Source organism: Bacillus sp. SH5-2, assembly GCF_008368905.1.
Taxonomy (GTDB): domain Bacteria; phylum Bacillota; class Bacilli; order Bacillales; family Bacillaceae_G; genus Bacillus_A; species Bacillus_A luti.
The window spans coordinates 57,672-115,342 of the sequence record NZ_QOSD01000037.1 but is presented as its reverse complement, the minus strand read 5'-3'; the positions used below and the strand labels follow the sequence as shown (position 1 = coordinate 115,342).

Annotated in this window: 55 protein-coding genes and 3 pseudogenes (2 of these 58 cut by a window edge); 15 read left to right on the top strand and 43 right to left on the bottom strand. The window is 35.2% G+C overall.

What is annotated here, in order from left to right:
• A protein-coding gene (locus tag DN410_RS26230; RefSeq protein WP_149178646.1) for an MFS transporter crosses the window boundary here: on the top strand, nucleotides 1-352 show its 3' portion. 674 nt of this gene lie to the left of the window's left edge; 352 of the gene's 1,026 nt are visible here — the last part of the coding sequence; its start codon lies beyond the left edge, outside the window; the stop codon is at nucleotides 350-352.
• A gap of 616 nt (nucleotides 353-968) precedes the next feature.
• Here DN410_RS26230 and DN410_RS26225 read toward each other — a convergent pair.
• A complete protein-coding gene (locus DN410_RS26225) occupies nucleotides 969-1,706 on the bottom strand; it encodes a glycoside hydrolase family 25 protein (protein WP_149178645.1) in 738 nt (245 codons plus the stop codon).
• A 34-nt stretch (nucleotides 1,707-1,740) separates the two neighbouring features.
• The gene (locus DN410_RS26220) at nucleotides 1,741-2,022 is read right to left on the bottom strand and encodes a MazG nucleotide pyrophosphohydrolase domain-containing protein (protein ID WP_149178644.1); all 282 of its coding nucleotides are present in this window, start codon (nucleotides 2,020-2,022) and stop codon (nucleotides 1,741-1,743) included.
• Between the two features lie 124 nt (nucleotides 2,023-2,146).
• Between DN410_RS26220 and DN410_RS26215 the strand changes: the two genes are divergently transcribed.
• Nucleotides 2,147-2,437, top strand: coding sequence for a DUF3784 domain-containing protein (locus DN410_RS26215; RefSeq protein WP_149178643.1), 291 nt, complete (start codon nucleotides 2,147-2,149; stop codon nucleotides 2,435-2,437).
• A 28-nt stretch (nucleotides 2,438-2,465) separates the two neighbouring features.
• Here the strand turns inward: DN410_RS26215 and DN410_RS26210 are convergent, their stop codons facing one another.
• Nucleotides 2,466-2,747, bottom strand: a complete 282-nt coding sequence (locus tag DN410_RS26210; RefSeq protein WP_149178642.1) for a hypothetical protein — start codon at nucleotides 2,745-2,747, stop codon at nucleotides 2,466-2,468.
• A gap of 133 nt (nucleotides 2,748-2,880) precedes the next feature.
• Between DN410_RS26210 and DN410_RS26205 the strand changes: the two genes are divergently transcribed.
• Nucleotides 2,881-3,075 (top strand): hypothetical protein, encoded by a 195-nt coding sequence (locus DN410_RS26205; protein ID WP_149178641.1) that lies wholly within the window; start codon nucleotides 2,881-2,883, stop codon nucleotides 3,073-3,075.
• Between the two features lie 110 nt (nucleotides 3,076-3,185).
• Nucleotides 3,186-3,296, top strand: a pseudogene (locus DN410_RS26200) (serine hydrolase domain-containing protein); the annotation flags it as partial.
• Between the two features lie 308 nt (nucleotides 3,297-3,604).
• On the opposite strand, the gene DN410_RS26190 reads toward DN410_RS26200, so the two are convergent.
• The 5 genes from DN410_RS26190 to DN410_RS26170 form a co-directional block, all read right to left on the bottom strand.
• Nucleotides 3,605-3,853, bottom strand: coding sequence for a hypothetical protein (locus DN410_RS26190; RefSeq protein ID WP_149178640.1), 249 nt, complete (start codon nucleotides 3,851-3,853; stop codon nucleotides 3,605-3,607).
• A gap of 278 nt (nucleotides 3,854-4,131) precedes the next feature.
• On the bottom strand, nucleotides 4,132-5,175 hold the full coding sequence (locus DN410_RS26185; protein WP_149178639.1) for a flavin-containing monooxygenase: 1,044 nt from the start codon (nucleotides 5,173-5,175) through the stop codon (nucleotides 4,132-4,134).
• Between the two features lie 137 nt (nucleotides 5,176-5,312).
• Nucleotides 5,313-5,558 (bottom strand): metallophosphoesterase family protein, encoded by a 246-nt coding sequence (locus DN410_RS26180; RefSeq protein ID WP_149178638.1) that lies wholly within the window; start codon nucleotides 5,556-5,558, stop codon nucleotides 5,313-5,315.
• A 42-nt stretch (nucleotides 5,559-5,600) separates the two neighbouring features.
• Complete coding sequence (locus DN410_RS26175; RefSeq protein ID WP_149178637.1) at nucleotides 5,601-5,954, bottom strand: glyoxalase superfamily protein; 354 nt, start codon at nucleotides 5,952-5,954, stop codon at nucleotides 5,601-5,603.
• 15 nt (nucleotides 5,955-5,969) lie between these two features.
• Nucleotides 5,970-6,662, bottom strand: a complete 693-nt coding sequence (locus DN410_RS26170) for a cyclic nucleotide-binding domain-containing protein (protein WP_149178636.1) — start codon at nucleotides 6,660-6,662, stop codon at nucleotides 5,970-5,972.
• Between the two features lie 132 nt (nucleotides 6,663-6,794).
• On the opposite strand from DN410_RS26170, the gene DN410_RS26165 reads away from it, so the two are divergent.
• The 3 genes from DN410_RS26165 (at nucleotide 6,795) to DN410_RS26155 (ending at nucleotide 8,279) form a co-directional block, all read left to right on the top strand.
• A complete protein-coding gene (locus DN410_RS26165) occupies nucleotides 6,795-7,217 on the top strand; it encodes a DMT family transporter (RefSeq protein WP_149178635.1) in 423 nt (140 codons plus the stop codon).
• Between the two features lie 13 nt (nucleotides 7,218-7,230).
• Complete coding sequence (locus DN410_RS26160; protein ID WP_140971150.1) at nucleotides 7,231-7,695, top strand: DMT family transporter; 465 nt, start codon at nucleotides 7,231-7,233, stop codon at nucleotides 7,693-7,695.
• An 89-nt stretch (nucleotides 7,696-7,784) separates the two neighbouring features.
• Nucleotides 7,785-8,279 (top strand): YhfM domain-containing protein, encoded by a 495-nt coding sequence (locus DN410_RS26155; protein WP_149178634.1) that lies wholly within the window; start codon nucleotides 7,785-7,787, stop codon nucleotides 8,277-8,279.
• A 40-nt stretch (nucleotides 8,280-8,319) separates the two neighbouring features.
• On the opposite strand, the gene aiiA is transcribed toward DN410_RS26155, so the two are convergent.
• Complete coding sequence (gene aiiA, locus DN410_RS26150; RefSeq protein ID WP_149178633.1) at nucleotides 8,320-9,072, bottom strand: quorum-quenching N-acyl homoserine lactonase AiiA; 753 nt, start codon at nucleotides 9,070-9,072, stop codon at nucleotides 8,320-8,322.
• Between the two features lie 187 nt (nucleotides 9,073-9,259).
• Here aiiA and DN410_RS26145 point away from each other — a divergent pair, with 187 nt between their 5' ends.
• Nucleotides 9,260-10,279 (top strand): zinc-binding alcohol dehydrogenase family protein, encoded by a 1,020-nt coding sequence (locus DN410_RS26145; RefSeq protein ID WP_149178632.1) that lies wholly within the window; start codon nucleotides 9,260-9,262, stop codon nucleotides 10,277-10,279.
• A gap of 43 nt (nucleotides 10,280-10,322) precedes the next feature.
• Here DN410_RS26145 and DN410_RS26140 read toward each other — a convergent pair whose 3' ends face one another.
• The 17 genes and pseudogenes from DN410_RS26140 to DN410_RS26065 form a co-directional block, all read right to left on the bottom strand.
• On the bottom strand, nucleotides 10,323-11,714 hold the full coding sequence (locus tag DN410_RS26140; protein ID WP_149178631.1) for an amino acid permease: 1,392 nt from the start codon (nucleotides 11,712-11,714) through the stop codon (nucleotides 10,323-10,325).
• Between the two features lie 612 nt (nucleotides 11,715-12,326).
• Complete coding sequence (locus DN410_RS26135; RefSeq protein WP_149178630.1) at nucleotides 12,327-13,274, bottom strand: GNAT family N-acetyltransferase; 948 nt, start codon at nucleotides 13,272-13,274, stop codon at nucleotides 12,327-12,329.
• A gap of 84 nt (nucleotides 13,275-13,358) precedes the next feature.
• Nucleotides 13,359-13,907: pseudogene (locus tag DN410_RS26130) on the bottom strand (hypothetical protein).
• 350 nt (nucleotides 13,908-14,257) lie between these two features.
• On the bottom strand, nucleotides 14,258-16,567 hold the full coding sequence (locus DN410_RS26125; protein ID WP_149178629.1) for a binary toxin-like calcium binding domain-containing protein: 2,310 nt from the start codon (nucleotides 16,565-16,567) through the stop codon (nucleotides 14,258-14,260).
• Nucleotides 16,568-16,847: 280 nt separating this feature from the next.
• Nucleotides 16,848-17,050: pseudogene (locus DN410_RS26120) on the bottom strand (hypothetical protein); the annotation flags it as partial.
• A 147-nt stretch (nucleotides 17,051-17,197) separates the two neighbouring features.
• A complete protein-coding gene (locus DN410_RS28095) occupies nucleotides 17,198-17,338 on the bottom strand; it encodes a hypothetical protein (protein ID WP_179958648.1) in 141 nt (46 codons plus the stop codon).
• A 164-nt stretch (nucleotides 17,339-17,502) separates the two neighbouring features.
• Nucleotides 17,503-18,561, bottom strand: coding sequence for a sensor histidine kinase (locus DN410_RS26115; protein WP_149178628.1), 1,059 nt, complete (start codon nucleotides 18,559-18,561; stop codon nucleotides 17,503-17,505).
• The gene (locus DN410_RS26110) at nucleotides 18,558-19,271 is read right to left on the bottom strand and encodes a response regulator transcription factor (protein ID WP_149178627.1); all 714 of its coding nucleotides are present in this window, start codon (nucleotides 19,269-19,271) and stop codon (nucleotides 18,558-18,560) included. The genes DN410_RS26115 and DN410_RS26110 overlap by 4 nt, the downstream gene beginning before the upstream one ends.
• 520 nt (nucleotides 19,272-19,791) lie before the next feature.
• The gene (locus DN410_RS26105; protein ID WP_149178626.1) at nucleotides 19,792-21,561 is read right to left on the bottom strand and encodes a PAS domain-containing sensor histidine kinase; all 1,770 of its coding nucleotides are present in this window, start codon (nucleotides 21,559-21,561) and stop codon (nucleotides 19,792-19,794) included.
• A gap of 1,312 nt (nucleotides 21,562-22,873) precedes the next feature.
• Entirely contained in the window at nucleotides 22,874-24,073 is a 1,200-nt protein-coding gene (locus tag DN410_RS26100; RefSeq protein ID WP_149178625.1) for a multidrug effflux MFS transporter, read from the bottom strand.
• 472 nt (nucleotides 24,074-24,545) lie between these two features.
• Nucleotides 24,546-26,165, bottom strand: coding sequence for an amidohydrolase (locus DN410_RS26095; RefSeq protein WP_149178624.1), 1,620 nt, complete (start codon nucleotides 26,163-26,165; stop codon nucleotides 24,546-24,548).
• A 107-nt stretch (nucleotides 26,166-26,272) separates the two neighbouring features.
• Nucleotides 26,273-27,628 carry an aspartate aminotransferase family protein gene (locus tag DN410_RS26090; protein WP_179958647.1) on the bottom strand — a complete coding sequence of 452 codons (1,356 nt, stop codon included), beginning with the start codon at nucleotides 27,626-27,628 and terminating at the stop codon, nucleotides 26,273-26,275.
• A 30-nt stretch (nucleotides 27,629-27,658) separates the two neighbouring features.
• Entirely contained in the window at nucleotides 27,659-29,119 is a 1,461-nt protein-coding gene (locus tag DN410_RS26085; protein ID WP_149178622.1) for a CoA-acylating methylmalonate-semialdehyde dehydrogenase, read from the bottom strand.
• A 172-nt stretch (nucleotides 29,120-29,291) separates the two neighbouring features.
• Nucleotides 29,292-29,573 carry a cupin domain-containing protein gene (locus DN410_RS26080; protein WP_149178621.1) on the bottom strand — a complete coding sequence of 94 codons (282 nt, stop codon included), beginning with the start codon at nucleotides 29,571-29,573 and terminating at the stop codon, nucleotides 29,292-29,294.
• A gap of 45 nt (nucleotides 29,574-29,618) precedes the next feature.
• Nucleotides 29,619-31,055 (bottom strand): MATE family efflux transporter, encoded by a 1,437-nt coding sequence (locus tag DN410_RS26075; protein ID WP_149178620.1) that lies wholly within the window; start codon nucleotides 31,053-31,055, stop codon nucleotides 29,619-29,621.
• Nucleotides 31,056-31,100: 45 nt separating this feature from the next.
• The gene (locus tag DN410_RS26070) at nucleotides 31,101-32,573 is read right to left on the bottom strand and encodes an aldehyde dehydrogenase family protein (RefSeq protein ID WP_149178619.1); all 1,473 of its coding nucleotides are present in this window, start codon (nucleotides 32,571-32,573) and stop codon (nucleotides 31,101-31,103) included.
• A gap of 13 nt (nucleotides 32,574-32,586) precedes the next feature.
• The gene (locus DN410_RS26065; RefSeq protein ID WP_149178618.1) at nucleotides 32,587-33,873 is read right to left on the bottom strand and encodes an NAD(P)/FAD-dependent oxidoreductase; all 1,287 of its coding nucleotides are present in this window, start codon (nucleotides 33,871-33,873) and stop codon (nucleotides 32,587-32,589) included.
• A 187-nt stretch (nucleotides 33,874-34,060) separates the two neighbouring features.
• Here DN410_RS26065 and DN410_RS26060 point away from each other — a divergent pair, with 187 nt between their 5' ends.
• Nucleotides 34,061-35,293: a MerR family transcriptional regulator gene (locus DN410_RS26060; protein WP_149178617.1), complete on the top strand. Its 1,233-nt coding sequence runs from the start codon at nucleotides 34,061-34,063 to the stop codon at nucleotides 35,291-35,293.
• Nucleotides 35,294-35,363: 70 nt separating this feature from the next.
• Here DN410_RS26060 and bshB2 read toward each other — a convergent pair whose 3' ends face one another.
• Both bshB2 and DN410_RS26050 read right to left on the bottom strand, forming a co-directional pair.
• The gene (gene bshB2, locus DN410_RS26055; protein WP_000439473.1) at nucleotides 35,364-36,026 is read right to left on the bottom strand and encodes a bacillithiol biosynthesis deacetylase BshB2; all 663 of its coding nucleotides are present in this window, start codon (nucleotides 36,024-36,026) and stop codon (nucleotides 35,364-35,366) included.
• 15 nt (nucleotides 36,027-36,041) lie between these two features.
• A complete protein-coding gene (locus tag DN410_RS26050; RefSeq protein WP_000407040.1) occupies nucleotides 36,042-36,392 on the bottom strand; it encodes a YojF family protein in 351 nt (116 codons plus the stop codon).
• Between the two features lie 251 nt (nucleotides 36,393-36,643).
• Between DN410_RS26050 and DN410_RS26045 the strand changes: the two genes are divergently transcribed.
• Nucleotides 36,644-37,969, top strand: coding sequence for an ArsB/NhaD family transporter (locus DN410_RS26045; RefSeq protein ID WP_149178616.1), 1,326 nt, complete (start codon nucleotides 36,644-36,646; stop codon nucleotides 37,967-37,969).
• 70 nt (nucleotides 37,970-38,039) lie between these two features.
• On the opposite strand, the gene DN410_RS26040 is transcribed toward DN410_RS26045, so the two are convergent.
• The 5 genes from DN410_RS26040 to DN410_RS26020 all read right to left on the bottom strand — a co-directional run bounded on the left by DN410_RS26040 (nucleotide 38,040) and on the right by DN410_RS26020 (nucleotide 42,270).
• Nucleotides 38,040-38,267 (bottom strand): coiled-coil domain-containing protein, encoded by a 228-nt coding sequence (locus DN410_RS26040; RefSeq protein ID WP_001047304.1) that lies wholly within the window; start codon nucleotides 38,265-38,267, stop codon nucleotides 38,040-38,042.
• 251 nt (nucleotides 38,268-38,518) lie between these two features.
• Nucleotides 38,519-39,070, bottom strand: a complete 552-nt coding sequence (locus DN410_RS26035; RefSeq protein WP_149178615.1) for a GNAT family N-acetyltransferase — start codon at nucleotides 39,068-39,070, stop codon at nucleotides 38,519-38,521.
• A 218-nt stretch (nucleotides 39,071-39,288) separates the two neighbouring features.
• Complete coding sequence (locus DN410_RS26030) at nucleotides 39,289-40,197, bottom strand: iron-hydroxamate ABC transporter substrate-binding protein (protein WP_149178614.1); 909 nt, start codon at nucleotides 40,195-40,197, stop codon at nucleotides 39,289-39,291.
• 21 nt (nucleotides 40,198-40,218) lie between these two features.
• Nucleotides 40,219-41,235, bottom strand: coding sequence for a FecCD family ABC transporter permease (locus tag DN410_RS26025; RefSeq protein WP_149178613.1), 1,017 nt, complete (start codon nucleotides 41,233-41,235; stop codon nucleotides 40,219-40,221).
• Complete coding sequence (locus DN410_RS26020; protein ID WP_149178612.1) at nucleotides 41,236-42,270, bottom strand: FecCD family ABC transporter permease; 1,035 nt, start codon at nucleotides 42,268-42,270, stop codon at nucleotides 41,236-41,238.
• 275 nt (nucleotides 42,271-42,545) lie between these two features.
• On the opposite strand from DN410_RS26020, the gene DN410_RS26015 reads away from it, so the two are divergent.
• Nucleotides 42,546-43,310, top strand: a complete 765-nt coding sequence (locus DN410_RS26015; RefSeq protein ID WP_149178611.1) for a DUF817 domain-containing protein — start codon at nucleotides 42,546-42,548, stop codon at nucleotides 43,308-43,310.
• A gap of 124 nt (nucleotides 43,311-43,434) precedes the next feature.
• Here DN410_RS26015 and DN410_RS26010 read toward each other — a convergent pair whose 3' ends face one another.
• Both DN410_RS26010 and DN410_RS26005 read right to left on the bottom strand, forming a co-directional pair.
• On the bottom strand, nucleotides 43,435-44,472 hold the full coding sequence (locus DN410_RS26010) for a DUF4003 domain-containing protein (protein ID WP_149178676.1): 1,038 nt from the start codon (nucleotides 44,470-44,472) through the stop codon (nucleotides 43,435-43,437).
• Nucleotides 44,473-44,662: 190 nt separating this feature from the next.
• Nucleotides 44,663-45,118: a DinB family protein gene (locus tag DN410_RS26005; protein ID WP_149178610.1), complete on the bottom strand. Its 456-nt coding sequence runs from the start codon at nucleotides 45,116-45,118 to the stop codon at nucleotides 44,663-44,665.
• A 204-nt stretch (nucleotides 45,119-45,322) separates the two neighbouring features.
• Here DN410_RS26005 and DN410_RS26000 point away from each other — a divergent pair, with 204 nt between their 5' ends.
• Nucleotides 45,323-45,811: a DinB family protein gene (locus tag DN410_RS26000; protein WP_149178609.1), complete on the top strand. Its 489-nt coding sequence runs from the start codon at nucleotides 45,323-45,325 to the stop codon at nucleotides 45,809-45,811.
• A 113-nt stretch (nucleotides 45,812-45,924) separates the two neighbouring features.
• On the opposite strand, the gene DN410_RS25995 is transcribed toward DN410_RS26000, so the two are convergent.
• The 3 genes from DN410_RS25995 to DN410_RS25985 form a co-directional block, all read right to left on the bottom strand.
• A complete protein-coding gene (locus tag DN410_RS25995) occupies nucleotides 45,925-46,401 on the bottom strand; it encodes a DUF2690 domain-containing protein (protein WP_149178608.1) in 477 nt (158 codons plus the stop codon).
• Between the two features lie 17 nt (nucleotides 46,402-46,418).
• Nucleotides 46,419-46,931: a YjfA family protein gene (locus DN410_RS25990; protein WP_149178607.1), complete on the bottom strand. Its 513-nt coding sequence runs from the start codon at nucleotides 46,929-46,931 to the stop codon at nucleotides 46,419-46,421.
• Nucleotides 46,932-47,233: 302 nt separating this feature from the next.
• Entirely contained in the window at nucleotides 47,234-48,127 is an 894-nt protein-coding gene (locus DN410_RS25985; protein WP_149178606.1) for a LysR family transcriptional regulator, read from the bottom strand.
• Between the two features lie 124 nt (nucleotides 48,128-48,251).
• Here DN410_RS25985 and DN410_RS25980 point away from each other — a divergent pair, with 124 nt between their 5' ends.
• The gene (locus DN410_RS25980) at nucleotides 48,252-49,217 is read left to right on the top strand and encodes a quinone oxidoreductase family protein (RefSeq protein WP_149178605.1); all 966 of its coding nucleotides are present in this window, start codon (nucleotides 48,252-48,254) and stop codon (nucleotides 49,215-49,217) included.
• A gap of 234 nt (nucleotides 49,218-49,451) precedes the next feature.
• Here DN410_RS25980 and DN410_RS25975 read toward each other — a convergent pair whose 3' ends face one another.
• From DN410_RS25975 to DN410_RS25960, 4 genes are all read right to left on the bottom strand, one after another.
• The gene (locus DN410_RS25975) at nucleotides 49,452-50,234 is read right to left on the bottom strand and encodes a putative protein N(5)-glutamine methyltransferase (protein ID WP_149178675.1); all 783 of its coding nucleotides are present in this window, start codon (nucleotides 50,232-50,234) and stop codon (nucleotides 49,452-49,454) included.
• A 241-nt stretch (nucleotides 50,235-50,475) separates the two neighbouring features.
• Complete coding sequence (locus DN410_RS25970) at nucleotides 50,476-51,186, bottom strand: histidine phosphatase family protein (RefSeq protein ID WP_149178604.1); 711 nt, start codon at nucleotides 51,184-51,186, stop codon at nucleotides 50,476-50,478.
• A gap of 160 nt (nucleotides 51,187-51,346) precedes the next feature.
• Entirely contained in the window at nucleotides 51,347-51,871 is a 525-nt protein-coding gene (locus DN410_RS25965) for a GNAT family N-acetyltransferase (RefSeq protein ID WP_149178603.1), read from the bottom strand.
• A gap of 6 nt (nucleotides 51,872-51,877) precedes the next feature.
• Nucleotides 51,878-53,779 (bottom strand): endonuclease MutS2, encoded by a 1,902-nt coding sequence (locus DN410_RS25960; RefSeq protein ID WP_149178602.1) that lies wholly within the window; start codon nucleotides 53,777-53,779, stop codon nucleotides 51,878-51,880.
• Nucleotides 53,780-54,319: 540 nt separating this feature from the next.
• Between DN410_RS25960 and DN410_RS25955 the strand changes: the two genes are divergently transcribed.
• Together DN410_RS25955 and pepF are read left to right on the top strand one after the other, a co-directional pair.
• On the top strand, nucleotides 54,320-55,111 hold the full coding sequence (locus DN410_RS25955) for an arylamine N-acetyltransferase family protein (protein WP_149178601.1): 792 nt from the start codon (nucleotides 54,320-54,322) through the stop codon (nucleotides 55,109-55,111).
• Nucleotides 55,112-55,228: 117 nt separating this feature from the next.
• Entirely contained in the window at nucleotides 55,229-57,016 is a 1,788-nt protein-coding gene (gene pepF, locus DN410_RS25950) for an oligoendopeptidase F (protein ID WP_149178600.1), read from the top strand.
• A gap of 50 nt (nucleotides 57,017-57,066) precedes the next feature.
• On the opposite strand, the gene DN410_RS25945 is transcribed toward pepF, so the two are convergent.
• Nucleotides 57,067-57,671, bottom strand: the 3' portion of a protein-coding gene (locus DN410_RS25945) for an agmatine deiminase family protein (protein WP_149178599.1). Its footprint extends 442 nt past the window's final position; only the last 605 of its 1,047 coding nucleotides appear in the window; its start codon lies beyond the right edge, outside the window — the gene reads right to left on this strand; its stop codon occupies nucleotides 57,067-57,069.

Here is a 57,671-nt window from a genome sequence, read left to right as displayed (position 1 = left end):
AACAGTACCTGAAGTTGTGGAATTTAACATATCAAATAAATCCAGTGGTTCTGTTTTTAAGAAAGTACAAAAAGTGGTCAGTTCCTTTACCTTTCAAAAAAGTGAATCTCCAAATCTAATAAATATTATCGAGTTTAGAGAAACAATAAAATCAAAAGGACCAAGTCCCAGTTCAACTGTAAGAATCTATTATGGGGAAAGAGGGAGCATTTTAGAAAAATATAAAGAGGTCACTCTTAAGGAAATGTATACGACAGAGAACTTTAATATCAATTGGAGAAACGATGAACAAGTACAGGTAGATGTATTAGAAGAAAATGTAGTAACAGCTACTATCGTGATTGATTTATAAAAAAGAAGAAAATCACTCACGATAACCAGTTCATTCATGCTTAATAAATTATCATACATAAGTTTTCGCAATACTAGTAGAGGAAGAGTAACAAATCCGCTCGATCCCCCTGTTAAAAAGGCATTATGAGAAACCTCTTTATTTACAATATATTTACACTATCTTAACATTATTTACATTATTCATATGATATATTTATACTTAAGAAATTCCATATACATTTTATCTTTATGATCTCTTATCTAATCAATAAAAAGATCATGTTATATTTTTATAACAGGGGTGAATTAGAATGACTGAAACTTTAAAAACACTTATAATGCTTGATGTTACTTACGTTATTATAGGAATTATGACGGTACTATTATTTGTATACTTAGAATTAAAATCTCAGTAACGTATGCTGGCGTAATCGAGAGCTTCAGCATTTAAATATAGTTAGAAGAAAGAGATGGAGAAATTATTTTCTCCATCTCTTTTGTATGCCGAAAATTTCTTAAAGCTACAATAAGCTTCTTCATTATTTTATTTTTTGTTTCTTACTTCAACACATAGTTATTATCTATTATAGACAATTCATTTCAAAAGCTTCTTCCATCTTTTCTTACATATTTTATTAATCTTTCATTCCATAATTCTCAAACTCTTTCGCATTCCCATAAAATACATTCAAATCAATATACTTTTCTTTTCCATTATAGCCTCTTAATCTTCCACGGTTTGTGTATTGCCAAAACGTCCAATTTCTTTTATCGGATATACTCGGTTTCGTAAGTACACTACGAATCCAAATATCACATTGAGGGTATGCATCCTTTATATACAAATCGTACGCCTCTTGAGTTGCATACAATATTACTTTCTTGTCATAATGTTTTTCTAGCATTTTCACCATTATTGACAACTCTTTCGTAACATCTTCACGCTTTGGAGGAGCGTCTTTTTTATTAGCGTAAAACTCAACATCTATTACAGGAGGCAATGCTCGTTCATTCTTTGGAACAGTTCGTATATATTGCCCTGCTTGCGTTTCACCCTTACTATCAAAACTAAAAAAATGATATGCTCCAATGCGCATACCTGTCTTATTCGCATTCGTCCAATTTGTAGTAAAGTACTCGTCCACAAACGCGCTCCCTTCAGTAGCCTTTATAAACGCAAACTTCATATTTTGCTTTTCCAACTCTCTCCAATCTATCTCCCCTTGATAAGATGCGACATCTACCCCTTTTATTTCATACTTATCCGCACTTAATTGATTCGGAATAAATATTTCTTGAAAAACTAAGTAAGCTATAACACCCATAACACTAATTAAGATAAGAGCTCCTCTAATAATAAGCTTCTTTTTCATTCGTATCCCTCTTCTTTACAAATTAAAACTCAACTTACCATTCACGCTCTTTATTAATCATCTTTTTTTCTTTAAACGCCTTCTCTAAATCAATTTCTAACTTATTGGCTAAATCACATATATTCCAAATTACATCAAACATTTCTAAACCAATTTCTCGTTTTGAATCTTGTATTTTATCACGCTTTAATATTACCTCTGCCAACTCACCTAATTCTGCCATTGTATACATCGTACGTTCTTCAATTGTTGTATCTTGAAACCCTTTTTCTTTACTGAAATGTAATACGTACCTCTGGAATTCCGCAATCTTCATATGTAATCTCCCTTCATCACAAATACTCTGTTTTTCTATTACACTTAAAATCAAAATTGCATTTTGTTAAATTATAACATTCATACTATAATTTATTTATAGTCCATTAATGGAGGTGTTTGCAATGGCTCCCTTCGCTTCTCCATCATTATTCATAGTAGCAATCATTTCATTTACACTCGCTTATTTCATCGGAGTAAAACAATACACTTGGCTCTTATCTGGATTCAACGAACACCGCGTGCCTGATAAAGTGAAGTTATCAAGAATCGTTGGCCTTTATAATTTAATCGCCGGTGTTATCGCCACAATTGGTAGTGTCTTCACTACGCCTAATGTCACAATCGTTATTCCTATCATTGTAATTGGCCACGTTATAACCGCTGCTTATGTGAATACACGCATGGTGCAGTAAAAAAAGATCACCCAACGGATGATCTTTTTTATAATTTATCGACATATTGCTTCGCTTCTAGTAAGGAAAATCCAAATGCTTCTCTCACTCTCTTAACTGCTGTAACTGTTTTTCCCTCTTCCATAAGTTGGCGTAATTCTTTATTAATTTCAGGTTCTGTATCTATAATTCCCATTTCTTTCGTAATTAGCTGTAATCTATCTTCCATCCGCTTTAAACGTGCATCATTTTTCTTTTCAATTCTATTTAATTTTTCAACGATATAAATAAACCCAAAGATTGCTATCGGTATGATCATCCAAAATTCCATGACTATTTCTCCTCACTAACTTTCACTTATTTCACTTCACTAACTTATGTAAATTTTACCACTAAAAACATTTAATGTATAATAGTAATATACAACATTGTTAATAAGACCTTTTATAAAAGGAGGATACTTCATGAAAAGATTTTTTAAGACGCTACTACTATTTGTAGTTCTTTCAATTGCACTACATTTATTATTTGATATCGTTGGCTGGCTTGTTTTCAGTGCACCAATTAAAAACAAAGACATCATCATTTCTTTTATAACAGCTACATGGCTTATGTACATGTACCGTGATAAATTTTTAAAAGCACTTATTTCGAATTAACTAAAACACTTCATCAATAAAAGATGAAGTGTTTTCTTTTTCTCTCATTCTCTCTATTAACTACTGTATAATAGAACTAATATTCTGCCTTTTAAAAGAAAGGAGTCACTATGAACTTAAAAAGTAACACTATATATGAGAAAATGAACCAATATTCTGTTGCAGGTTTAAGCCTTGCCGTTGTACGTGATGGCAAACTAGACGAAGCGACTGCCTTCGGGATGTTCCACCCCTAGATGTCCAACGCTTGGACGCTCTTTTGGTACGGTTGATATTTTACGCAGGAACCGAATGGCTTGGTTTTCGCACTCTATTTTCTTCCTGCAACCTTCTATATCAAGTTATCAAAGAACTTCATATAGCTAGTTTATCAAAAGTTTTTGGCTATGCCAAACCGTAATTCATCTCCCACCTATTGTTGAGATATCGCCCTTCACACGGTTGAGGAAGGGGAATTCTTTCGGTAAATTCGTTAAAAACGTTATCCTTATAACGAAAAGAAAGAAGCTGTTCCTTCCAGCTTCTTTCTCTATATAACATTTTTCGCAACAATTTTTATATGTTCCGGCGCAATAATTTCCGTTATACTTTCTTGGAAATCTTCCTGCAACATTTCTTCAATATGTTCTAACTGCACTTCAACATGAGCGCATTCCAAATTATGTATATTTAATAATGCATAATGATCTTTTTTCTTAATTACTAAATATTGATTTTCATCTGTTACAAGTACAGAACCTAATCGGACTCCTAGTAAGCGTTGATCATCAAACTTCACAATCGCTACCCCTTTCTGCTTTAAAAATGTAATGACTATAAAAAACCAATTTAAGGAAATAAATTCTATATAGACTATATCACACTTTAGTAAAATATAAATATCATATTTCTTTTTACTAAAATTCCCTATTCTTTTATATATTTCGATACAAAAAAACTTTCTCAATAAAAAATGAGAATTTTCAGTTTTTATTCCAGTGAAAATCTATTATAATAAAGTTAATAAATGTTTGACCTCTCCTAATTCATGTACATATGGATGATCAGTAGTTGCTGCTACTGATCTATTTTTTTGATTTCAGAAAGTAAATACACTGCATCTTTTCCTACACCACAAATAAGTGCAGAACCTCTTTGAGATTGCCACGGCAAACCGATATAATATAATCCACTTACTGGACTCATTCCCTTTATATGATTAGGAAATCCATTCTCATTTACTGCCTTTTCTATTTCAATCCAGTTATACTCTGAAGCAAAACCAGTTGACCATATAATACTATCTGCACTATATGTATCACCATTCTGAAACATAACTTTATTTTCTGATGCATTTACTACTTTTTCCTGCAGCTGTATTGCTCCATTCCGAATAAGTTCCTTACCTTCAAATCCAAAAATGGGGTCCTTTCTCTTTTGAAACCACTTTCCCCTCTTTGTATTTATTTCAGCGTACAATAAACCTATATTTTCTAATCTATTAAAAATACTTTTTCCAAATAAATATAACGGTAAAAATGTTAACGGATGACTGGTAGCCATTGTAACTTCATGAGTTTTTGCAAGTTCTACTGCAATTTGCATTCCTGAATTCCCGCCACCTACTACTAGTACTTTTCCCTTAGGAATTTGCGATGGTGATCTATATTGTGATGAATGTATTTGATAAACATGCGATGAAAGATGTTGTGAAAATGAGGGGATGTACGGTTGCTGAAAACCACCTGATGCGATAATAACTTTTTTCGATTGTAAAACTTCTGTAGGAGTGTGTAATTCAAATATTTCTTCCACCTTCCTTATTTTTAAAACTTTCGTTTGCAATTGTACCGGTAGTTGAAAATACTGTGCATATTCTTCTAAATACGTTGCAATTTCATCTTTATGTGGAAATTCATTCTTTTCTCCTTTTAATATCATCCCTGGTAAACTACTATATTCCCTTGGTGTAAAGAGCTGTAAAGAATCATATCTGTTTCTCCATGAATCACCAATTCGGTTTCCTGCCTCGAGTAGTGAAAAATTATACCCTTCTTGCTTCAAGTAGTATCCCATTGTTAATCCAGCTTGACCAGCTCCAATAATAATTAGGTCTTTCATTCTAATCCCTCCTTCTTTTACATATGAATATTTGTTCATATATTCATACGTTTCCATAATCATAACATTTTATTTTTATATAATTCAATATCTACTTAAAATAAAAAAGAGCAGCTTACCATAAAGTAAACTCCCCTTCATTCTATCTTCCCAGTCTTTAGCGCCTGTGCCCAGTCATACCTTTCCTGTTGAACAGCCAATTCAGCAGCTTCTTCCCAATTATAAGGAACTGAAATTTGTTCAATTATCTCTAACGGCCCATACACGCTATCCCCTAAATTTATTATCATTTCGGCCTTACGACGTGCAATATCTTTTAATACAGATTTTAAAGCATGACTATTCCCATGAACATCTGAAATTATTGCTATTTTCCTATTCATTGTAACACCTACTTTGATAAATTATTTATGACATCTCAATTTCTAAACCCGCTCCTCAAAAAATATAATTCTATTTGAAAATGGATCAATCACAGTTAATTCGATTGTACCCCAAGGTGTTTTTTCTATATCAGGATTCGAATAAGCATATTCTTTAATTAATAATACAGCATGATACTCCTTTACATTATCTATTTTGACCCGAATTGCACCGCCTGGCGAAGCATCCCCATGATGCTCTGATAAATGTATCACAGCATCGTTTAATGAAATTTGCATATATAATGGCATATTTTCCTCATACCGATGTTCCCAATCTAGCTTAAATCCCAAAAAATTCAAATAAAATAACTGGGCCTTTTCAACGTCAAAAATTCTAAATATAGGTGTAATCATTTATAACATCCTTTCCTATTTATACACATCCGCAGCCAACTCTCTCAAAACATCTACATTTACTACTTCAAAGCATCCATCGTTCTTCTTTATAATCTCTTTATCACAAAAAATATTTAATGTACGTAATAGGTGCCGATAACTCGTTCCTAGCAATTCAGCTATTTCCGTTAAATTCCCACTAAATACAATTCTATTTCCGTGCTGAACTGCCCTTTCTCCTGCTGCTAACATGTAGCTCGCAAGTCGATTTTCAAGCGGATATAGTAAATTAATGGTACTATTTTTAGAAAGTCGATTTAATTTATTTGCTAACGAACCGCAAATACATCGTAAAAATTTCGCATCATGAAATAGTTGATTTCTCACTTTTCCTAAAGGCAAACCAACACAATATGAATCTGCCATCACTTGCACATTGGAAGCAGTCTTTTGAGAGTGTATTAATTCTACATCTCCTAGTAACTGCAAACTATCATAAAAGCATAATAATACGGATTTCCCGTTACTTAATGTATTAAATGCTTTCGCTTTTCCTTCCACAAAAAAATATAAATAATCTATCTCCTCATTCTCCCTACAAATAAACTCATTCTTTTTAAAAAATATAAGTTCCATATATGGTTTCATATCATTACTAAAAAATGAATCAATATTATTTTGTTTCATATACTCTGCTAATTTATTTGTGTTACATACTTTCTTCATACTTCCCCCACCTTTACAACTCAACCCATTGTATACAAAATTTTCTTCTTCCACTATGACATATGTCATAGTAATACACAATTTCAGCATGATACAGTCATTACAAATACGAAATCTAAAGGGGATATTACAGTGTATAACTTTCTTTCTGTTTTTATTGGTGTGCTCATCGCCGTTATGCTTCCATTGAATGGGATTTTATCTGAGTTAATTGGCAAGTATACAGCAAGTGTTGTCATTCACCTTGTCGGTTTAATTGCAGTTATTTTCGTTTTAATCATCAACAAAAATAAAATCCATTTCGATAAAAGCATTCCGCTTTTTTTATATAGCGCTGGAGCGATTGGAGTATTCACCGTTCTTTTTAACAACATCAGTTTCTCCGCCCTTGGTGCCTCTATTACAATCGCATTAAGCTTACTCGGTCAATCTATTGCTTCCATAGTTATTGATCATTTCGGCTTATTAGGAATGAAAGTCGCAAAGTTTGAAAAGAAAAAACTAATTGGATTATGTTTCATCTCTTCTGGAATTATAATCATGACAATTTATTAATGGAGGCAAGAAAATGTTATATATTACTATCGCTATTTTAGCTGGTGTTTCTATCGTTGTTGCTAGAATTATTAACGCGAATTTAGCAAAAAAAATTGGCAATTGGGAAGGCACGTTTTTTAATTATATTACTGGCTTATTTTTCTCTATGTTATTTTTAATTTTCAGTTCAGATTCATTGTATATTCCAATGCATACGTTACAATCCATACCTATCGCTGTATATTTAGGCGGATTAGTAGGCGTTATCGTTATTTCATTATCGAACTATATTACTCCTAAAATATCAGCATTTTATTTAACGTTACTCATCTTTATTGGACAGTTATTTGCAGGGACTATCATTGATTTCTTCCTAACAAATGAACTCTCAACTGGAAAGATTATCGGCGGTGTTTTCGTATTAATTGGGCTTACTTACAATTTACTCGTTGATCGCCCGCTTAAAACTGTTAAGAATAGCCACGTTCAACTATAATACTTTACGCTTACCTATCATATATTAATAGAAAAGCTCTTCATATGAAGTAATAGAGAGGAGAATATTCTATTAAGAAAATCATTTTACTGCTTGGTAGCACATTGATTATTTGTGGAATCGTATGGTTTGTAAACTCGGGAAAATCTATTCAAGATTTGTATACAGCAAATAAGCCAAAGAAAAAAGCTACTATTATTTCAACGCAAAGGGATCCAAATGAGCCCCCTGTCTTTTTAGGAAAACAGGAAATAAAAGATATACATGTCGAATCCATTAAAACAAAAAAGGATATCTTCCTCACAAAAACAGATGAATTAAAAACATTCATTAACAGTATGGATACCGCAAAAAAAGGAAAATTAACATTAGATGAAGAAGGATCAGATTTAATAGATTTTGACATGTGGATTACTTTTGAAGATGGGACTTATAAAAAATATTTCATATGGGTAGTTGATCATCACAGTAGCGAAGTGATGATTGCTCAACAAGATACTCCTGATGATGTAAACCTAACGTACTATCAATTAAATGAAGATAGCTCAAAAAAGGTTTATAACTTATTTAAAAAAATTATTTAAACGAAAAAGTCATGAGCACGTAAGCTCATGACTTTTTGCACTATATATATTCCGGGAACACTTTACATCCCTTTTCCTGTTCTATATCATGTCCAAAGAAAACAATCGGCTTCTCTTTCATCACAACTTCTTTTAAACGTTTAATTGAAGCTAAAGCTAATTCCGAATCAAATCCCGCGAACGGCACTTCATCTTCAAAATTTTCTTTCGTATAAGATGCATCAATCGTTAATAAAACAAGACCGGACTTTTCCGTTTTAATTAATAATGACTGATGCCCTGGTGAATGTCCTGGTGTATACAATAGTTGAACACCTGGTACAACTTCATAATCCCCTTCAATAATTTTGTAGTTCAAATTCGGCAGTATACACTCTTTCAAATATTCCTCTCTATACTGTGCTGCCTCATATTCAGCACGCTGTATAATGATTGGTGTATTCAAAAAAGCACCATTTCCTCCTGCATGATCAAAATGCAAATGTGAACTAATAATATATAGGAGATCATCTGGCTCATACCCTGCACGTTTTAAAATAGTTACAATTCTATCTTCTTCAGTCATTTTCGGTAAAATCTGACCTTCTGCAAATGTACCTTCAAACAAGTTTTCATTATGAACCGCACTTTCTGGCATACCTGTATCTACTAAAATAGGCCCTTCTTCTGTCTCCAAAAGATAACACCATACAGGTAAGTTCAATAAATCTCCCGGCGCGAGTGTACTATTAACAGAAGAATGATCTAACATACAACGACCTGCTGGGACGAAATAAAGCTTCTTTACTGTCATTATGTATCCACCTTTACATTTAATTTGAGATAAGGTAACACATTTAAAAATTCTGCTTTTAAGAAATAAACTCCTTCCACATTTTCATACCAGCATAAATAAAAAAGAGTGTACTTTTTTACATAATGGCATTTCACCATCTATAATAAAAGAGTAAATAACTCTTACTTTAATGGAGGGAATACAAATGAAAGCAATTGGTTTACATGAATACTTACCTATTGAAGATGAAAATAGTTTAATTGATGTGGAAATTGAAAGACCTGTCGCGACAGGAAGAGATATACTCGTTAAGATTAATGCAATTTCCGTTAACCCAGTTGATACAAAAGTCCGCTCTCCAAAAGATAAAAAAGAAGATATAGCGAAAATACTCGGCTGGGATGCTAGTGGTGTTGTCGTTCAAACCGGCGAAGGGTGTACATTATTTAAAGAAGGCGATGAAGTGTTCTACGCTGGAAGCATTACGAGACAAGGTACATATAGTGAATACCACCTAGTTGATGAAAGAATTGTTGGCAAAAAACCAAGAACGTTAAGTGATGCTGAATCTGCAGCAATCCCTTTAACAGCTATTACCGCATGGGAAGGTTTATTCGAGCGTTTAGGCATTGATTATAATAAAAAAGATACGAACTCATTTAAAAACATTTTAATTATCGGCGGAGCTGGTGGAGTAGGTTCAATTGCAATCCAATTAGCAAAATGGGCTGGACTGAATGTAATCGCAACTGCATCCCGCAACGAAACGATACACTGGGTTGAAAAATTCGGTGCCGATTATATTGTTAACCATCACCAACCTTTAAAAGATCAAATAGTAGAGTTTGGGTTAAAGGAGGTAGATTATATTTTCTGTTTAAACAATACAGATCAACATTGGCAAGCCATATGTGACCTCATTAAACCACAAGGTAAAATTTGCTCTATCGTAGAAAATGAGCACCCTCTTGAGATGGGGGTTTTAAAAAGTAAAAGCGCCACACTCGTTTGGGAATTTATGTTCACAAAAGCAATGTATGAAACTGGCGATATGATTACGCAGCACGAATTATTAAACAAAGTGAGTGAGTTGTTAGATGAAGGTAGCCTTCATACAACTTTAAACGATACGTTAACACCGATAAATGCAGAAAACCTTAGAAAAGCACATGCATTACTTGAAGGTGGACGTACAATTGGGAAGATTGTATTAGAAAAGTTTTAATAAAAAAGTCCGATTCCAAAATAGGCAATCGGACTTTTCACCTTTATTTACTTGAAATCTCTTGATCATTTTGAACGTCTAACGGAGTTCGTTTCCCTATTCCGAAAGCATAGAAACTAATTGTAACGATAGCTAAGAAAACAATACCTACAACTAGTGAAATGCGCGTATCGTCGTTAAACCACATACCGATTAATACCATAATTAAAAAGGCAATCGTTAAATAGTTTGTAACAGGAGCGAATGGCATTTTGAACGGATGATCTTTCATCTCTGCCCCTTTTTCTTTTCTAAAATTAATTTGACTAATTAAAATGACGAACCATGGTACCATACCAGGAAGTACACTCGCGCTATATACATACACGAATAAGTTTTTCGGTGCGATATAACTTAAAACAACACCAACCGCTAAACCGATAATTACACCAACTGTACCGAATAAAGGTACGCCATTTCCAGAAACTTTCGTGAAATACTTCGGTGCTTGTCCATTTATACCTAACGTATAAAGCATACGCCCCGCACTATAAATACCACTATTACAACCAGACATTGCCGCTGTAATAACAACGAAGTTAATAAGTCCTGCCGCAGCCGTAATACCAACCTTCGCAAAAGTTGCTACGAACGGACTACCAATTGTACTTAATTGATCCCACGGATACACAGTTACAATAACGAAAATAGCACCAATATAGAAAATTAAAATACGCCAAATTGTACTTTGAATCGCTCTTGTAAGTGTCTTCTTCGGATCCTTCGCTTCACCAGCAGTAATCCCGATTAATTCCACACCTTGATATGCTCCAACTACAAGTGATAACGCAAAGAAGAATCCTGAAAAACCACCTGTAAAGAAACCGCCATTTGCCCAAAGATTTGATATTCCAATCGCTTCGCCGCCGTTACCAATTCCGAAGAAAATAAGACCAAATCCCGCAATAATCATTAACAGAATCGTAACGATTTTAATCATCGCAAACCAAAATTCAAATTCACCAAATGACTTAACAGAAATTAAGTTAGCTGCGCCAAGAATAACCATTGCGATAACACCTGGTATCCAAGCTGGTAAGTCCGGGAACCAATATTGCATATATGCTCCAACCGCAATAATTTCTGACATCCCAACGATTACCCACTGGAACCAGTTACTCCACGCTGTCATATAACCAGCTAACGGGTGAATATACTTATGACCGAACGTCGCAAATGAGCCTGTACTTGGCTCCATATACAACATTTCTCCCATGGCACGCATGATGAAGAAGATAAAAATACCTGCAATTGCATAAGCAAGCATTACTGACGGACCTGTCCATTTAATTGTGCTAGCTGACCCCATAAACAAACCAACACCAATTGTTCCGCCTAAAGCAATCATTTGAATATGACGTGCTTCTAAACCTCTTTTCAATTCTTTGTTTGCCACTTCACTTCCCCCTCTTAGATGATTCATAGCCGCATTTTAAAACAAGATGCTTCCCCTAATTCCTTTCGGCCCTGAAAATGATGAAGCAAACGTCATTTTACACTAGCTTTAAAGCTATCCTAAAATCGTTTTTTGCTTCTTATAAAATTCTCAAAACCTTTCATCTTCCAATATTCTATAAATCTTAAAATTACTTACCTTATATTAATTCATTAATCTGAAAAATTCAATTATTTTTTCAATAAATTATTATACATAATTCTGATTAATTTTTAACTAAATTAACAATAAAATACATCTATTCAATATGATTCCGGTATGAATATTATTAGAATATAAATAACCGAGGAAAGCATATCTTCCTCGGTTTCATACCGCGTGTACTTTAATATTTATAGTTGATAACGTCATTTCCTACCATTTAAATGCATTTTATTTCCCTTGCTACTATCACGTAAAAATTCTATTTTCACATATCACCTGAGGATTTAGTATATTAGTAAAATTACCTATCTTTGCATGCCTAATACATCCGTCCAATCTTAATCACTCAATTCTTATTTCTGAGAATTGATCCTTAGTAGTACGAAAACAAAGAAGTCCAGTAATACATCACTGGACTTCTTCTTTATTTTCTAACAATACTTCCTTATCAAAACGAACAAATTTACTCATTACTTCCATTCCAGCTGCTTCGTATACGCGAGGTGCACCTGTAATATTCTCAGAATCTACATTTAAATGAACTTTTGAGATCCCCTCTTCGTACAATTGACCGAATGCATGATGTAGCATCGCTAATCCTAATCCTTGTTTCCGCTTAGAACGCCTTACACCTAAATGAGTAATTTCAGCTTTATCGTCAGCACCCTTTTTACTAAAGATAAAACCAACTACTTCATCATCAAGCATGGCTAGTGACCATAGTGTAGGATGAAATCCATCTCTTTCTGTACGTTGCAAAAACTCTTCTAGCTTAGAAGGTTGCGAATTCCAATGGTCTGCAAATGCTTCATTAAAAGCTTGATGCAACCTCTCATCATCCACACCAGTTATGTAATGCCGCATTGTAACACCATTTGGCCATAATGGTCCTGGCATATTTGAATTCAATTCAATCCCCATTCCCCACCATATACGAGTTGGAATAAACCCAGCTCCCCCTAATATTTTTTCCTCATAGAAATTATTTGCTTGTGTTACAATCGTGCCATTTGAGCAAGACGAATTATTAACAAGCTCCGTAGCACGCCCTTCAAGCTTTGACCATATTACATGTTCAATTTCTTGATTCATATAATCAGGGTTTACAAATACGGCAGATGGAAACTGCCCTTCATTCCCTGTCAAAATTCCATAAGCGATTATTTCTTCTTTATCCATAACAACATAAGAACTGTTACTAATATCGATACCTTTCCATGAGTTAGTAATGTCCTCTACTGTTGTATCAATTTCACCGTACATAGCTTGATCATAAATTGTACATAGTTTTAAAATTTGTTGTAGATCTTCTTGTGAAGTTGCTTTAACGTTTAGATTGTTTACTAAGTTCCGCATACATTTCACCTCATTTAAACGAAATAATAAGATTATAATAATTAAAAATGCGAATCCTCTTGCAAAAAACATTTTACACTGCTACTATTTTACGAAAAATATTATTACTCCTAAAACAATCAACCATACACCAGAAAGAGGAAAATGCTTCTCTTCAATTTTTATCTTTTTCTCAATAATATCTTTAATTTCCCCCTTCATATCATCTGGACATTTTCTAAATAGAATATCAGTAGTATGAAACGGCCTATTTAAAATTCGAATATTAGCAGAATATTCCGATTAATGTATATTATTTTTATCCAACGTAAATTCTATATTTGCTTCAGTAAGTCCTCCTTTCACTAATATATTCACTCGGTTAGAAGGTAAATTAAAGACTGTATAATCGTTAAAAGCTAGCCCTCTAATATCGAAATGTGAGTATACGAGAACTAAAGTTATAAACAACAAAACTAGTACAACTATTGTTTTCACTAATGAAAGTTGATTTAACACATAAGAAAATGTTGTCATATAAACACAAAAGAATGCCATTAAATTACAAAGATAGTGGTTTAAAATGAAAGTTTTTCTTACAACTATAGTAAGTCTGGAAATGATTAGTAGAGTACATACTAGATTCATTAACATATTTAACCCTCCAAAAAAAACTATAACTATACAACTTTGGTATATTTTAACATTAATTACATGTTCATACCTATAATTATTTTCATAAAATATAAAAGAGGTTGCCCCAAAGTAGCTATTCAGCTACTTTGGGGACAACCTCTTTTTATGCATTCATCTTAAATTATAATAATACCTATATTATTTTAGGTATTACCGTCCTAGGGTTCACTATATATCCACCAGGCTAATAAATTCAAATCACCCGAAACGAGAAGATTGACATCTCCAACAGAAAGATTTGATATCTTTATAACCTTATATACATACCCCCATCCATATAGACAGGGGGACATATACCTCCTAATTCTTTACTTAATACTTTCTAATTCCCATTGGTGATAATTACCTGGTGAAGTTGTATGCTCAGATTTTAAAACACGCTCACCAGCACCTACAAGCGGGGCAATACCATTATCTGCAACAGAACTAGTCCACTGATTTTCTCTAGATGTTATATAATTGGAATCAGATTTTATATAGAAACTCTTCTGATTAGAAATTTTGTCTAATTTAAGAGCAGATTGATTCTGTTCCGTATCTAACCAGCTATAATCATAACCGTTTCCAAAGTTTAAATACTGGTAATTACTATGGCTACTATTCGTAAACTTAAGAAATACTTCTTCATCTTTTTTGAATGGTTCTTCAGGTTTAGATTTTCCTTTTCTTTCAATCAATACTGGTGTTGCTTGAATGTCTGGTCCATGTATTGCTTGTTGGATAGGACCGAGTCTCAATCCGTCCCAATTATTCCCCTTAAGTGAAAAGTGTACATATCCCCCATTAATTGATTGGCTTAAAGTTCCGGCAGACCAAGATTCCTTTACACCATTATAAAAGCTAACAGATGACTTCAAATAGTACTTTTTACCTTCTACTATAGGTTCTCCAGAATTATCTACTACTAATTTATCGATAGCTTCCAGATAGCTTTTATTTGAAACAAGAGGCGTGAAGACTTCTGTTTTATTATCTTTTGCATCAATGAGTTCAAACTTCACCTGAGATTCTCCAAGAGATACACGATTTACTGCTATGTCTACAGGTTCATTTTCTTTAGATTCATATACATTTGAATTCTGATTTCGAACTAATGTTACCTTTTGACCCTCACCTTTTTTATTACGAACCGTAACAAATATTTCTTCATTCAAATTAAATATCCCTGGTATAACCGATGCATAAATCTTTTTCTTGCTATAATCATAACTGCTATATGATAAAGTTGGTCGTAGTGCACGATTATCAAAGAAACCAAGGTTCTTACCTCGTTCTAAAAGAGTCCGACTTGGACCATAACGAACTCGTTCTTCGTTTAGGCGACCATTTACTATATAATTCGCTACCCAACCTTTATCAGCTATCCCAGTATGGGCAAAGAATTCGTCTAGTGAAAGATTATGATTAATGCTAGCAGGCTTTTCCTTTCCCGTTCTTGGTGTATAGACTCTATATTTTGGTATAGAACCGTAGTTTGTTTCTATCAATGTAGTAGAAGCATTTACATTTGATGCAAAATGCGACCAATCACCTAAATTTTCAAACTTTCCATCTTTCATTGTATATACATTCATTGTACTGGTAGGCAAGACTTCAATAGAAAGTGGTGCCCCTTGTTCTACCGCTTTTAATTCATCTAGTGTCAGAGAAATTTTCACATCAGCTTGACCTTCTACACTATCCATTAGAATTTCAGTTTTATTATTTCCACCTTTTGCTGTAGTTAACAAGTTGGCTTTATAACGATCTTGTGTCGCCTTAACAGTATTAATAATTTTATTACCTAATCGAATGTTAAAGTGAGGTGAAACATCCCCAGCAGATGCTGTACCCGTGTTTTTATATTCTAGATGGAAGCGCACATTTGCTGCTTTAGCTGAATCAACAGTTGTTGCTGTTGACCAATCAAAACTATTAGAGATGCTTTCTGTTTCCGTTTTTGTATTAGAGTAACCATACCCTACATTTAACGATCCTTTTCCTGAAGGTACAGGACCCACTGCCGATCCCTCGGCACCGCCTTCAACCGCTAAACCAACATTAAAAGAATGTTGTACAGAAAGACTTTTTTCCCAGCTCTTAGTACGTGATTCACCATTTGAATCTGTAATACTAGCAACCGGAGTAATATCGATACGTTTTACAGCAATTTGTAGATTTGGCACATTCGCGATCATGGGGTTAAAATCTGTATCAGAATCACTATCATAATGCTCCACTTCATAGCTATCTGTAAAGGGGTCTCCATCTGAGTTTGCACTCTTCGGATTTGTTATAAATCTCTTTTTTCCAAAGTCTTTCACTAGATCATATAAATGAGCTTCATTTTTTCCTGTCTTTTCATTAAACACAATTTTAAATCCTTTTTCTTCCACGTCATTAGGAATACCATCATCGTCCCAATCATTATTTTCCTGAGGTTCTTCCATAATCATGATTCCCTTTTTTCCAGAATCACCATAGATAATATTTTGTCCTTCCTTTAGATTGGTATCTTCTTGAAAGGTTTCCACTTTTCCGCCTTGTTCAGGCTTTGTTTCAGCTAAAGCAGGGGATGTTATCGTCAATGCCATAGTTAAACTACTTACTGCACCAAGTATTGGCTTTAATTTTTTCATCTTAGTTTTCCTCCATATTTCCTATACATGTTTGAACATCTACTAGTAAGATTGATTTCATAATATCTCACAAGTCTTTCATTTTCCTTTCGCAAATGTTACAAAAGTCTTTCACAAATCTTTTTTACTTTATTGATATAAAGGGCTCCGTTGCAGAATTTCTTAACACATAGAAAGATGAGAAAATTACAGAAACAAATTTTATAAATTATTTCCTAACCAAACAAAAAGGCAGTTTGACTTTGCTATTTAATAAATTGTAAATCTGATAGGTGACAAAAATAAAAGATAACCCCCCTATAATTACACATGCAGTTCCGCTTAAGAATTGTCCCAGCCCCGCTGTTTCTCCTAAAATAAAGAAATTAAATATTTTTTTCTTGTTTGTGTTTTCCCTATAAATGCTTCATCCGTTTTCATTCTATATATACCCCATAATACTAAGACCACGCCAAAAAGTATAAATAATAGTTTTAAAATCATCGTGTAGTTACCTCTGTTCAATATATTTTTTATGTATGTGATTCCTTTATTTTCATTCTATAAAGGCCGTTTAGAAAATAGGGTTCCTTTTCCATACCTCTTTACTTTTCTAGTACATCTGAACGAACTGTTTTTTAATCATCTGTTTTAATTACACCTGTTGAAATTGAAACTTTCTTCTGGCACCTGTCCATTTTTGATATTTAATGACGGGTTTTCTTTTTCAACAGAAGTAATTGAACTAGAAAATGCTAAGGCCGCGGGAGTTACTTTTTTCATTTGACCCATTTTATTTCTTCCTCTCTTTCATCAGATCTACAAGATTACAAAAGATGAAATTATACTTATACTATTCACTTCAGATTAAAATATAATCACCTTCGACACAGTAATCTTATTATATATATCTTTCAATTTACTTTCGTAAATGTTAAAAAAGTCTTTCAACCGCCTCACTTCTTCTCTGGTGTAACAGGAAGAGTAAACCAAAATTCACATCCCTGTTTCCCATCTTGGCGGTCCCGAACACCAATTTGTCCTTTATGCAATTCAACTAGCGATTTTGCAATAGCTAAACCAAGCCCAGAACCTCCAGATTGTGAACTTCTTGATGGATCCGTTCTAAAAAAACGGTCAAATATACGCAATTGATCATCTGGAGAAATCCCTTCCCCTTCATCACACAAGGTGAATTGAACTTGCTGCTTCTGTTTATTTTCCTCTACAATTAATTCGATTGTTCCACATGTAGGAGAATGACGAATCGCGTTATGTAACAAATTATTGATAACTCGTGCTATTTTACATGGCATAATCCAAATTCGTGGTAATGTCTCTGAAACATGCAATTGCAAATCAATCTCTTTGTCTTGCAATAAGATATCATGTGAATCTATTACTTTTAATAGAATGCTATCCACATGTATTAAACTTGGATGAAAAACTTCTTGTCCAAGTTCTAACTTAGAAAGGTCAAATAAATCATTAATTAGTCCACTTAATCGTTGTATATCATTTAGGATTGTCTTTAAATATTGATGTTTCATATCAGGGTCTTCAATTAATCCATCTTGTAACGCTTCTACCATCAATTGTATGCTAGCCATAGGTGTTCGTAAGTCGTGGGAAATATTCGCAATCAGCTCTGTACGTGCTTTTTCTCCTTTTTCTAACTTAGCAAAACTTTCGTCTAGTTTTTTAGCCATTTCTTGAAAAGCTTCTGCTAATTCTCTAAATTCTTCCGGTTCTTTTCCTATTATGTACATCGTTCCAAATTGTCTATCACTAAATTGTTTGGTTAAGGCAATTAAATTTTGAATAGATCTCATAATAGGGCGTGTCATTAACCAGTAAATAATCGTAGAAATAATCATTGCCACAATTACTATTACTATTAATAATCGTGTCTGTTCTGGTCTAAGTAACATTTGTCTTTCACTGTACCATATAGAAATTACCATGATACCCGTGCTTAATAGATTCATCAGTAAAAGTTGATTTCGTAGCTTCATTTATCGTTTCCCCCATCTGGTTCAAAACAATAACCGATGCCCCAAACCGTATGAACCCAACGATTCTTTGCTGTATGCTTCTCCAATTTCTCACGTAAACGACTCATTAATACAGTTACTGCATTTGTGCAGCCTTCATACTCAAATCCCCAAATTTGTTCAAGAAGTTGCGACCGTGAAAACACCTGTTTAGGATGTTTTGCCATGAGATAAAGCACCTCAAACTCTTTCACCGTTAGCTCTATTTCATATTGACAAACAAATACACGTCTTTTCGTTGGATCAATTTTCAAATCTTGAAACTCTATCATTCCTGATTCAGGCTCTACCCCTTGAAGTGTTACTTGATTTCCTCTTCTTAGTATAATTTGTACCCTTAATACTAATTCACGAGGCGAAAAGGGTTTGGTTACATAATCATCCGCCCCCATTGTTAGCCCTAAAATCCGCTCCCTTTCTTCTCCTCTCGCGGTTAACATGATGATAGGTACATTGGAATGTTGGCGAATTTCCTCACATAGTTCCCAACCATCTTTTTCTGGCATCATCAAATCTAAAATAATTAGATCCGGTTGAAATTGTTGAAATACATTCCATCCTTCTGCTCCGTTCACAGCAGTGTATACCTCATACCCTTCCCTTTCTAAGTACCGTTTACATATCTCCCGTATATTATCTTCATCCTCTATAATTGCAATTCTTGTTTTCATACATTAAATCTCCTCTGTTCCTTCATCAATGGCGAATGATATAAAATCAATATTCGTAAGTTCATATTAGTTTATATACATTACATTTTTCTTTCAAAAATATAACAAAACCCTTTCACAAACATCATAAAAAATTATTACTCAAGTAAAAAAGTTTCTTTTTCTATAGCTGAGAAAAAGAAACTTTTCACTTTAAAGATATACATGCGATTTAGCCTAAATGGTATTTAGAGCAACCTTCTTTTCCCTAAATTAATTTTTTATCTTCTGTTACATCATGAATTGTCAATCTAACTTATTAAGTACATTTTGAAAGAATCCTTTTACTTCTATGCATAAAATGTGACGTCTAATGAAATTAGGAGTTGCACTTCAAATCCAAGTTAAATGATCCCTATTAAATCCCTTTCTCTTTTCCTGATCAAATTACTTTAGACCACCTATACTTCTACAAGATAATAGCTTATATTTTCAGAGATTTATTTGCTAGTTCACTAATAACAAATAATATATTTTATGATTACATGTTATTTGTACTAACATCACCAAGTGAGGCACCGTTATAAATTGGGAAAAACAGAGTAACAGTAGTTCCTTTCCCAACTTGGCTTTTTATACTTATTTTCCCACCATGACTTTCAATAATTCGATAACTCATCATGAGCCCAACACCCGTCCCTTTTTCTTTTGTACTATAAAAAGGTTCACCTAGTCTTTTAATTCTTTCTGAAGGAATACCTACTCCTTTATCTAAAATACAAATCTTAACCTCGGTACTATTGTGTTTTTTCACGCTAATGACGATTTCTTGACCATTTTGTATAGCCTCAATAGAATTTTGTAAAATACTATTGAAAACTTGTTTTAATTGAATTTCGCAACACTCAACTAATAAGTTTTCATCATCGATATTTAATGTAATACGAATATTATTCATAGTTGCTTGTGTACTTATTAAGTCGACTACATTATCTAATATAGCGCAAAGGTTTTTCGGTTCAAATACTGTAGCATTCGGTTTTGCAATAGATAAAAATTCTTGAATAACTTTTTCAATACTACTGATTTCAGAAAGCATCAGACTTAAATATTCTTTATCCTTCCCTACTTCCTGCTGCAATAATTGCATGAACCCTTTAATTACTGTTAATGGATTACGAACTTCATGAGCGACTCCAGCTGCCAATTGTCCTACTGCATTAAGGGTGTCTAATTTCTTTAATAATTCCGTTGTTACTGTACGCTCTGTAATATCACGTACAATAATCATAATTTTATCCTCAAAAAGCGGTAAAAGTCTTGCTTCAAAATAATAAATTTCATCATCTAGTTGTAGAGAATAATCTATTAATACAGGAGCGGATGAAGTTTTTATTTGGTTAATAGCCTGCTCAAATTGCTTTATGATAGGAACTGGTAATATCTCTTGGAATTTCTTCCCGATAAATTCTTCAATTGGAACATAAAATTTGGATACAGAATTAACTTTACAATCCTTAATGGTCCCATCAAATTCTGATAAAAAATACAAATCAGGAATTGCTTTAAAAATTAATTCTAGTTCAGTCGAGGTTTGTTTAAGCTTCTCTTCCATCCTCTTACGCTTAGTTATATCAATTCCAATTGCTCCGATACTCCATCCTAAAGTTGGAATACTATGTAAAATATTGGACCACATAATAGTTTTTATCTCACCATTTTTACATGTGATATCCATCTCCCAATCTCTAAAAGCGTTACGATTAGGTCTATAAGGATATAGCAATTTCATCACGTTTGGATTGTTAATTATTTCATCTGCATTATATCCAGTTACTAATTCACATTCCCGATTCCACATAATAATATTTCCTTTTTCATCAATAGCATTAATCATAATCGGCATATTTTTTAATATACTGCCTAAACAAATTTCCTCATGATTTGTTATCATATTCATTTGTGAATCTTTTTCATGAATTTTTTTAAGTTTTAATTGTTGTGTTGCCATCTCTTCAATTAGATTTGCAATGCATTTAAAATGTGTTATATGAGAATCCGCAATAACCTCTTTATTCATACTTGCCCCTATAACAAAGGTTGCTATATGCATTTGCTCAACAATGATGGGAATATTAATTTCTTGGGACAATTGGATTTTTTGATTGTGAAAAAAAGGGTTACCTTTGGAAAATATAACATTTTGATTATTATCAAGGAGACAGAATGGAACTTTAGTTAAATTATAAAATTGCTCTGTTATATTCTTAAACTCGTTTATATTTATAAGATCTTTAAGTGTATATTTCATTATTTAACCCATCTCCTTTATATTTACTATATCTTTAAGACTCCCAATATAAATTTTCCAACTAGAAACAAAAAACAAATACCTAATACAATGATGCTCTTGTTCTGAAGTACCATAGAATCAACCTCGTACTTGCCTAGATTAATAAAACAAGGGTTTAAAATATAAAAAATCAATTATATTTCTTTCTGAATCCAAGGCACGCTATAAATAGATCTATTATCCTCTTACTTTTATTTAAATTATTTAATTCTAAATCATATTGATACACCTAGTTTATACTCATTGTACAAACAAAAAAACAATCTATATTTCCCTATCACCTAGCTGTTAGTACAAGCATTTACATACTTGATAGACTCCTTGCACCGCAACAGTTTTTTATCATCTCATCCGTTGACGAGCGAATAAGACGCTATACTGACGTCTTATCATTTCTTTAGTCGGCGAAACTTCTGTATCGGTCTTTGAAGTTGTATGTTCTTTAGTTGGTAGAACTTTTGTATCAACCTCTGAAGTTATATGTTCTTTAGGATCACCATCTTTCATTTTTGTATTCGTAATGTCGTAACCTTTTACTTACGTTTTGTCCCCTTCTACTGGTTGTTCTTGTAGGCCTTACCTTCTGTATCGTATGCTGCTAAATTTTTAAATGAGCATGAATTTCTGATTAATAATGTTTTCATTAAATTTCTATTGGTTTATTCATACTACTTTCTTTCATTTTTAGATTCATAACATGAGTGTGTCCAAGTTTGATAGCACATTTTTTATGATTTACTATCTTATTTACCAAAACCTTTTGCCCCCTCCTAAAGGCATTTTTTTCATGCTCTCCTCCGTAATATAAGGCTATTTAGATGACAAAAATAGGTTTTGTAACTTTTGTAACTGATTTTGTAATTAATGAAACCAAAGATATAACAAATATACAATTAACATTAAACAAACATAAACCAAACAAAAACCAAATATAAACCAAACACTAAATAATACCAGGTTTTGAATAAAACCTTATCTCCTCCGTTTATCAATTTGTTTTAAATTATAAATTTAGTATTTTATTTACAATCTACATGACCTATATATATCATGTTTAAATCTCGCTATACTGGATTTTCAATCAAATTTTTCGCATGAAGACTAGATTCACAATTAATTGTAGATGATTAAAAAACAGTGGCTACATCTACCTCTTGTTCAAAAAATAGGTTTTGTAAAACTGTACTACTAATAATTATCAACACGAGTGATAAACTTTATAAAAAAAGAGTCTCATTTTTCAATGAGACTCTTTTTTCTCTTTATATAGTTAAGCAGATTTTTCAGCTCTCTCATTCAAAATAAACACTCGAGTGAAAACTATCATAATTACTATAATAACTAAAAAATACAGAGGCATGACTACTAAGGAACCTGTATGAAGCTGACTCATTCCCAAAATTGTCATCGTCACTATTATATAGTACCCTAGGCTAAACAATGCTCCCGCAGTACCAATAACATCTTGAAAATCTACTAACGCTAAGCTAAGACAATTTGGTAACGCTACCCCAATTCCTAATAGCAATATAAACATCGCTACTAAAAATCCAATCATATATATTATGTTTGGATTTGATCCAACTGAAGTAATAACAGTTAAAAGGATAGCTCCCCCTGTCATTACAATACAACCGATATATATAATTTTCTCTGGTTTATAAGTAGCAAGTAACCACTTTGAAACTTTCGCCCCAATAATAGAAGCAGACGCAACAACAATTCCTAAAAACCCGTACATACTAGGCGATAACTGAAAGTATTCAATAAAGATAAACGGTGCTTCTGCATAATAGCTAAATAAAACACCATTCGCTCCTCCAATTAATAGACCGTATGTTACTACTTTCGGATTTGTAATCAACCGTTTTAAAACAGAAAACACATTTATTTGATTCGTCACTGAATCCGTTTTTGTTTCTGGAAGAGAAACAAATGTATACAGCAAAATTCCGACACTCATAACTACTAAACTTAAAAATACTATTTTAAAACCAAACATTTGATCAAGAAAGCCCCCGATTAGTGGGCCTATCGCTGGTGTAAAAGCAATGACTGCCGAAATTTGAGCAAACATAACATGGCGTTTATGGCCATCTACACTTTCACGAAGAATCGTTTGTGTAACAACTGATCCTGCACTTGCTCCAAACGCTTGAATAAAACGACTTACCAATAAAAATTCAATGGAACTTGCAATAAAGCATAAGAAACTCCCAGTGCCATATACGACAATTCCAAATACCATTGCCGGACGACGACCAATTATATCTGATAACCACCCAATAAAAAATACACCTAAAGCAAATCCAGCAAAATACACACTAAGTGTTAACTGCACCTCATTATTACTTACATGTAACACCTTTGAAATATCAGGTAAAGACGGTGTGTAAATCGTTTCACTAATTTGCGGAAATGCGACAAGAATAATCATTAACAAAAGTGATGGTACTGAGACTTTTTTCATTTTTCATACCCTCCTATAACTTTGAAAATCTCAGAAATAAAAAGACTTTCCTTAGCTACGGAACAGGAGGGGCCATTATAGAAATTCGATCATAAAACAACAAAGAAAACACCTCAATTACGTATGTTAATACTTATAGGAGGGTAATATTAACATTTATTTAAAAATACGGTATTTTAATTATATGATAGGTTGTGTTCGTTTTCTAGTGTTCACAATCTGAATCTTTGTTAGTAGACAAATATCCTTTTTATTCTCCCAGAAAATTAATACGTTTCAAAAAAGATAATAACTTAATACAATTGCCTTAGAAGGAAAGTATGCAGATGAAAAATACTCCTTGTATTCGTACCTTAATGATTATGAATTGCCCCCGCCAAAACATTATGCAATGCACCTTCTCAATTAGACAGGATTAAAAGTTCAACGAAGCAACTAAACGCCCCCCAATCTAACAATTGGGGGCGTTTAGTTACATTTTCACTGATTGTTTTTCTTGATAGATAATTTCTCCATCAATAATCGTTGTTTCTACTTTTAAATCTTTAATTTGGTCTAGACTGGCACTTAAAATGCTGTTATTTAATATAATTAAATCCGCTAACTTACCGACCTCTACACTTCCTTTTATCTCTTCTTCAAAACTTGCATAAGCGCCATTCCATGTATATAGTTTAATAGCTTCCATTAAGCTTATGGATTGATTCGCACCAATTTCCACCCCAGACTTACTTTTTCTATTAACAGCAACATGAATTCCTAATAAAGGATTATAGTCAGTAACTGGCGCGTCCGAACTACCTGCTGCAATGATGCCACGATCAATAAAATCACGAGCAGCGTACATATGGTTAACACGCTCACCATAGTGCCGTGCATATATCTCTCCAAATTCATATGGAAATGGAGGATTTGAAATTGGAATCACCTCGAGTTTTTTCATTCTCTCTTGTAAATCTGGTGAAGAAATTCCCGCGTGTTCGATTCGGTGACGATGATTTTTTCTTGGCGATTCCTCTAGCGCCTTTTCTACACAATTTAAATACATTTCAATAGCTTTATCACCTTGTGCATGTACAGTGATTTGATAACCTTTTTTATGTGCTTCACCTAAAACTTGATAGATTTCTTCCTCACTATAATAAAGAATACCAGAATTGTTAGCGTCACTAGTGTACGGCTCACGTGTTGCAATTGTAGGCCCAGTGCTGCTTCCATCTGTAAACATTTTAGCTGGTCCCACTTTGAATCTCTCATCTCCGGTACCAGTTACCACACCAGCCTCAATCATTTTATTAACAAATTCATGGGAGTTATTTATCTGACATATCATTGCATATATTCGGACACGAATATCCCTACTCTTCACAGCTTGTTGTAGCAAACGAAAACTCTCAGGTCCATCTCCACCTGCATCATGTATACTTGTTATGCCAGCTGCAACGAAATGATCTGATGCAATTTTCACAGCCTTCATCATTTCACTTTCTGTATAACTTGCAACCTCACTCATCCTCATATTTGCTGCTTCAATTAACTTTCCTGTAAGCTTTCCTGCCTGATCCTTTTCAATAACTCCCCCACTCGTGTTCGGCGTGTTCTCGTTAATTTGCGCAATTTCTAATGCTTTGCTGTTCACTACGCTTATATGGTGGCAAGTACGGGTTATCATAATAGGATGTTCAACTGAAACTCCATCCAGCTCAGTGATTGTTGGATAACGCTTTTCCTTCACAGCGGTTTCATTAAAGCCCCAAGCACGTATCCATTCACCTTTTGGCGTTTCTAATGCCTTCTTTTTCAGATCATCTAACAAAGCCTCGATAGAATCCATATGTTCAGCTTTACAACTGACAGCCAACTGATTTAGTCCATAAGAAATGAGGTGAAGATGGGAATCAATGAATCCAGGAAGAAGCGTTTTTCCTTGCAGGTCAATTACATTCGTTTTTTCTCCTATAAAACTCTTAATCTCCTGATTTGAACCAACAACTGCGATACGATTATCTTTTATTGCTACAGCCTCGGCCACTGTATTCTTTTGGTCTACTGTAATAACTTCTCCATTTAACAATACAACATCAGCTTTCATAAACTCAGCCCTTTCGGAATTACTCTTTTAGAGTGATTCGTTCCATATTTAAAGATATATCTCTCGAGATGCTGTTCCGCTTTCCAGCAAAATTTATCAATAATTAGTTACAGTTGAGCTAAACACTCTTTTATTGTTTTAACGATAAAAGTAAAGTCTTCCTCTGTAATGCTTAATGGAGGAGCAAGCTGCAAAATATTATTGTAACCTGCAACAGTGTCACCATTTTTACCAATAATTAGACCTTTTTCTTTACAAGCATTGATGACTTTGTTCACCTTTTCTATAGCAGCCGGTTCTTTTGTTTGCTTATCTTCCACTAGTTCAATACCTAAAAGAAGTCCTTTCCCGCGAACATCTCCTACGTTTGGATGCTCTTTTACATCCTCTAGTTCATATAACAGTCGCTCACCCAATTCTTTGGAACGTTCAATGAGTTTCTCATTCTCCATAATTTCTAAATTCTTCAAAGCCAAGGCGCAAGCAGCTGGATTTCCTCCGAACGTATTCACATGGCGGAAGCGATCATAATCTTCACTGCCTACGTATGCCTCATAAATCTCTCGTCTGACTGCTGTCGCTGACAAAGGAAGATACGCACTTGTAATACCTTTTGCCATTGTAATGATATCTGGTTTAACGCCATAATTCATAAATCCAAATGGCTTCCCAGTCCGGCCAAATCCACATATAACTTCATCACAAATGAGCAACGCACCGTGCTTCTCACAAATTTCTTTTACTTTTTCCATATATCCATCAGGAGGCATCAAAATGCCACCCCCGGTAATAATCGGCTCCATAATCACGCCGGCTACTGTTTGACTTAACTCCCATGTCATAACACGATCGATTTCATCAGCACTTGCCAGTGTACGAACATCATCTGGATTGCGATACGTATCAGGTGGTGCTACATGCAAGAAACCTTGCCCAAGTGGTTCATATTTATACTTTCGCTGCGCTTGACCTGTTGCTGCAAGAGCCCCCATTGAGTTACCGTGATAAGCACGATAGCGTGAAATAAACTTATACCGTGCATGATCACCTTTTTGTTGATGGTATTGACGAGCAATTTTAAACGCCGTTTCATTCGCTTCTGATCCACTATTAGAAAAGAAAATGACATATTCATCATCAAGCCATTCATTCAATTTCTCTGCTAATTTAATAGCAGGAACATGACTTTGTGTCAGAGGGAAATATGGCATTTCTTCCAGTTGTTCAAAAGCCGCTCTTGCAAGCTCTTTTCGGCCATAGCCAACATTCACACACCAAAGACCAGACATACCGTCTAAATAACGGTTTCCATCAATATCCGTCACCCATGCTCCTTCTGCTTTTGTAATAATTAGATTCGTTGGATTAGGGGATGCTCCTTTCATTGCGTGCCAAAGGTACTTTTCATCTGCTTGTTTCAAACTTTGTGTTTGTTCTGTCGCTTGCACAATCACCAACTCCATTCTATTCTTTTATGGTTTCACATCAATCTTTCAATAACGAGCCGTAAGCATTTTCTTGCGAGTATAGAATTCTACGCCATCTTTTCCATTTGCATGGAGATCACCATAGAAGGATTTCTTATAACCTGAGAATGGGAAGAATGCCATTGGAGCAGGAACCCCAAGATTGACCCCAAGCATACCTGCATCAATTTCTTCACGGAATTCACGAATAGCTTTCGCGCTATCGGTGTATAGGCATGCACCATTTGCGAATGGTGATGCATTAGCAACATGAATTGCTTCCATCAAGTCTTTTACACGAATAATAGAAAGAACCGGTGCGAAGATTTCATCTTGCCAGATTTTCATTTCCTGTGTCACATTATCAAAAATCGTTGGACCAACAAAATAACCGTTACCGTTTGCTGCATCATCTTCACGTCCGTCACGAATAAGTGTCGCTCCCTGCTCTATACCAGATTGAATGTATCCGAGTGTACGCTCTTTATGTCCGTCACGAATAACGGGACCAAGGAACACACCTTCTTCCAGCCCATTACCAATCGTAATAGCATTCGCCTCTTGAAGCAGTCTATTAACGAGCTCATCTGCAACGTCTTCTTCCACAACAACAACAGCCGCTGCCATGCATCTTTCACCAGCTGAACCGAAGGCAGCACTTGTAATTTCTTTCACTGCAGAACTAAGGTCCGCATCTTTTAATACGATCGAATGATTTTTTGCACCTGCAAGAGCTTGTACACGTTTACCGTTAGCTGCCGCTGTTTTATATATGTACTCAGCCACAGGTTGAGAACCAACGAAAGATACAGCCTTCACATCCTCATTGTCAAGAATGCCATTTACGACGTCATGTGCACCATGCACAATATTTAGCACGCCATCTGGAAGACCTGCTTCTTTAAACAATTCAGCTATGCGATTAGCCAGCAATGGTGTTCTTTCAGATGGTTTTAATACAAACGTATTTCCGCATGCAATTGCGAGTGGAAACATCCAGCATGGCACCATCATCGGAAAGTTAAATGGCGTTATTCCTGCGATTACTCCAATCGGGTAACGATACATCCCTGATTCAACACCAGTCGCAATATCAGGAAGTTGCTCTCCCATCATTAAAGTAGGTGCACCTGCAGCAAATTCAACACATTCAATCCCCCGCTGTACTTCACCGTAAGCTTCTTTATAACTTTTTCCATTTTCCAAGGTTACAAGTTTCGCTAACTCTTCCCAGTTTTCAATCAATAACTGTTGATAGCGAAATAGAATTCGAGCACGACGAGGTACAGCGACCCTTCTCCATGTTTTGAATGCTTCGTTCGCAATTGCTACAGCTCTATCTAAATCTTCTTTCGTCGAAAGTGGCACACGAGCAATAATCTCGCCTGTTGCTGGATTTGGTACATCTTCAACTTGTTTACTTGTGGATTCTATCCATTGTCCGCCAATATAATTTTTCAACGTTTGTACGTTTTTCGTTACTACCATGGTGAAACCTCCTAATTTTAAGATAACCGTCCTTTGTATTACACCGGTTAAAAGAAAGCGTATTCATTTGATTATATGTAAACTGATTTACATATCTCCAACATTACTAATCTTGTCCATTGAATACATAGGAGCAGTCATCTGCTTAGTATTTGTCCACTCCCAGTTCACATTATTTCAGATCAATCTCATGGTTCATCTTATAATTCTTTTTCAAAAATACCGGGCAATCCCATTCACAAACAAGGTTCTTAGCCAATGAAACAACCCAGTCCTTTGTAACATGATACTTTTTCCCATCAACAGTAATAAACACTTCACCGTCTGTCACATAGAAAACTTCCTGTTCCTCTACATGCCACGTTCCCTTATTCGGTTCACCTACCCACGGTTCCCATGTGTTGGCACCTAGTTTCTCTGCTTCTTCTGCTGTAATTTTTTTCGCAAAAAACATGATGATACCCCTCTCCCTTATTGGTAATTTTGACGGAATACGTTCCTATAAATCTACTGTTTTAACATTGGTATCTGTATTAACATTTGTATTTTTTAAACGTTTGAACTCTTTTCTCATAAAGTATATAGCAATGAGAACACCTGGAATTTCTGCAGCAGGACCTGCGTACCATACACCTTCAACGCCCCAGAATTTCGGGAAAATAAATAGAAATGGGAACAAGAACAACAGCATTTTGCTAACAATAATAAACGTCGCAATCCAATTTCTCTCTTGTGATTCGAAATAACCGGAGATAAGTAAACCGACTGCATTAAGCATAAATAAAGAATTGAATACAACTGTCGTCCAAATGCCCAGTTTCTGCAATTCAGGATTACCACCAGAGAAAAATGACACAATTGGATCTGCAAAAATGATTAGTATGGCTGTCACAATCACAAAGAAGGAAACTGTAAAAATGAGCCCCATCTTAATTGCTTGCTTCACACGATCAAGGTTTCCCGCGCCGTAATTATAACTAATAATCGGTTGAAGTCCTGTCATCCCACCGAGCGCTGCTAAAGCGAGCAAATTTGTAATATAACCGTTTTGAATCGTAAAAGCGGCAACGTGCAGCCCACCACCGTAGCTTTGTAGTAAGTTGTTGAAGATAATAATGGCAAAAAACATCATAAACTGACTCGAGAAAGATGCAAAGCCCGTCCAAGCTACTTCACCAATCGTCTTGAGATTAATCATCATATCTTTCATTTTCGGCTTAAGTTTTGTTTTACCAAACCAGAAATAAAAGATTAAGAGCACAGGAATCGATTGCGAAATCGTATTAGCCCATGAAGAACCCATCATTCCCATGTCATACTTCACAACCATAATCCATTCCATAATCCCAGCAACAACCGCTGCGACTAACCAACTGTTCATTGATAATATAGGTTTCTCATCGATATTAGCTAAAATACTTAATACAACGGCCAATATCGTTAATGGCAACGAAATCCATAACAGTCGGCTATATTGCACCGCATACGGAAGCGCTTCATCACTTGCTCCAAATAGAATCATAATATCATTTTCAAAGACCAATCCAAGTATAGCTATCACAGAGGAAAGGAAAAGAGTAAACCATAAAGTTTGTCCCATAATACTTCTAGCTTCTTCTAGCTTTCCTTTTCCCAGTCGAAGTGAAATGACCGCTCCGGCTCCCACCCCCAAAAGAACACCAATCATACGGGTAATAACCATGACAGTAAATCCAATTCCTATCCCTTCGATTTCCAGCTCCTGAAAGCCACTAACGAAATAGCCATCGATAACCGATACAACTCCTAGAATTACATTGGCCATAATCCCTGCCAAAGCAAACCGTAAATATAGTAACGGAATACTTTTGGTTCCGAGCACTGAATCATCTATCGGCTTATTCATTCCTTCTGGCTTCTCTAATTTCGATGACGGGCCGTTGTCCACTATTTTCATGAGCATATCCCCTTACAAATAATTTATATAGCAAGTTAAGCTCAATTAATTTACATACCAACCTACAGGCTTGGCATGCTCGTGGATATTGATTTGCTTTGTTTCCATAAAATGCGCCAGCCCAACAGTACCTAAAGCCCTACCGATTCCGCTTTGCTTATATCCGCCCCAAGGACCTTCAACATAAGCAAGATGATAACTATTAATCCAAGTAATTCCCGCACGCAATTTACTAATAACACGTTTTGCTCGGTCCATATCTTCAGTAAATACAGCACCAGCTAATCCATAAATGGAATCATTCGCTTTTTGGATGGCATCTTCCTCATCTTTAAATTTCTGTACAACTAAGACTGGTCCAAAAATCTCTTCCTTAACAATACACATATCCGCCTTTACATCAGCAAAAATTGTTGGTGCGATGAAAAACCCTTGATCAAGCCCATTTTCTGTTAAACGTTTACCACCACAAACTAATTTTGCACCTTCTTCAATTCCACTCTTTATATAATGTAAAACGTCATTCATATGAGACTCGGTTGTGAGAGCCCCCATTTCGATATTCTCGCTTTCCCCGTTTCCAACTACAATTTTGTTCGCACGCTCCGCCAACCTTTCAACAAACTTATCGTAAATGGTTTCTTGTACAAGCAAACGGGATGCAGCTGAACAAACTTGCCCAGCGTTGTGGAAAATACCAAACATCGCATTATCGACTGCCGTTTCAAAATCCACATCGTCAAACACAATAAGTGGAGATTTCCCCCCTAGTTCAAGTGTGACTTTTTTCATATTCCCTGCAGCTGCGCGCATAATACTTTGCCCTGTTTTTGTTCCACCGGTAAAGGCAACTTTGTCAACATCGTGGCTCTCTGCAAGCTCATTCCCAACCTTTGAGCCAGGTCCCAATACTAAGTTTGCCACTCCGTCCGGAAGTCCAACCTCTTCGATAATTTCAAATAATTTAAATACGCTTACAGGAGTGACATCAGCAGGTTTAATTACAATTGTATTCCCTGCGGCGAGTGCAGGCGCAATTTGCCAAACGGCTAACATAAGCGGGAAATTCCAAGGTACAATCAGTCCACAAACACCAATCGGTTCATGAATAATCATTGTTTCCGAAGAATCCTCACGAGTGTAAGATTCCTTTTTCATACCTTTAATCAAGTCAGCATAATAGCGGAAGCATTGAACCGATACAGGAATATCTACATAGGTTGTTGCCCGAATAACCTTACCATTATTCACCGTTTCCAAACGTGCAATTTCAGCTGTCTTCTCTTCAAGACGGTCTGCAATCTTATAAAGATAATCAGCTCTTTCATCGGCTGATAAATCCGACCAAATCCCGCTGTCAAACGCTTTGCGAGCCGCCTGGATTGCTATCTTCGCATCATCTGCTGTTCCATTAGCAGACGTTGCGATCACCTCTCCAGTTGCAGGATTGATAATGTTTCGTCTAGCACCCGATAATGCTTCTACCCATTTCCCGTCAATGAACATGTTAATTTCCATATACCTCTCTCCTTTACGCAATTATATCTACGAGTTTAAAACCAATATGTGCTAGATTGACCAACATCGTTTTCTGATTATAGAACGGGAATGATTTGAGGCGTTCCTTTTCAAATCGATATCCACCTGCACTCCCCGTTGCGATCCATTGTGCCAATAACTTACCAAACAATGTTGAGAGAGACGCGCCATGGCCTGTATAACCAGTTGCGAAATATGCGCCTTCTTTAGATCGGCCGATAACTGGAAACGTATCAATTGTCACGCCGATAAATCCACCCCATCTGTAATCAATCTTACTTCCTTCTAGTTTTGGCATTATTTTAACCATGGCATCGTAAACACTTTCATAAACAGCATCGCCTAAGTTTGGACGAATATCGCCACCGCCAAATATAATCCGATTATCTGGTGTACGTCTGAAATAATAAAGAAAACTACTTGTATCAAAAACCATACGATCTTTAGGAATAACACTATTCAAAAGTGATTCTGAAAGCTGTTCAGTAGCAATAATACGTGCCGAAATTGGCAGTACACCTTTATTCAGTTCAGTCATGATTTTTCCAGAGTAACCATCTGTAGCAACAATAATGTCTTTCGCAGTAACAATACCTTTTTCTGTAACAACTTTCACATTATTTCGTCCGTACTCAATAGATAGTGCTTTCGAATGCTCAAAGATTTTTGCACCGATTGATTTAGCTGCTTCTCCCAAACCAATTGCATAGTTTAGTGGTTGAAACGAGTAACTCGAGTCGTCGACTAGGCAACCATAATATTGTGGAGAATCGATTTCTTGATGCAACTGACTTCGATTAAGCACGCTACATTCATATCCAAAATTTTTGTTTAAGTATTCACTTTCAAGTTTCAATCCTTCAAAATGCTTAGCTTTGTAAGCTGCCACAATGTGACCTGTCTTTCTAAAGTTACAGTTGATTTGATGCTCATCGATGATGTTTTTAACTAGTTCAACACTAAGCAGCGAAAGGTCGTTAAGTTGTCTCGCCTCTTCGTCACCATACTTTTTAGCAAGCTCCTGCATCGTCGGCTTATAGCCTGGCAACACCATCCCGCCGTTGCGACCACTTGCGCCATATCCGATTGTTTCCTGCTCAAGGACAATGACACTCTTCCCTAATTTTTGCAAATGATATGCAGAAGAAAGACCTGTGAAACCTGCGCCAATAATGACAACATCCGCCTCTTCATTTCCTTCAAGAGGTTTTCCTTTGTCATAGCTGTTTGCGGTCGCTGTCCACAGTGAGAGCGTATCCATTCGATCCATCTTATCCATAGCTAATCCTTCTCCTTTCGTGACATGTATGTTACAATACAGTCAAAAATATTCGAAATATTCTCACTTATTGAATTAATAATATGACTTGGAGGGAACTCCAAGTCAATAGCCATTTGAGAGTTTTTTGAATTCATTTTACGAAAAAAGTGGAGTAACTCCACTTTTTTCATCAGGAGGTACATCTATGAAGATTGGTACATTTGCAAAACTTTTTCATGTTACAACTGATACCGTTCGTTATTACATTGAACTCGGATTATTAATACCAGACAAAAAAAACACCCAGTATCAAATGAACCAATTGTGTTTCGACGACATGGCTTTTATTACTAAACTGAAAAAATTTCATTTTTCATTGCTTGAAATCCAACGAATTTTATCATATCAGCGTGTCACAAACTTCTCGGACCATGAGGATATCGACTATTACAACAACTTGCTCATCGATAAAAAGGACGAGCTGACTAAGAAAAAAGAAGACATATCAAAAACTATCCAATTGATTGAAAAAGCAGTTCAAACTAGCTCTCCTTCAGCCAAAGAAGAGAGCCTTACAGGGATCCCACTTTCCTTTGTAGATCTGCTCTATTGCCCGAAGTGCCACATTCCACTTGAAATGAAAGATGTAACAATTAAAAAGGTCTACATTTGTACGGGGAGCTTAACTTGCACTTGTGGATACGAGGCAGTTATCGAGGATGGTATAATCATTACCGCGAACTTGTACGAGACGTCTCCTTACCCGTCCTATTTTTACGATAAAGAAACGATTAAAGAGATTAATCCCAAAATGATTAACTTATTTGAAAAAAGTAATTTTCAATTTCAGAAAGTTCTACAAAATATAGATTTGACAAACAAATTAATTGTGGAAACAAACGTTGATGTTTTTGTGTCACTACCCAAATATATTGATGCTCTTGAAACGAGCGCATCCTATGTATTCAGTGGATATTCACTTGCGATGCTCAAGAAGGTTAGAAATAGAATTGAGCGTATGAATCCAAAGCCACGCGTCCTTTATATTTTAAATACTGATTTAAACCTACCATTGAAACCGCTTAGCATCGACGTTTTTGTAGATAGTTTTACAATAACTGATTTTTCACTGCTCAATCCACAGTTCCCGAGTCACGTTCTAAAAAACTATTTACATAGCAATTCAACAATTGTCGGCGGATACTCGTATTATGATAGCTCAGCCAAATCCTTGAAAAACATTTCAACTTTATATCCAAATTCCCACGAACATATTTTATATCCAACATACTTAGAAGAAAATTTATCGGGTAACGGATTTCAAATCATGCAAAGTGAAAATATTGGTTTCTGTACAGATCCAGGACCTTATTTCGATTATCATGTAATAGACGAAAAATTCCACATGCTCATGTATGTAGCTAGTACGAAAAAATAGTACAAAAAAGCGCCGTCCCTTGTGACGGCGCTTTTTCTATGTAAGAGCTACTAGAAGGTATCCTTCTAGCCTACTCCCATTTATAAGTCCAAAATTGTTCAAGTTGCAACCATTTTAATGTTGCTGCATCTTTGTTTTTGATTTTTGCATGCGTTTCTTCAAGCATCGCTTCTGTTTGTGAACGATGTGCACCGAGTGCAGCTAATTTATGCTCGAATACTTCACTAATATTATTTACAACATCAGGCTCACCTAGTACAGCTTCGCGATTTTTCGTAATCGCAACTGCATGAATAACTGGACGTTCTTCTTTTGACATACGTGATACGGCACGAACTACAGCGCGGCCAAATGCATCATGATCTGGATGTACGCCGTGCTCTGGATAAAATGTAATAATTCGAGATGGATTTACTTCTTGAATGATCGCTTCAATTTTATCTGCAACGAAATCAACATCTTCAAATTCTAACGTTTTATCATGGAAACCAAGCATTCTTAAATCTTTGATTCCCATCGCTTCACACGCATCTTTTAATTCTCTCTCACGGATATTTGGAATCGTTTCACGGTTAGCGAATACGTTCTTACCCATGTTACGTCCCATTTGTCCTAGAGTACCGCACGCATACGTTACAGGTACTCCTTGATCTGTTAATAAGCGAATTGTTCCTCCCGCAGCAAATGCTTCATCATCTGGATGCGGAAATACAACAAGTACATGTCTCTCCATAAGTTTCCCTCCTTCTTACTTAAATGGCGTTAAGCTTAACTCAAGCGCTACCGCTAAGCGACCTTGATTATCGTGCCCTGCTAGTAATAAACGCTCTTGACCGTCTACTTCCCAGTGCGTAATACCTTCTGCATATACCCAACCATGATCCATCTTTAGACCAACTCGGTATGGGTTTGTTCCAGTAATCTTCCCGCGTTCAAAGCGAATAATTGCATTTCGAATGAATGCTCCAACTGTCATCATCTTTTCATTAAAGTGTGACGCATACGCTCCGTTCGTCGTTTCTAAATGAATATATACATCTTTATTTACAAAACGTTCAATTTCATTTTGAATAAGAGAACTATCTTTTACTATTTCCATCGGAATTCACCTCTTTAAACCATTTTACGCAAAAATAATGTAAATTGCTATCTCTATATTAGAGGACAACGCTCACTTTTCCTAATAATTTGCACTGTGTTTCTTTATTTTTTTATATCATATGTAAAAAACACATTTTTTCCTTCACTTTGTTAAATAGTTTTCTTTCTTTTTTGAATTTGCTACAATATAAATTATGCAGCGGGATGCATGTTTACAATTGAATACATACTTTAAAGAAGGTGACATGATTGGAACAATCAGCACATGAAGTAGCAAATTGGCAATATTATTTTGCAATTGCCGTATTTTTAGTCACGTACGGATTTATTATTTCTGAGAAATTGAATCGTGCTGTAATCGCACTATTCGGTGCTGCTATTATGATTATTTTTGGAATTGTAGATTTACACGCTGCTTTCACATCACATATTCAATGGGAAACGATCACCCTTTTAATTGGGATGATGATTCTCGTACATATTACTAGTCAATCAGGCGTATTTGAATTTGTGGCTATTAAAGCAGCTAAGGCCGCTGGCGGAAAACCAATCCGCATTTTACTATTACTATCCCTATTAACCGCTGTTGGTTCTGCATTTTTGGACAACGTAACGACCGTCTTATTAATCGTACCTGTTACACTATCCATTACACGTATTTTAAAAGTGAACCCTGTTCCTTATTTGATTTCAGAAGTATTATTTTCAAATATAGGCGGAACAGCAACATTAATCGGTGATCCACCTAACATTATGATCGGATCAGCAAATAAGCATTTAGACTTCAATGCCTTTTTACTTAACTTAGCTCCTATCGTAATTATTATTTCTATCGTGACACTTGGCATTATTTACTTCATGTATCGTAACAAACTAAAAACAACGCCTGAGCAAATCGAAAAACTAATGGCATTAAATGAAAAAGATTATATTAAAGATCAAAGCCTCCTTTTAAAATCCATTTCAATTTTAGGACTAACTATTTTAGGCTTTGTACTTCATTCGATTATTCATGTAGACGCTGCGGTTATTGCAATGACAGGTGCTACACTTCTTATGCTAATCGGTGTGAAAGAACATGATATTGAAGATGTATTCGCCCACGTTGAATGGGTAACCATTTTCTTCTTCGCCGGACTATTCGTTCTCGTTGGTGGGTTAATTGATATCGGACTTATTTCTTCACTCGCAAAAGAAGTAATCGATGTAACAAATGGCGATATCGGTTTCGCTGCGATACTTATTTTATGGGTATCTGGCATTGCATCTGCGACAATTGACAACATCCCATTTGTCGCAACGATGATCCCGCTTATTCAAGATTTAGCTTCAGGACTCGGACTATCTGTTGATTCTCCGCAAATCGAAGTACTATGGTGGGCGTTATCACTTGGTGCTTGCTTAGGTGGAAACGGAACGCTAATTGGAGCATCCGCAAACGTAGTCGTTGCCGGTATTGCAAAACGTGAAGGACATGGATTCTCTTATATGGACTTCTTAAAAATTGGTTTGCCGTTAACGATCATCGCTTTGTTATTATCACATGCTTACATTTATTTACGTTATTTAATGTAAAAGTTGTATTGCATGAAATTATATCGTCAAATAAAAAAGGTTTGCAGCATCATGCTGCAAACCTTTTTTATCACCAAAATATCCCGATAATTGCTAACCCACCTAAAATCATACCACCAATTTGTCCGACAATTGTTGGTGATAATTGAACACCTTTTCTCACTTCAACAACTGGTCTTTCGTGCCTTAGTTGTTGTACTTCACTTTGAAGTTGGTGTACACTTCCGTGCAATTCTTTAATTAGTTCTTTTAATTCAGCGACCTCTTCATTTACTGGTTTTGCCTTTTCTAAATTCATTTTGCATGACTCCTTATAAAGTGAAACTTTAATCAGTGGGGTGGTTGTTCATCCCCCACTGATTATTAGTTGAACCAATCGGACGTTTACGGACAGCCCGACTCCCACCTAACTTCTTTGCTCCAACTAAATTTTGAGGTGGGAGTTTTACTGCCCGTTAACGCGGGATAAATTCAATCAGTTCACTGTAAAAATTCGCCAATTACCATTATATCTCCTGCATATTACATGTATAATATTGAATGTACTTTCTAATCTTGTAGCATAATCCATTCATCTCGCAATATCCCCATAATGATACGATCAAAACACTTTCCATCTCTTTGAACTGCTTCTCTCATACACCCTTCCATCTGAAAACCCATTTTTTTATACAATGCAATGGCTGCTTTATTATACGAAATGACATCAAGGCCAACGCGGTGTAAATGCATTTCATAGAAGGCATACTTTAAAATAAGTTGTATTGCTTCCTTCCCATATCCTTTTCCCCTATCATTTACATCTCCTATACCAATTGCTAATAACCCTGTTCTGTTATTCCACTCTATGCCATGAATTGCAACAAAGCCAATTAAACGATCATCTTGAACTGTCCTCAACATGAAAGAAACACTATTCGATTTTCGTCCCCTTAATAGTCTGTCACTCGCTATTTCATGTAACGATTGCGGGAATGCCAAATCTGTATCTATATTTCTTAAATATTCACTATCCTCTTGCCACCTAACCATTACTTTCGCATCCGTTTCTCTAATAGCTGATAATGTAATAGCTTTATTTTGAAAAAGATTCATTGTCATTTCAAACTCCCCCCTTACTAAATAACGGGGATAATTATTCTAGCCTATTTATCCCCTACTTCCATAAACTGCTCTATAAACGGGATACCTACAATAAGCACTGACATTGGCACAACTCCTCTACACGAAATTAACTTCATTGTATAATTTTTCGTTTATTCTAACAATAATAAAAAACCCTCCAAATTTAGAGGGCCTTCCCTAATAACAAAACTATATTATTTCGTAAACATTTTCTCCGCTTCATCCATTGCCATTTTGTTACCTAAAGCAGAATAGTCAAGCCATGGTTGGTCATTGATAATGTATATGTGCTTGCCTTTAACAGCTTTTAAGTCTTTCCAAATTGGTGTTTCTTGAAGTTGTTTAAATGCAACTTTTGCTTTATCATCTCTGTTTACAACAACGAAAATCGCATCTGCATCAAAGTCAGGTAATACTTCTTGTGAAATGACTTCGAAAGGACGGTTTCCATCGATTTTCTCTACACCATTTGCAGGTTGTAACCCTAAGTCTTGGAATAAAATTGGTCCCATCGGTCTTTTCGTGCTAAATACTCGTAATTCTTTTGCAGTAACGCGAATTGCCATTACTTTTTCGTTATTACCTAACTCTTTATCTATTAAACTTTTTACTCGTTTTGATTGCTCTTCGTAATCTTGAATATATTTATCCGCTTCTTTCTCACGGTTTACAAGTTTACCAACTTGTTTTAAATGATCTCTCCACGTACCTTCATCTAAATTGAAAGAATGTGTTTTTGCAATTTTTTCGTATTTTGCTACATCTTTACCAGCATATTTTTCATCCACATAAATATCAGTAGGCTTTAATTGAAGTAATGCTTCCATATTCGGATCAGTTACAACACCAAGTTTCTTCGTATCTTTCAGTTGTTCTTTTGCATGCGGTAAGAAATCTTTTAAATCTCCACCAATTACAGAACCTACTGGTGTAATTCCTAATGCAAGTAGATCATTTGTTAAGTGAATAGACATTGAAGCAATTTTTGGGTCATTACTTTTTTCCATTTTTTTCGTTGCCTCTTCATTGGCTTTCGTTTGACCACATGCTGCTAATACTAAAATACACATCATGCTAAATAAAATAGTAAGTTTCTTTTTCATATGTTCTCCTCTTTGAAGTATTTATTTTGTTTTTGTAAGTAAATAAAGAAAATAAGGTGCTCCTAAAGCGGCCACTACTACACCAGCTGGAATAGAGTTTGGCTCAAATATAGAACGGCCTATCGTATCTGCTAGTACTAAAATAATCATTCCGATAATACCAGCTAAAGGAAGAAAGTGTTGATATGTAGTACCTACTAACTTTCTGGCGATATGCGGAGCAACTAAACCGATAAAGCCAATCCCTCCTGCCATCGATACACTTGCGCAAGATAATCCAACCGCTGTAGCTAAAAGTAATAACCGTTCTTTTTGAACAGAAACACCAAGTCCTGCTGCCACACTATCACCTAGTGACAATGCATTTAACGTTTTAGATTTTAGCCATGCATACGGGGTTAGTATGAAAATCCAAGGTAATAATGCAAGGACATGAATCCAATCCCTCCCCCACACGTTACCAACTAGCCACCTAGAAGCGAATGTATACGTCTCATCATTTAACTTGAGCGAAAAAAATAACGAAATTGCGCTAAATCCAGCTGAAACTGCAATACCAACGAGAATAAGTCTAATAGGAAGTAAACCTTTTGACCGATCACTCGTAAGTAAAATAATAAGAAATGCAGCTAATACTCCTCCGCCAAATGTAAATAACGGTATTAAAATCGATGCATTCTCATTAATAGAATGAAAGAACGTAACGAAAATAATTAGCCCGAAAGATGCACCTGAATGCAGTCCAAGAATGCCAGGATCGGCCAACGCGTTCCGTGATAACCCTTGCAAAATCGCACCGGAAATCCCAAGGCCAATACCAGCTAACATTGTGATTATAATTCTTGGCATCCGATAATCGTATAGCACGGTTGTGCTCTCAAAATCACCATGACCGAAAAGCGTTTGAATTACTTTGAACGGTGCAATGCTAAGTGTCCCCGTATTTAAGCTAAGTAAAATGACAGCGATACCAATATAACCAAATATTGTAGTTACAGTAACGGCTCTCTTTTTATCCGTGTTTAAAATCTTCTTCACTTACAACTCCCTCCCAACTTTACGTGCTATATAGAGGAAGAACGGAACTCCAACAAGAGCTACCATAATTCCTATTGCAAGTTCTTTAGGAGGATTTACTGTTCTTGCCCCTAAATCAGCTAAAACTAATAACATAGCACCTAAAAATGCTGACATAGGAATAATGAGTCGATAATTAACACCAACTAATTTTCTAGCAATATGCGGGATAACTAGTCCTACAAATCCAATAGAGCCAACAGCTGAAACAGAAACACCCGCTAGAATAACTACTATAATCATCCCTAGTATTCTCGTTCGGTTCGTTTTTACTCCTAAATTTGTAGCAACATCATCCCCCATTGATATGAGTGAAATAGACCGCCCTAACATTGTCGCAAAAATAATTGTTATGAGAATAATAGGAACTAAAAATTCCAAGTGTTCCCACTTAACCCCTGCAACACCACCAGCGTACCAAAACGCTAAATCTTGACTTAAGTCATAATAAATCGCGACACCTGAACTTAACGAATGTAAAAGCGCAGCCATAACTGCCCCAGCGATCGTTAACCTCATCGGTGTTAATCCGCCTGATGTTGCTGATCCGATAATAAAAATGAGCACTGTACTTAAGACCGCTCCAATAAAGGAGACAATCATTAAATAGGAATACGGCATATTCGGGAAAAAGGCAAAACTAAGTGCTACTACAAACATCGCACCTGCATTTATGCCAAGCACACCTGCATCCGCTAAAGGATTTCGTGTTACTCCTTGCATAACAGCTCCAGCCACCGCAAAAGCAGCTCCTACAACTGCTGCGCCAATTACCCTTGGAAGCCTTAATTCATAAATAATTTGGTGCTGCGTTAATTTCGGATTATAATCAAAAACCGCTGTCCATACGGTTTGCAAATGGATATCCTTTGCACCAAATGCAATAGCTAAAAATATAGAGCCGATTAAAGATAAAATTGTTAAGCTCATGAAACATATGAACTTAATATGTAGCCAGCGATTATTGCCAGCATATACAGCAGGCTTATGTAACATGTTTCATTTCATCCTTTATATTCAGTTGTTTTTTATAATTATTTTTTATTTGTAATTATTTTTGATAATAATTATCATTTTCATTTAGATATTATATCCCCACTCTTTTTAAATAGCAAACTATTTTTTCACTTTGTTAAATATTAAAACACTTATTACAATTCCCTTCCAAAACTTATAAATACAAGCAAAATAGACTACTAGCTTATTTTTAAAATTGTAGTATACTTAGTCATTATTTTGAGTTTTCAAACAAAAACATCGAAGGTGACCCAATGTTATATATAAAACAACTACTACACTTCACTTACGAGCAAGCATTATCTTGCTTATTCCCAGTCGTTATTTTCTTAACACTAGCCCTTTCAAAAATCGTTTCGATCCCAGGGTTATATCGCTATGATTTTATACTCATCGTATGCCTTCTTATGCAGTGGATTATGTATAAGACTGGCCTTGAGACGAAAGACGAATTAAAAGTAATTACTGTCTTCCACCTCATCGGCCTTTTACTAGAAATATATAAAGTCCATTTCGGTTCATGGAGTTATCCTGAAGAGGCGTATTCAAAAATTTTTGGAGTTCCACTTTACAGCGGCTTTATGTACGCAAGTGTCGCAAGTTACATATGCCAAGCGTGGAGAAGATTGCATTTACAAATGTATCATTGGCCGAAAGCCATTTTTGCCGTGCCATTAGGAGCAATGATTTACTTCAATTTTTTCACACATCATTTTCTGTATGACTTTCGATGGGTATTAACTGTATTTCTATTCATCGTATTCTTTCGAACTTTTGTGGAGTTTTCCTTACAAGGAGTTACATATAAAATGCCGCTCATTCTCTCCTTCTTCCTTATTGGATTCTTTATTTGGATCGCAGAGAACGTCGCAACATTTTTCGGAGCATGGCAATATCCAAATCAACGGGAAGCGTGGAATCTCGTTCACCTTAGTAAAATTAGCTCATGGTTTTTACTCGTTGTTATTAGCATTATGATTGTTACACAACTCAAACATTTGAAGGAGTCGAAAAGATAATGCTGATTATGTAAAAATAGTTAGCCCATCACTCATTAGAGAGTGATGGGCTTTTTTTAGTAATATTTTTTAAACCGTACTTATCCAAGGAGTTATAATATACAAGAGCATAAGCAGTCACACATTATGAACCACTACTAGCAGAAGAGGTTGCTGCAGATGACGCGACAATCGTTGCCATCATAGCTGCCTGTTGTGCTTGTATGAGGACTTCTATCATAGTTTGTAAACCTGTGTTGTTCGCGTTACTTTCCTCGCCTTTTTGACTTACGAACAGTTGAATAGCAATAAGAATATTTGTATCTGTATGCCAACGGAATAGTTTCTCCCCTTTCAACTTTTCAATCAATGCTTTAATAGAATGAATCTCTTTCTCTCCATCCTCAAGTAACGCTAATAGCCCGACAGCTGGATAATGCATCTGTTTCACTTTTACCTTTTCTTGCTTTAACAACTTCCATATGTTTGTGCACCTTGCAACTAACATTTCTTCCCTGACATCCTTCTTTAGTGAAAGAATATGGCTCAAAAATTGAAGATCATTCCCTTTACGCAAGCCAGCTGTCGCTAATTTCTGATAAAGACGCTCCACTCGATCCATAAGTGTTTCTACATTCTCTGTTTGTCCTGCTAGTAAAACCGCGAGCGGATAATCACTTGTACCTGTAAGAAAGAGATGATCCTTTTTCATACGTTTATATACTTGTATCGAGCGCTGAATGTGCGTACCTTGCTGTCCACTTTCTCCTGTTAAAAGCACAGCTGCTGCGAGATAAGTAAATATACTCCGGCTAAAGCCACCAGTGACCAATTGTTCATATAAATCTAAAAAGTTTTGAAAAGCTTTCTTGTAATCTGTAAAGTGAATATCTAATGTTGCGGCCACTACAAAGCGATGATAAGACTTTAAGTATGAAAACATCCCTACCTGATTCTTAATATAACTACTAATTTCTAAAAAACGTCCGAGATCGAATAATTTATCACTACCTGCATACATAGCAGCAATCATCATTCCTGTTCGAGAATCACTCGTTTTCCATTTTAGTTCTCCCTTTAACTGTGCATATGTATGTGTATATTGCTCCAGCTTTTGTTCTAATGTAATCATAGTATTCACCCCTATTTCTAGTTCTTCTCTTTTATTATACGTATATTCCATATTTAGGAATACCATATTTCATAATCACACCTTAAAAATTAGAAGGTTTCTTGATCCTAATAGATTGGTTTCCTATCCTTCTTCATCAGTAGCACGATGATACTCCCTAATCCTTCAAGAAGTTAGAAAAAAAAAGGGTAGATAATAAATTATCTACCCTTTTTTGTATGCAATTAAACTTTACCTAAAACTAAAGAGCCTTAATAATACGTTCCATCGCTTTCATTTGACCAATATGATCCGCTTCATGATAAAGCATCATACCGTAAAGCTCACCAACTGTTTCTAGTCCTAAGAATGGTTCTGGAAGTTTATTTTCAAATGCTTCTGCTGGAATTTCGTTAATACGTTTTGCTTGTTCTTTTAATTGAGACGTTAACACTTCTAATGATGGTCCTTCTGTTTTCCATTTAGATGGTCTTGATCCATATCCAAACATGCCTGGATATTCAGTTGGTAATTGTTTACACTCTCTTCCAAACATGAATGTTTCGGCTGCTGTTAACACGTGACCAATGTGCCAACGAATTGTATTGTTAAAGCCCTCTGGCTGCGTATCCGCAGTTTTATCGTCTAATGTTTCCATAAATTTAAGTAATGCACCGCGCGTTATTTCAAATTGTTTTAAACCAACTAGTCTATTCATTTTATCGCTCTCCTTTTTTATGTACATTTTATTATGAGCTAAGAGTGTTCAACTTATTAAAGTTTTACCTTGTATAATCTATCAAAAAAAATTAAGAAATACATCTAATATGCTTAGTAAAAATAATAAAAAGGGTCATCTCTCGTAAATATAGAAGTACTTACTACACTAATATTTCAGTAAACAAAAGAGGGGTGTAATTGCATGTTACATGTTTTAAAACAGCAATATAATCTTATTAGCTCTACAAGAGAAACTCTATTTTCATTTTTGGAAGAAATCCCGCTAGAAAAATTACATAGCACTGTTCCGAATTTCGGGAGCGGTAGCATTATAAAGACACATATTCATGTAGCCGATTGCTATCGATACTGGCTTGGATCATTCGCATTCAAGCAAAAACGAGCAGATTTTTCATTCGCTAGTGATTATGAAATTGAACATGCAGATGTAGAAAAAGTTCGTGCTAGATTTAAGTTAGTAGATGAGACTGTACAACGTTTTTTAGATGAATACAATGACCGGTGGCTCGAAAATATAGCAAATGAAGTGAAATGGCAAAAAGAGCCTTGGAGTACAACTCCGCTATGGCTTTTAACCCATACGGAGACGCATGAGTTTCACCATAAAGGACAAATTGTATCAATGGCTCGTCACCTTGGATATACTCCTCCTGATACAGATCTTAGTTAATTCTATAGTCACAGATTATCGAAAAGATTAGTATGAATATAAATTGAGCATGTTTTGAAAACCAATCAAAACATGCTCATGAAAAATGCTATCTTAAAAGTTTTATAGTATCATCAATACCAAATAGTCTCAGCATAATTATATGCATCACTATTCGGAATTGCATGTTTCCCCTGCGCTTGCGCCTTTCTTGGATCTAAATCATATACCATTGGCGTATAGCATGATGTTTGCCCTTTATTTACAACACCATTTCCTCCAGCACTTCCGCAAGTATATGCCTTTCCATCTGTTTTTCTAACAATCCTGGCATCAGCTTCGTTATTATAAACTGCTGGGCGGGTTACAGTAACTTTTGCCCATGCTGTCTTACACGTCGTGCTAAATTTTAATTCCACATAAGAATTTGAATCAATCCATTTCTTCTCTTTCGTTACAGCGGATTGATCACAACTATTATAGTAAGGACTTTTCCCATCATATGAATGGTCTTCTGCATATATTTTATCGCTATTATTCGTACTAAATATACTAGTTAAAACGAGCAAAGACAGCAAAAAACATGCACTCGCCTTTTTTAAAAGTTTCATATCATTTCACTCCTTTATTAATAACGTGCTGTTTTCCCGTAACCGTTATTAAACGTAACTGCTTCAGCGTCTGCTGTGTATCCAAAATCAGCAGTTAAATCAAATACCATTCCTGTATAAGTGCTCGTTTGACCTGTTTTGATTGTGCCGTTCCCCTGGTTAGAAGTAACTGATTTTTGGAATACACCATTTTTATATTTATTTACAACTGCGTACGCATACACTCCTCCAGAAACAGCTGGTGCTGGTTGATCTAACACAAACTTAGCCCATGCTGCATGACATTTATTACTGTAACGTAAATACACTGTCCCTACTTTTTTACTACCTTCGTATACCGCTGTAGATTTTGCATTAAATCCATCTGCATCACACGTTGTACTTCCCCCGTATACTTTCGTTGTTGCTGGATTTTTCCCGTCATAATAACTACTTAAATCAGTAGCTGCAAATGTACTTTCTTGAAAACTAAATAATACCCCTACACTCGCTACACTTAACACACATACTTTCATTAGCTTTTTAAACATTGTAAATCTCCTCCCTCAAAATAAGTACGTATAATAAAAACAAGCTATCCCCTATGTACGCCCCTCCTTTCATGCTTCCTAGAGGCATCTTACAGAAACGAATACATATTGTAAATTTCCTTATGATTATTGGAATATACGAAGAAATTTACTTATTCGTCTAAGAAAAAAAGTTGAGAAATACACACTTTATAGCATTCTTTATTTAAAACATAAAAGAACCGATACTTGTTTCATTCAAGCATCGGTTCTTTATACAAAATTGCCATTTTTTCTTTTATATAAAATAAATATTTCTCCACTTAATCCGTTGTAAAAAACTCCCTCGTTACATCAATAAATTGTTGCAACGGCGCTGTCATCCATTTATCTTTATGCCAAGCAATTTGCGTGAAAATTGGATTGATAGTATTTTCTAGATGTAACTCTTTTATCGTTCCCTCTCGTATATCTTTTTCTACTACTATTGCTGGCAAAACTGCTATACCTAAATCCGCAATGACACATTGTTTAATTGCCTCGACACTAACAAACTCAATCTTATTTGCTGGATACACATCTTCTGTACGAAATAGCTCTTCAAATAAAGTCCGATATGAGCACCCTAGTTCTGTTAACAAAAGTGTTTCCTTCTCTAAATATTTTATAGAAACGGAAGTTTGCTCGAGTAAATGATGCCCTGGAGCAGCTACTACTTTCAATTCTTCTTTCATAAGCGGCTCCACATGTAAAACATCTTCAGTTTTACATTCGTCCAAAATAAATGCAAGATCTACTTTCCCCTCCATCAATTGTTCCTTCGCATCTTTATTGGACTGTGCTGGTTTAAATATAAGCTTTATTTGAGGAAACTGTGCTTTAAATCTCTTTAATATAGATGGAAGTCTGTACGTACACTGACTCTCTTGCGCACCAATTATTAACGTACCAGCTATTTCTTCATCATCTTTCACAGCCATTTTCGCTTCGTTACTAAGTGCAATCATCTTATCAGCATATAATTGAAACTTCCTGCCCGCTTCAGTTAAGAAAAGGCGTTTTCCTAATCTTTCAAATAGTGGCGTACCTAGCTCAGCTTCTAACGTTTTAATTTGCGCTGTTACGCTCGATTGAGCAAAGTTTAATTTCTTCGCAGTTTGTGTAAAGTTCAAAGTGTCCGCGGCTACTTTAAATGTAATTAATTGTTTTATCTCCATTTACTATTCCCTCTTTTTAATCGATATTTTCGATTGATCCCATCGAAATAATCATCTTTTTCTATCATTATTTGTATTGTATGATAAAGAGCATCGACAAACAATATAAATGGAGGTATTCCATATGAAAGCACTTTGTTTCGAACAGTTCGGAAATCCGGATGTACTACACTATAAAGAAATACATGATCCAATCATAAATCCAAATGAAATTCTTGTCCGCATGAAAGCAATCGGTTTAAACTTTGCTGATATTTATAGACGCCGCGGTGATTATCATCTTGCTGGCAATCCGCCTTATATATTAGGTTATGAAGGTGCTGGTATTGTTGAAAAAGTAGGAGCTAACGTAACGACTATCAATCCTGGAGACCATATTGCATTTGCTGATGTTCCGTTTGCAAATGCAGAATTAGTTGCCGTTCCATCAGAAAAAGCAATCCCTCTCCCAAATTCTATCTCTTTTGAAACAGCCGCTTCTATCTTATTGCAAGGTCTAACGGCACATTATTTAACGAAAGATAGCTATCAAATAAAGCAAGGTGATACAGCTTTAGTACATGCTGCCGCTGGTGGTGTTGGGCAACTTCTTATTCAAATGATTAAACTACAGGGCGGAACAGTAATCGGCCTAACTTCATCAAATGAAAAAGGAAAAGTAGCCACATTAGCTGGTGCCGATCACGTATTTTTATATACGGAATCATGGCCTGCGAAAGTGCTTGAAATAACAAATGGTACCGGGGTAAATGTTGTATATGAATCAGTAGGCTCTACACTTGAGGAAAGTTTTAACGCTACTAAAGTTGGTGGTACTGTCGTATTTTTCGGAATGGCTGGCGGTAATCCTGCGCCTGTAGATCCACGTATGCTTATGGATACCTCAAAAACTTTAACTGGCGGAGACCTTTGGAACGTACTTACTACTTTCGAAGAACGTAAACAGCGTTCTACTCAATTATTTGATTGGATCGCTAGCGGAGAATTAAACATTGCGAGCCCTACTACATTCTCTTTACAAGACGGTGCCCATGCTCATGAATTATTAGAAAGCAGAAAAAGTACAGGGAAAATTTTATTAATCCCATAATTCATAAAATGAAAAGAAATCTAGGTTAAGTTTTATGAAAACCTATAGTGAAAAAAAGTTGATAAATTAAAGGACATAACATATTTTATATAACTAATATGTTATGTCCTTACTTCTTCAAATCACTCGGATAATTTTTGATCTCTTTTCTCAATTAGAAGCATATGTTTTTTATTTGTATATCGCTAGGAAATTATCATTTTATTTATGAATAAGGCTACGTACCGATTTAAGCTAAAAACTAGATTTCGTTCCTATAACAACAGTAGCATCTAATTCCTCATCTCTAGCCACTTTCGTGATAAGCCCAGCACCAGCAAAGATTTCAAAGGTCTGAGTTGCCTGCATTTCGCTCGTCTCTATTAAAAGATGACCTCCTGGTGCTAGCCAGAGAAATGCTTCTTTCGCTACTCTTCGCTGAATATCAAGTCCATCCTCTCCTCCGTCAAGCGCCAGCTTCGGTTCATGTAGGCGAGCTTCCTGTGGGAGCAGCTTTATTGCATTGGTAGGAACGTAAGGTACGTTTGCAACTAGGGTCTTCACGTGTCCTTTAAGTGAGTGAGGCAAAGCTTTATACAAATCACCTTCAAAAACATGGCCACCGAAACTTGTTACATTGCGGCTTGCACATCGTACTGCAATAGGGTCAATGTCAACAGAATATAATTCAACTCTGCCTAAAGCTGCCGCTAGAGCTGCACCGACAGCACCTGAACCACAACAGAGATCAACGACGATATCACCAAAACATGACAGCGCTTCGGCTTGGTGAACAAGAAATTCGGTGCGTTGACGAGGCACGAAAACACCCCGCTCCACTTCTATCCGCATCCCACAAAATTTTGCGTATCCAACAACATATTCAAGTGGTAAACCATCGGCTCGCATTTCCACCATTTTCTCGAGGTCCTCTGGATTCCGTGCCTCTGAAATAAGTAACCGCGTCTCATCTTCTGCGAAAACACAACCCGCGCTCTGAAGCCTATTAATTATGCATTTTTCCTTTTTATTTTCCAAAAAGAAATTAAATTCTCTTCCTATTTCTCTCACCACTTTTTCGTATTTATAACCTTGTATTCGCTAAAAATTGGAGATATCCTTTTTCAACAAAATGGCCCTATTGTTGAAAAAAGAAACACTCTATATACTAGATAATTTTATTAGAATATCCCAATCCGTTTTATAAATGACATACTAAAAAATAAAAAGGAGGTTAGATTTCTCTAACCTCCTTTTCTTATCTCAATTTAAGATCTAATTATATTTCCACACTTTCTTTCCCTTTTGCAACATAACTCATATCCCCAACCGACTCAACGATGTATTCCCCATCTTTATATACAATCTTCGTCACACTAGCATTTTCCACTCCAAGTTTTGTTTTACTACTGTCTAGCATTTCTATTAAGGTAGTAATCAACAGCCCATGAACAACAACTAAAACGTTACCGCCGCCATCTTTAGCTGCTTCTTCACTAATTTTATCTATCTCTGCTTTTATACGAGTAGAAAATAATTCCCAATCTTCCGCTTGTTTCGTAGGATCTGCTGCTCTAATAAGATCAATAACTTCTTGAATAGTAAACTTCATAAGTTCTTCTGGTGATGAAACGCCTGCAGCTTTTCCAACCACATCCCACATATTTTCAAGTTTTTCACCTTCAAAAATACCAAAATTTAATTCTCGTAAATCTTTTCTTTGCTCAAGTTTCAATTTTGATTGCTCACTATATTTTAATACTAAATTAGCAGTTTCAATCGCGCGACCGCTATCACTACTATACGCATTCATAAAATGAATATCTTTTAATCCCATTCCTAAATTTGTGGCAACTTCCACACCTTTTTCCACCAATGGAGAGTCCGCCCAACCTTGCGCGCGATGATTCGTATTTAATATTGTTTTACCGTGTCTTGTAACATATAACGTAACTACATTCTCATTGCTATCTGTTTCTCGCTTATTCATTCTCTTCGCTCCCTTTACATTTCTATATCAATTTTACCATCTTAATTATTCATTGAGCAAAATATACGTAAGGGAATCTGCTTACAAAAAAACACTACCTTTCTGTATATTTCAACAAAAAGATAGCGTTTTGTATAATTACATTTCTTAATCAGTACTTTTATTCAGAAAAGGCACTCGAGTATTGTACAATTCCTCCCACACCTTCAAGAGCATTCTCCCTTATTTCCATCGCCATAAACACTTCATCTGGTACTTCAAATGGCGCTTTTATATTCCACTCACTTGCTTTCTTAAAACCAAATTTCGGACAGTATTCTGGATGTCCTAACACTACAACTGACCCGTATCCAAGTTCTTTCGCTTTTTCTAAAGCATAAGCGATAAGTTTACCGCCAATTCCTTTTTTCTGATAACTTGGAATAACCGAAACCGGTGCGAGCGCTAATGAAATTACTGATGTTCCACCTTTTTCTATTGTAATTTTCGATAACATAATGTGACCAACGATTTCCTCATCTACCGCAACAATTGATAACTCCGGAACAAATGCGTCACATTCTCTAATACGTTTTACAAGTTCATGTTCCTTTTTATCACTAAATTCTTCATTTAAAAATGCTTGTCGTACAACTTCTTCTGTTTTTCTGCAATCATTTTTTTGTTCTTGCCTAATCATTACCACCCTATACTACCCTCTATTCTTTCTCATTTCTTTTTGAATTTTACGAAGTGCTTTTTTCGATCCGCGTTCAATATCATGCTGCATTTTTCTTTCTTTATAACCGACAAATAGTGTATTTAAATCATATCCCTCTGGATATAATTCTTTTGCTGCTACTTCTAAAGTAATACGTTTTACATTTACTTCAACGAATTCACCGTTATAATATACAACGACGTTATAGAAATTATCTATTTCCTTATAGATGATACCAAAATCATTATGATCCAATAAATTTACACGGTCACCGATTTTGTACTCATAACGTTTTTCTCTTTTTTCCTGCACAAATTTCGGTTTTCTAATTTTACTTTCATTCACCTTTTCTAAAGCGTACTCTTTATTTCCCATGTACTCTTTCGCTCTTTTCAGTACATGTTCCCTTACATTCATTTTATTCGCAATCCAAAGTGCATTACTTTCCCCTGATTTACCGATTACTAATTTATAAAGCGGCTCTAACGTTTCACTATTGAATTGCATCGCTGCATTCATAAAATCATCATGCATTTCTGAGAATCGTTTAATTTCTCCATAATGCGTACTCGCAACTGTAATACATCCAGCAAGATAAAACTCCTCTAAAATAGCAATTGCAAGTGCTGCACCTTCATTCGGTTCTGTACCACTTCCTATTTCATCAAATAATAGCAACGTATTATTATTTGACATTCTCATAATCTCAGATAGATTTTTCATATGAGATGAGAATGTACTTAGTGCATTTTCGATACTTTGATTATCACCAATATCTACAAATACATTGTCAAAAATAGCAAGTTCCGTTTCTTTATCTCCAGCAATATGAAGGCCTGACATTGTCGCTAATGTTAACAATCCGATTGTTTTTAATACAATTGTCTTCCCACCCGCATTCGGTCCTGTAATAATTAAACTACGGTAGTTTTGACCAATTTCAAAGTTTAACGGTACTACTTTCCCACTTAAAAGCGGATGCTTACAATTTACTAAATGAATGTAGCCATGATCATTTAACTTCGGCTCTATTCCATCGATTGATTTACTAAACTTCGCTTTCGCAAAAACCATGTCATACTGACTAATTAGCTCCATATTAATCTTTATACTATAAATGTTTTCTAACACCATTCCTGATAAAGTTGCTAAAATTTGATATTCTTCCATTGCTTCTTCTGCTTTCAAACTTGCAAGTTCTACATTTAACTTTGTAACCGTATGCGGTTCTATAAATACAGTAGAACCTTTTGCAGATGCCTCAACAATACTTCCCGCAACTTGATTTTTATAAGTAGATTTAATGGGAATCGTATAACGATCATCCTTTTTACTAATAAAGAATTCCTGAATATACTTCTTATTTGCACTATTATTTAAAAACTTCGTTAACCGTTCCTTTATTTTTCCATCTACAGCATCGATATTATTTCGAATTCTTTTTAGCTCTTTACTAGCAGCTGCATCGATACTATTACCTTTAATTGAAAAGTTAATTTCCTCTTCAACACTTTTAAACTCGCTCATTGAATTTGCATAAGAAGCTAATACAGGCGCAAAGAATTCTTTATCTAACATAAACTTTTTAATCTTTCTACATCCACGTAAAAAGTCTGAAACACTTACTAATTCTTCTGGATCTAAAATCATCCCTTTTTCTAATTTTTGAATTGTACTAGCAATATTTGAAATGCCAAAGAAAGGCACATGCCCTTCTGCATCTAATATAGCTCGCGCTTCAGTTGTTTCATTTAATCGATTCCTTACTACTTTTATACTCGTACTCGGTTCTAATTTATTTAATAATTCTTTTCCTAATCCACTTACGCAATAAGATTTCACTATTTCTTTTAATTCGTTATATTGTAACTTTTCAAAAGTCATCGTATTCATTTTTATTTCTCCTCACTATGATTCATATATTTCATAAATGAAGATACCTACTCATTAGATTCCAATGAGCTCTACATTATTCAATTACCATTTTTATACATTAAAAATATATACAAAAAAGCTGCGGGGATACCGCAGCTTTTACATTTACAAGGCATGTGTAATAACGTATGAGAAAATAAGCCACCTAAAAAGTATATGGCACTCCTCTTATTACACGCTTTATAAAGTATTGTAGGTATCTTCATAGGTATCGAAATAAATCCATGACAAATTTAGGGGTATGATATACATAAAAATCCCCTGATCTTATCCGATTTATTTCATTAAATTTTTCCTATTTAGTACCTACCGCACTCACAAAAAGCACCTCTCATTAATTTATATTATAGTCATTGAAATCTAATTTACTGAAATCATCATACTATATGTATAGCAAGAAGTAAAGGTGTCATACTTTAGTCGTACGCACATATGCAGATGTTTCCTCTTTCGATATTAGATACAATATATATAAATCGTTTTAACGGAGGGATTTCCATGACAGACTTTCAAAAACAATTTTTCGCACGATTACATATAGAAGAAATAGCAACTATTTCATTTGAGGATTTACCTCACATTATGTACGCAATGGCACAAACCGTTCCATTTGAAAACTTAAATGTTCTCGAAAAGAACTTTAAAGAAATATCAAAAGAGAATTTAAAAGAAAAAATTTTAGTAAACAACCGTGGCGGTCTTTGTTATGAATTAAATCCTACTATGTATTATTTCCTTAAAGACTCTGGATTCGATGTTCATTGCGTTTCGGGAACAGTGTATAATGCAGCAAATTCTATATGGGCTGTTGATTCCGGACATATCGCAACTATTTTAAAATATCAGGATGAATTTTATTTAATTGAAGTTGGGTTCGGGTCATACTTACCTCTTGCACCTGTTCCTTTCTCTGGTGAAGTTGTTCACTCTGTTACAGGAGATTATCGCATTCGTAAAGAAACGACTGAAAAAGGAAATTACATTTTAGAAATGCGTAAAAATAATGAGTTTCTAGATCAATCTTCTGCTGATGATTGGACATTAGGCTATGCATTTTATTCAGATGCAGTAAATGAAGAAAAAGCAAATGCAGCACAAAAAATTATCGTTGAACATGAAGGTTCACCATTTAATAAAATGCCTCTCATTGTAAAACTTACAGAAGATGGGCATGCCTCTTTAACGAAAGATAGCCTTACAGTAGCGAAAAACGGCAAAAAAACGAAAGAAACCGTTACAAACGAACAATATGCAAACCTTTTACATTCGAAATTTGGAATTACATTATAACCTTTAAGCATTGCCACTTTTGGTGATGCTTTTCAATTTTCAGCAGGGATTTTTTGCAATTTGTTGTATTTCATAGTTATATAGGAATATAACTACATACGTAGAAAGGGAATGATTATGATAGAACTTACAGATCGATTAAACGTACCTGATAATGAAAAATGGAACTTAACTGATATATACCACACACTTGAAGATTGGGAAAATGATTATAAAAAAATAGAGTTGTTAACAAACGAACTAAAAGAATTTAACGGCAACATTCACGATGGCGATCGTTTACTAGCTTATTTAACAAAGAGCGAAGAAGTATCTAGCATATTATCTTTAATGTTTGCTTACGCACGATTACAATCTGACTTAGATACACGCGATACGAACTCTCAATCACTTGTTGATAAAGTATCACAATTACATGTAAAAGTCAGTGCAGCTAAATCATTCTTCTCTCCATTCTTACTTAGCATCGATGAGAACACATTACATACTTACATAGATGAAACAGAAGGCTTGCAATATTACAAAGAAGATTTATTTGAATTGTACCGCTATAAAAAGCACGTATTAAATAAGGATCAAGAAGAAATTTTATCACAAATGGGTGAAGCACTTTCTTCTCCACAGCACACATTTGGTATGTTAAATAATGCAGATATCATTTTTGGTGAAGTGACTACTGATGATGGTAAGAAAGTAAACTTAACACGCGGAATGTATGCAAAATTAATAGAAGATGAGAATCGCGATAAGCGAAAAGAAGCGTATAAAGCGTATTACAAACCGTATGTTCAATTAAAGAACTCCATCGCTTCTACTTTATCTGCTGCAATTAAAAATAACGTTACTGTTTCGAAGCTAAGAAAGTATCCATCTGCTTTAGAGAAATCATTATTTGGTGATATGGTTCCGAAAGAAGTATATGACAATTTAATTGATACGACGAAGAAAAATATTCAATCTTTACACACATATAATGAACTTCGAAAAGAAAAATTAAATGTAGACGAACTAAGACAATACGACTTAAGCGTCGATTTAGTAACGGGTGTGAAACAAGACATTCCATATGACGAAGCATTTGATATTATGATTGCATCACTTGCTCCTTTAGGAGAAGAATACATTGAAACATTAAAAAGCTTTAAAGATAAACGATATATAGATGTGAGAGAAACGCCTGGAAAACGTTCTGGTGCTTATAACTTTGGTGTATACGGCGTTCATCCTTTCATTCTTTTAAATCATCACGATGATTTAAATAGCCTTTTCACTCTTACACACGAGTGTGGTCACGGCATGCATACACATTATTCACACGGATACCAACCAAGAATTTCTGCACACTATTCCATCTTTGTTGCAGAAGTCGCTTCTACAGTAAATGAAGTGTTATTAATCCATTATTTATTAAAAGAAGCGAAAGAAACGAACGTGCGTAATCATTTAATTAACTACTTTATCGATAGCTTTAAAGGCACTTTCTTTACACAAATCATGTTTGCAGAATTTGAAAAAATTACACATGAAATGGCGGAGCAAGGTAAACCATTAAACGAAAAAATCTTCAGTGAAATATATGAAAATCTATTTAGAGAATATAATGGTGATTCACTTGTATTTGATGAAGAAGTAAAATACGGATGGTCTAGAATCCCTCATTTCTATCGTCCATTTTACGTGTACAAATACGCAACTGGATTTGCTTCTGCCATTCAAATCGCCGATAAATTGTTAAGCGGCGATCCAAATGCACAGAAAAACTATATCGAATTCCTTAAAGGCGGAAGTTCAGATTACCCACTAAATCTACTAAAAAAAGCTGGTGTCGATTTAACTACACCAGAACCGATTGAAAGTGCATTAAATCGATTCGCTCAACTTGTTGAAGAATTTTCAGCATTATAGAAAAAAGCATGCAGAATATATAATCTGCATGCTTTTTCATTTGAATCACTTTATCCTATATATTGCTGCGTCACACAGTGAATCATACCACCATACGCATACAATTCATTCACATAAATACCAACAATTCTTCTCCCTGGAAACTGACCTTCAATAATTTGCAACCCTAACTTGTCATGTTCGTCACCGTATATAGGTACCAATACGACTTCATTTCCAATATAAAAATTCAAATACGAGCCTTTACAATCTGTCCCTTTAACTATTTTTCTCGTTACTGGTACTGGTATGAGCTGAAATGGCTTTCCATCTATATTTCTTGCTTGTCGCAATTCTTGATAATGCTTTTCGTACGCCTCCAAAAGATACGACTCCCCTTCCTTAAAAGGATCATATTCATACAGAATCGTATTTTCATTTACAAAACGTGCTGCACCATCTATATGGTAATCCGTATCTTCATCATAATTATCCTCACCGCGAATACCAGTTATCCATATAAAATTCGTTACCCCTAAATATTTCGTTAACTCCATTTCAATCTCTTCCTGACTTCGTGTAGGATTTCGATTTTCATTTATAATAGACGTTTTCGCTGCCATTAAGGTTCCGTTTCCGTTTATCTCAATTCCCCCGCCCTCTAGACAGACACTAG

What these genes read in the sequence shown, in the direction of transcription:
- DN410_RS26205 (WP_149178641.1), top strand. Translation starts at nt 2,881, where the DNA reads ATGAAAAGATTTTTTAAGACGCTACTACTATTTGTAGTTCTTTCAATT.
- DN410_RS26065 (WP_149178618.1), bottom strand. Translation starts at nt 33,873, where the DNA reads ATGGATAAGATGGATCGAATGGATACGCTCTCACTGTGGACAGCGACC.
- DN410_RS26145 (WP_149178632.1), top strand. Translation starts at nt 9,260, where the DNA reads ATGAAAGCAATTGGTTTACATGAATACTTACCTATTGAAGATGAAAAT.
- DN410_RS26105 (WP_149178626.1), bottom strand. Translation starts at nt 21,561, where the DNA reads ATGAAATATACACTTAAAGATCTTATAAATATAAACGAGTTTAAGAAT.
- DN410_RS26185 (WP_149178639.1), bottom strand. Translation starts at nt 5,175, where the DNA reads ATGAAAGACCTAATTATTATTGGAGCTGGTCAAGCTGGATTAACAATG.
- DN410_RS26110 (WP_149178627.1), bottom strand. Translation starts at nt 19,271, where the DNA reads ATGAAAACAAGAATTGCAATTATAGAGGATGAAGATAATATACGGGAG.
- DN410_RS26020 (WP_149178612.1), bottom strand. Translation starts at nt 42,270, where the DNA reads ATGTTACATAAGCCTGCTGTATATGCTGGCAATAATCGCTGGCTACAT.
- DN410_RS26070 (WP_149178619.1), bottom strand. Translation starts at nt 32,573, where the DNA reads ATGGAAATTAACATGTTCATTGACGGGAAATGGGTAGAAGCATTATCG.
- DN410_RS26005 (WP_149178610.1), bottom strand. Translation starts at nt 45,118, where the DNA reads ATGAATAGACTAGTTGGTTTAAAACAATTTGAAATAACGCGCGGTGCA.
- DN410_RS26085 (WP_149178622.1), bottom strand. Translation starts at nt 29,119, where the DNA reads ATGGTAGTAACGAAAAACGTACAAACGTTGAAAAATTATATTGGCGGA.
- DN410_RS28095 (WP_179958648.1), bottom strand. Translation starts at nt 17,338, where the DNA reads ATGGGTCAAATGAAAAAAGTAACTCCCGCGGCCTTAGCATTTTCTAGT.
- DN410_RS26050 (WP_000407040.1), bottom strand. Translation starts at nt 36,392, where the DNA reads ATGGAAATAGTAAAAGATAGTTCTCTTATTCAAAATGAAATTGAACGT.
- DN410_RS26095 (WP_149178624.1), bottom strand. Translation starts at nt 26,165, where the DNA reads ATGAAAGCTGATGTTGTATTGTTAAATGGAGAAGTTATTACAGTAGAC.
- DN410_RS25980 (WP_149178605.1), top strand. Translation starts at nt 48,252, where the DNA reads ATGAAAGCACTTTGTTTCGAACAGTTCGGAAATCCGGATGTACTACAC.
- DN410_RS26180 (WP_149178638.1), bottom strand. Translation starts at nt 5,558, where the DNA reads ATGAATAGGAAAATAGCAATAATTTCAGATGTTCATGGGAATAGTCAT.
- DN410_RS26100 (WP_149178625.1), bottom strand. Translation starts at nt 24,073, where the DNA reads ATGAAAAAAGTCTCAGTACCATCACTTTTGTTAATGATTATTCTTGTC.
- DN410_RS25985 (WP_149178606.1), bottom strand. Translation starts at nt 48,127, where the DNA reads ATGGAGATAAAACAATTAATTACATTTAAAGTAGCCGCGGACACTTTG.
- DN410_RS26125 (WP_149178629.1), bottom strand. Translation starts at nt 16,567, where the DNA reads ATGAAAAAATTAAAGCCAATACTTGGTGCAGTAAGTAGTTTAACTATG.
- DN410_RS25960 (WP_149178602.1), bottom strand. Translation starts at nt 53,779, where the DNA reads ATGAATACGATGACTTTTGAAAAGTTACAATATAACGAATTAAAAGAA.
- DN410_RS26160 (WP_140971150.1), top strand. Translation starts at nt 7,231, where the DNA reads ATGTTATATATTACTATCGCTATTTTAGCTGGTGTTTCTATCGTTGTT.
- DN410_RS26035 (WP_149178615.1), bottom strand. Translation starts at nt 39,070, where the DNA reads ATGACAATGAATCTTTTTCAAAATAAAGCTATTACATTATCAGCTATT.
- DN410_RS26040 (WP_001047304.1), bottom strand. Translation starts at nt 38,267, where the DNA reads ATGAATTTAGAAAAGGCAAAACCAGTAAATGAAGAGGTCGCTGAATTA.
- DN410_RS26170 (WP_149178636.1), bottom strand. Translation starts at nt 6,662, where the DNA reads ATGAAGAAAGTATGTAACACAAATAAATTAGCAGAGTATATGAAACAA.
- bshB2 (WP_000439473.1), bottom strand. Translation starts at nt 36,026, where the DNA reads ATGGAGAGACATGTACTTGTTGTATTTCCGCATCCAGATGATGAAGCA.
- DN410_RS26000 (WP_149178609.1), top strand. Translation starts at nt 45,323, where the DNA reads ATGTTACATGTTTTAAAACAGCAATATAATCTTATTAGCTCTACAAGA.
- DN410_RS26220 (WP_149178644.1), bottom strand. Translation starts at nt 2,022, where the DNA reads ATGAAGATTGCGGAATTCCAGAGGTACGTATTACATTTCAGTAAAGAA.
- DN410_RS26030 (WP_149178614.1), bottom strand. Translation starts at nt 40,197, where the DNA reads ATGAAAAAGAAACTTACTATTTTATTTAGCATGATGTGTATTTTAGTA.
- DN410_RS26015 (WP_149178611.1), top strand. Translation starts at nt 42,546, where the DNA reads ATGTTATATATAAAACAACTACTACACTTCACTTACGAGCAAGCATTA.
- DN410_RS26175 (WP_149178637.1), bottom strand. Translation starts at nt 5,954, where the DNA reads ATGATTACACCTATATTTAGAATTTTTGACGTTGAAAAGGCCCAGTTA.
- DN410_RS26225 (WP_149178645.1), bottom strand. Translation starts at nt 1,706, where the DNA reads ATGAAAAAGAAGCTTATTATTAGAGGAGCTCTTATCTTAATTAGTGTT.
- DN410_RS26210 (WP_149178642.1), bottom strand. Translation starts at nt 2,747, where the DNA reads ATGGAATTTTGGATGATCATACCGATAGCAATCTTTGGGTTTATTTAT.
- DN410_RS26090 (WP_179958647.1), bottom strand. Translation starts at nt 27,628, where the DNA reads ATGGAGTTGGTGATTGTGCAAGCGACAGAACAAACACAAAGTTTGAAA.
- DN410_RS25970 (WP_149178604.1), bottom strand. Translation starts at nt 51,186, where the DNA reads ATGAATAAGCGAGAAACAGATAGCAATGAGAATGTAGTTACGTTATAT.
- aiiA (WP_149178633.1), bottom strand. Translation starts at nt 9,072, where the DNA reads ATGACAGTAAAGAAGCTTTATTTCGTCCCAGCAGGTCGTTGTATGTTA.
- DN410_RS26060 (WP_149178617.1), top strand. Translation starts at nt 34,061, where the DNA reads ATGAAGATTGGTACATTTGCAAAACTTTTTCATGTTACAACTGATACC.
- DN410_RS25955 (WP_149178601.1), top strand. Translation starts at nt 54,320, where the DNA reads ATGACAGACTTTCAAAAACAATTTTTCGCACGATTACATATAGAAGAA.
- DN410_RS26115 (WP_149178628.1), bottom strand. Translation starts at nt 18,561, where the DNA reads ATGAAGCTACGAAATCAACTTTTACTGATGAATCTATTAAGCACGGGT.
- DN410_RS26080 (WP_149178621.1), bottom strand. Translation starts at nt 29,573, where the DNA reads ATGTTTTTTGCGAAAAAAATTACAGCAGAAGAAGCAGAGAAACTAGGT.
- DN410_RS26010 (WP_149178676.1), bottom strand. Translation starts at nt 44,472, where the DNA reads ATGGAATATACGTATAATAAAAGAGAAGAACTAGAAATAGGGGTGAAT.
- DN410_RS26075 (WP_149178620.1), bottom strand. Translation starts at nt 31,055, where the DNA reads ATGAAAATAGTGGACAACGGCCCGTCATCGAAATTAGAGAAGCCAGAA.
- DN410_RS25990 (WP_149178607.1), bottom strand. Translation starts at nt 46,931, where the DNA reads ATGTTTAAAAAGCTAATGAAAGTATGTGTGTTAAGTGTAGCGAGTGTA.
- DN410_RS25995 (WP_149178608.1), bottom strand. Translation starts at nt 46,401, where the DNA reads ATGAAACTTTTAAAAAAGGCGAGTGCATGTTTTTTGCTGTCTTTGCTC.
- DN410_RS26215 (WP_149178643.1), top strand. Translation starts at nt 2,147, where the DNA reads ATGGCTCCCTTCGCTTCTCCATCATTATTCATAGTAGCAATCATTTCA.
- pepF (WP_149178600.1), top strand. Translation starts at nt 55,229, where the DNA reads ATGATAGAACTTACAGATCGATTAAACGTACCTGATAATGAAAAATGG.
- DN410_RS26135 (WP_149178630.1), bottom strand. Translation starts at nt 13,274, where the DNA reads ATGCGGAACTTAGTAAACAATCTAAACGTTAAAGCAACTTCACAAGAA.